The 57,671-nt window shown below is 43.1% G+C and carries 49 protein-coding genes, 2 pseudogenes, 1 riboswitch and 1 other annotated feature (2 of these 53 cut by a window edge); of the genes and pseudogenes, 21 read left to right on the top strand and 30 right to left on the bottom strand.

The genetic code is table 11. From position 1 onward, the window contains the following. A protein-coding gene (locus MUN89_RS00570) for a heavy metal translocating P-type ATPase (protein ID WP_244710552.1) crosses the window boundary here: on the top strand, window positions 1-1,113 show its 3' portion. It extends 993 nt beyond the left edge of the window; the window shows 1,113 of its 2,106 coding nt (coding positions 994-2,106); its start codon lies off the left edge, out of view; its stop codon occupies window positions 1,111-1,113. A gap of 394 nt (window positions 1,114-1,507) precedes the next feature. Next, a complete protein-coding gene (locus tag MUN89_RS00565; RefSeq protein ID WP_244710550.1) occupies window positions 1,508-3,013 on the top strand; it encodes a UDP-N-acetylmuramoyl-L-alanyl-D-glutamate--2,6-diaminopimelate ligase in 1,506 nt (501 codons plus the stop codon). A gap of 150 nt (window positions 3,014-3,163) precedes the next feature. Here the strand turns inward: MUN89_RS00565 and MUN89_RS00560 are convergent, their stop codons facing one another. After that, on the bottom strand, window positions 3,164-3,703 hold the full coding sequence (locus MUN89_RS00560; RefSeq protein WP_244710548.1) for an HD domain-containing protein: 540 nt from the start codon (window positions 3,701-3,703) through the stop codon (window positions 3,164-3,166). 150 nt (window positions 3,704-3,853) lie between these two features. Between MUN89_RS00560 and MUN89_RS00555 the strand changes: the two genes are divergently transcribed. From MUN89_RS00555 to MUN89_RS00545, 3 genes are read left to right on the top strand one after another with little or no spacing between them, the layout of a single operon-like run. Next, on the top strand, window positions 3,854-4,744 hold the full coding sequence (locus tag MUN89_RS00555; RefSeq protein WP_244710546.1) for a riboflavin kinase: 891 nt from the start codon (window positions 3,854-3,856) through the stop codon (window positions 4,742-4,744). Between the two features lie 21 nt (window positions 4,745-4,765). Further along, on the top strand, window positions 4,766-5,020 hold the full coding sequence (locus MUN89_RS00550; protein WP_244713511.1) for a YuzB family protein: 255 nt from the start codon (window positions 4,766-4,768) through the stop codon (window positions 5,018-5,020). A 14-nt stretch (window positions 5,021-5,034) separates the two neighbouring features. Further along, on the top strand, window positions 5,035-5,526 hold the full coding sequence (locus MUN89_RS00545) for a DUF1189 family protein (protein WP_244710544.1): 492 nt from the start codon (window positions 5,035-5,037) through the stop codon (window positions 5,524-5,526). A 26-nt stretch (window positions 5,527-5,552) separates the two neighbouring features. Here the strand turns inward: MUN89_RS00545 and MUN89_RS00540 are convergent. Then, window positions 5,553-7,084: pseudogene (locus tag MUN89_RS00540) on the bottom strand (MDR family MFS transporter). 74 nt (window positions 7,085-7,158) lie between these two features. Beyond that, window positions 7,159-7,578: a MarR family winged helix-turn-helix transcriptional regulator gene (locus MUN89_RS00535; protein WP_244710542.1), complete on the bottom strand. Its 420-nt coding sequence runs from the start codon at window positions 7,576-7,578 to the stop codon at window positions 7,159-7,161. Window positions 7,579-7,778: 200 nt separating this feature from the next. Between MUN89_RS00535 and MUN89_RS00530 the strand changes: the two genes are divergently transcribed. The 3 genes from MUN89_RS00530 (at window position 7,779) to uvsE (ending at window position 10,654) form a co-directional block, all read left to right on the top strand. After that, window positions 7,779-8,624 carry an SAM hydrolase/SAM-dependent halogenase family protein gene (locus MUN89_RS00530; protein ID WP_244710540.1) on the top strand — a complete coding sequence of 282 codons (846 nt, stop codon included), beginning with the start codon at window positions 7,779-7,781 and terminating at the stop codon, window positions 8,622-8,624. An 84-nt stretch (window positions 8,625-8,708) separates the two neighbouring features. Beyond that, window positions 8,709-9,533, top strand: a complete 825-nt coding sequence (locus MUN89_RS00525; RefSeq protein WP_244710539.1) for an aldo/keto reductase — start codon at window positions 8,709-8,711, stop codon at window positions 9,531-9,533. Between the two features lie 164 nt (window positions 9,534-9,697). Beyond that, window positions 9,698-10,654, top strand: a complete 957-nt coding sequence (uvsE, locus tag MUN89_RS00520; protein ID WP_244710537.1) for a UV DNA damage repair endonuclease UvsE — start codon at window positions 9,698-9,700, stop codon at window positions 10,652-10,654. Here uvsE and MUN89_RS00515 read toward each other — a convergent pair. Next, window positions 10,631-10,921 carry a GNAT family N-acetyltransferase gene (locus MUN89_RS00515; RefSeq protein ID WP_244710535.1) on the bottom strand — a complete coding sequence of 97 codons (291 nt, stop codon included), beginning with the start codon at window positions 10,919-10,921 and terminating at the stop codon, window positions 10,631-10,633. The two genes, uvsE and MUN89_RS00515, sit on opposite strands and share 24 nt — an antisense overlap. A 180-nt stretch (window positions 10,922-11,101) precedes the next feature. Between MUN89_RS00515 and MUN89_RS00510 the strand changes: the two genes are divergently transcribed. Continuing rightward, entirely contained in the window at window positions 11,102-11,680 is a 579-nt protein-coding gene (locus tag MUN89_RS00510; protein WP_244710533.1) for a cell wall hydrolase, read from the top strand. Window positions 11,681-11,715: 35 nt separating this feature from the next. Here MUN89_RS00510 and MUN89_RS00505 read toward each other — a convergent pair whose 3' ends face one another. Both MUN89_RS00505 and MUN89_RS00500 read right to left on the bottom strand, forming a co-directional pair. Next, window positions 11,716-12,804 carry an NAD(P)/FAD-dependent oxidoreductase gene (locus MUN89_RS00505; RefSeq protein WP_244710531.1) on the bottom strand — a complete coding sequence of 363 codons (1,089 nt, stop codon included), beginning with the start codon at window positions 12,802-12,804 and terminating at the stop codon, window positions 11,716-11,718. 139 nt (window positions 12,805-12,943) lie between these two features. Further along, window positions 12,944-14,353 carry an alanine/glycine:cation symporter family protein gene (locus tag MUN89_RS00500; protein ID WP_244710530.1) on the bottom strand — a complete coding sequence of 470 codons (1,410 nt, stop codon included), beginning with the start codon at window positions 14,351-14,353 and terminating at the stop codon, window positions 12,944-12,946. A 141-nt stretch (window positions 14,354-14,494) separates the two neighbouring features. On the opposite strand from MUN89_RS00500, the gene MUN89_RS00495 reads away from it, so the two are divergent. After that, a complete protein-coding gene (locus tag MUN89_RS00495; protein ID WP_244710528.1) occupies window positions 14,495-15,091 on the top strand; it encodes a flavin reductase family protein in 597 nt (198 codons plus the stop codon). Between the two features lie 40 nt (window positions 15,092-15,131). Here the strand turns inward: MUN89_RS00495 and MUN89_RS00490 are convergent, their stop codons facing one another. Then, entirely contained in the window at window positions 15,132-15,935 is an 804-nt protein-coding gene (locus tag MUN89_RS00490) for a DUF2935 domain-containing protein (protein WP_244710526.1), read from the bottom strand. 217 nt (window positions 15,936-16,152) lie between these two features. Between MUN89_RS00490 and MUN89_RS00485 the strand changes: the two genes are divergently transcribed. The 4 genes from MUN89_RS00485 to MUN89_RS00470 are packed head-to-tail and all read left to right on the top strand — an operon-like array spanning window position 16,153 to window position 19,912. After that, window positions 16,153-16,530, top strand: a complete 378-nt coding sequence (locus MUN89_RS00485) for a GntR family transcriptional regulator (RefSeq protein ID WP_244710524.1) — start codon at window positions 16,153-16,155, stop codon at window positions 16,528-16,530. Beyond that, window positions 16,523-17,419: an ABC transporter ATP-binding protein gene (locus MUN89_RS00480; protein ID WP_244710523.1), complete on the top strand. Its 897-nt coding sequence runs from the start codon at window positions 16,523-16,525 to the stop codon at window positions 17,417-17,419. The genes MUN89_RS00485 and MUN89_RS00480 overlap by 8 nt, the downstream gene beginning before the upstream one ends. Next, the gene (locus MUN89_RS00475; RefSeq protein WP_244710521.1) at window positions 17,394-19,376 is read left to right on the top strand and encodes a DUF6449 domain-containing protein; all 1,983 of its coding nucleotides are present in this window, start codon (window positions 17,394-17,396) and stop codon (window positions 19,374-19,376) included. Before MUN89_RS00480 ends, MUN89_RS00475 begins: the two co-directional genes overlap by 26 nt. 14 nt (window positions 19,377-19,390) lie before the next feature. Continuing rightward, entirely contained in the window at window positions 19,391-19,912 is a 522-nt protein-coding gene (locus MUN89_RS00470; protein ID WP_244710519.1) for an RNA polymerase sigma factor, read from the top strand. A gap of 36 nt (window positions 19,913-19,948) precedes the next feature. On the opposite strand, the pseudogene MUN89_RS00465 reads toward MUN89_RS00470, so the two are convergent. The 3 genes and pseudogenes from MUN89_RS00465 to MUN89_RS00455 all read right to left on the bottom strand — a co-directional run bounded on the left by MUN89_RS00465 (window position 19,949) and on the right by MUN89_RS00455 (window position 25,125). Continuing rightward, a pseudogene (locus MUN89_RS00465) lies at window positions 19,949-21,582 on the bottom strand (thiamine pyrophosphate-binding protein). A gap of 15 nt (window positions 21,583-21,597) precedes the next feature. Next, window positions 21,598-24,414: an EAL domain-containing protein gene (locus tag MUN89_RS00460; protein ID WP_244710517.1), complete on the bottom strand. Its 2,817-nt coding sequence runs from the start codon at window positions 24,412-24,414 to the stop codon at window positions 21,598-21,600. Between the two features lie 174 nt (window positions 24,415-24,588). Then, window positions 24,589-25,125, bottom strand: coding sequence for a DUF6241 domain-containing protein (locus MUN89_RS00455; protein WP_244710515.1), 537 nt, complete (start codon window positions 25,123-25,125; stop codon window positions 24,589-24,591). 250 nt (window positions 25,126-25,375) lie between these two features. On the opposite strand from MUN89_RS00455, the gene MUN89_RS00450 reads away from it, so the two are divergent. Continuing rightward, window positions 25,376-26,359 carry an NAD(P)/FAD-dependent oxidoreductase gene (locus tag MUN89_RS00450; RefSeq protein WP_244710513.1) on the top strand — a complete coding sequence of 328 codons (984 nt, stop codon included), beginning with the start codon at window positions 25,376-25,378 and terminating at the stop codon, window positions 26,357-26,359. A gap of 79 nt (window positions 26,360-26,438) precedes the next feature. Here MUN89_RS00450 and bioB read toward each other — a convergent pair whose 3' ends face one another. Together bioB and MUN89_RS00440 are read right to left on the bottom strand one after the other, a co-directional pair. Beyond that, a complete protein-coding gene (bioB, locus tag MUN89_RS00445) occupies window positions 26,439-27,419 on the bottom strand; it encodes a biotin synthase BioB (RefSeq protein WP_244710512.1) in 981 nt (326 codons plus the stop codon). A 17-nt stretch (window positions 27,420-27,436) separates the two neighbouring features. Beyond that, a complete protein-coding gene (locus MUN89_RS00440) occupies window positions 27,437-28,030 on the bottom strand; it encodes a biotin transporter BioY (protein WP_396266068.1) in 594 nt (197 codons plus the stop codon). 145 nt (window positions 28,031-28,175) lie between these two features. Between MUN89_RS00440 and MUN89_RS00435 the strand changes: the two genes are divergently transcribed. Beyond that, window positions 28,176-28,400 carry a DUF3892 domain-containing protein gene (locus tag MUN89_RS00435; protein WP_244710510.1) on the top strand — a complete coding sequence of 75 codons (225 nt, stop codon included), beginning with the start codon at window positions 28,176-28,178 and terminating at the stop codon, window positions 28,398-28,400. Window positions 28,401-28,711: 311 nt separating this feature from the next. Then, entirely contained in the window at window positions 28,712-29,239 is a 528-nt protein-coding gene (locus MUN89_RS00430; protein WP_244710508.1) for a GNAT family N-acetyltransferase, read from the top strand. A gap of 354 nt (window positions 29,240-29,593) precedes the next feature. Here MUN89_RS00430 and metH read toward each other — a convergent pair whose 3' ends face one another. The 8 genes from metH to MUN89_RS00390 form a co-directional block, all read right to left on the bottom strand. Next, complete coding sequence (gene metH, locus MUN89_RS00425) at window positions 29,594-33,046, bottom strand: methionine synthase (protein WP_244710507.1); 3,453 nt, start codon at window positions 33,044-33,046, stop codon at window positions 29,594-29,596. Further along, a complete protein-coding gene (locus tag MUN89_RS00420; RefSeq protein WP_244710505.1) occupies window positions 33,027-34,889 on the bottom strand; it encodes a bifunctional homocysteine S-methyltransferase/methylenetetrahydrofolate reductase in 1,863 nt (620 codons plus the stop codon). Before MUN89_RS00420 ends, metH begins: the two co-directional genes overlap by 20 nt. Before the next feature lie 4 nt (window positions 34,890-34,893). Next, window positions 34,894-36,081, bottom strand: coding sequence for a cystathionine beta-lyase (gene metC, locus MUN89_RS00415; RefSeq protein ID WP_244710503.1), 1,188 nt, complete (start codon window positions 36,079-36,081; stop codon window positions 34,894-34,896). Next, entirely contained in the window at window positions 36,078-37,199 is a 1,122-nt protein-coding gene (locus tag MUN89_RS00410; protein WP_244710501.1) for a methionine biosynthesis PLP-dependent protein, read from the bottom strand. Before MUN89_RS00410 ends, metC begins: the two co-directional genes overlap by 4 nt. A gap of 79 nt (window positions 37,200-37,278) precedes the next feature. After that, a riboswitch (SAM riboswitch) is annotated at window positions 37,279-37,389 on the bottom strand. A gap of 143 nt (window positions 37,390-37,532) precedes the next feature. After that, window positions 37,533-38,504 (bottom strand): glutaminase A, encoded by a 972-nt coding sequence (glsA, locus tag MUN89_RS00405; RefSeq protein ID WP_244710499.1) that lies wholly within the window; start codon window positions 38,502-38,504, stop codon window positions 37,533-37,535. A 117-nt stretch (window positions 38,505-38,621) separates the two neighbouring features. Next, entirely contained in the window at window positions 38,622-39,647 is a 1,026-nt protein-coding gene (locus MUN89_RS00400) for a cytochrome d ubiquinol oxidase subunit II (protein WP_244710497.1), read from the bottom strand. Between the two features lie 18 nt (window positions 39,648-39,665). Continuing rightward, entirely contained in the window at window positions 39,666-40,997 is a 1,332-nt protein-coding gene (locus MUN89_RS00395) for a cytochrome ubiquinol oxidase subunit I (protein ID WP_244710495.1), read from the bottom strand. A gap of 74 nt (window positions 40,998-41,071) precedes the next feature. Further along, the gene (locus tag MUN89_RS00390) at window positions 41,072-41,842 is read right to left on the bottom strand and encodes a class I SAM-dependent methyltransferase (RefSeq protein ID WP_244710493.1); all 771 of its coding nucleotides are present in this window, start codon (window positions 41,840-41,842) and stop codon (window positions 41,072-41,074) included. A gap of 160 nt (window positions 41,843-42,002) precedes the next feature. Further along, window positions 42,003-42,228 (top strand) — a binding site (T-box leader). A 58-nt stretch (window positions 42,229-42,286) separates the two neighbouring features. On the opposite strand from MUN89_RS00390, the gene ileS reads away from it, so the two are divergent. Further along, window positions 42,287-45,376, top strand: a complete 3,090-nt coding sequence (gene ileS / locus MUN89_RS00385; protein ID WP_244710491.1) for an isoleucine--tRNA ligase — start codon at window positions 42,287-42,289, stop codon at window positions 45,374-45,376. A gap of 323 nt (window positions 45,377-45,699) precedes the next feature. On the opposite strand, the gene MUN89_RS00380 is transcribed toward ileS, so the two are convergent. Beyond that, window positions 45,700-46,320 carry a TetR/AcrR family transcriptional regulator gene (locus MUN89_RS00380; protein ID WP_244713506.1) on the bottom strand — a complete coding sequence of 207 codons (621 nt, stop codon included), beginning with the start codon at window positions 46,318-46,320 and terminating at the stop codon, window positions 45,700-45,702. Between the two features lie 64 nt (window positions 46,321-46,384). Continuing rightward, window positions 46,385-47,704 carry a TrkH family potassium uptake protein gene (locus MUN89_RS00375; protein ID WP_305852437.1) on the bottom strand — a complete coding sequence of 440 codons (1,320 nt, stop codon included), beginning with the start codon at window positions 47,702-47,704 and terminating at the stop codon, window positions 46,385-46,387. 166 nt (window positions 47,705-47,870) lie between these two features. Between MUN89_RS00375 and MUN89_RS00370 the strand changes: the two genes are divergently transcribed. Beyond that, entirely contained in the window at window positions 47,871-48,686 is an 816-nt protein-coding gene (locus MUN89_RS00370) for an ABC transporter ATP-binding protein (RefSeq protein WP_244710488.1), read from the top strand. Window positions 48,687-48,774: 88 nt separating this feature from the next. Continuing rightward, window positions 48,775-49,257, top strand: coding sequence for a large conductance mechanosensitive channel protein MscL (mscL, locus tag MUN89_RS00365; RefSeq protein WP_244710487.1), 483 nt, complete (start codon window positions 48,775-48,777; stop codon window positions 49,255-49,257). Between the two features lie 46 nt (window positions 49,258-49,303). Here mscL and MUN89_RS00360 read toward each other — a convergent pair whose 3' ends face one another. The 8 genes from MUN89_RS00360 to MUN89_RS00325 form a co-directional block, all read right to left on the bottom strand. Then, window positions 49,304-49,480, bottom strand: a complete 177-nt coding sequence (locus MUN89_RS00360; RefSeq protein ID WP_244710486.1) for a hypothetical protein — start codon at window positions 49,478-49,480, stop codon at window positions 49,304-49,306. Between the two features lie 101 nt (window positions 49,481-49,581). Continuing rightward, window positions 49,582-50,061, bottom strand: coding sequence for a molybdopterin-dependent oxidoreductase (locus MUN89_RS00355; RefSeq protein WP_244710485.1), 480 nt, complete (start codon window positions 50,059-50,061; stop codon window positions 49,582-49,584). Between the two features lie 5 nt (window positions 50,062-50,066). Continuing rightward, window positions 50,067-50,819, bottom strand: coding sequence for a cytochrome b/b6 domain-containing protein (locus MUN89_RS00350; RefSeq protein WP_244710484.1), 753 nt, complete (start codon window positions 50,817-50,819; stop codon window positions 50,067-50,069). Beyond that, the gene (locus MUN89_RS00345) at window positions 50,812-51,864 is read right to left on the bottom strand and encodes a sensor histidine kinase (protein WP_244710483.1); all 1,053 of its coding nucleotides are present in this window, start codon (window positions 51,862-51,864) and stop codon (window positions 50,812-50,814) included. The genes MUN89_RS00350 and MUN89_RS00345 overlap by 8 nt, the downstream gene beginning before the upstream one ends. Continuing rightward, complete coding sequence (locus MUN89_RS00340) at window positions 51,861-52,571, bottom strand: response regulator transcription factor (RefSeq protein WP_244710482.1); 711 nt, start codon at window positions 52,569-52,571, stop codon at window positions 51,861-51,863. Before MUN89_RS00340 ends, MUN89_RS00345 begins: the two co-directional genes overlap by 4 nt. A gap of 105 nt (window positions 52,572-52,676) precedes the next feature. Beyond that, entirely contained in the window at window positions 52,677-53,075 is a 399-nt protein-coding gene (locus MUN89_RS00335; RefSeq protein WP_244710480.1) for a hypothetical protein, read from the bottom strand. A 190-nt stretch (window positions 53,076-53,265) separates the two neighbouring features. Then, window positions 53,266-53,694: a BrxA/BrxB family bacilliredoxin gene (locus MUN89_RS00330; protein ID WP_244710478.1), complete on the bottom strand. Its 429-nt coding sequence runs from the start codon at window positions 53,692-53,694 to the stop codon at window positions 53,266-53,268. A gap of 13 nt (window positions 53,695-53,707) precedes the next feature. Then, the gene (locus MUN89_RS00325; protein ID WP_244710476.1) at window positions 53,708-54,838 is read right to left on the bottom strand and encodes a conserved virulence factor C family protein; all 1,131 of its coding nucleotides are present in this window, start codon (window positions 54,836-54,838) and stop codon (window positions 53,708-53,710) included. A gap of 157 nt (window positions 54,839-54,995) precedes the next feature. On the opposite strand from MUN89_RS00325, the gene MUN89_RS00320 reads away from it, so the two are divergent. Next, window positions 54,996-57,671, top strand: partial view of an SCO7613 C-terminal domain-containing membrane protein gene (locus tag MUN89_RS00320; protein WP_244710474.1) — the 5' portion only. Its footprint extends 738 nt past the window's final position; only the first 2,676 of its 3,414 coding nucleotides appear in the window; its start codon is at window positions 54,996-54,998; its stop codon lies off the right edge, out of view.

Below are 57,671 nucleotides of genomic sequence, written 5' to 3'. Positions count from 1 at the left end.
CAAGGCCTCGCAGTTTTAATAGTTGGATGTCCTTGCGCGTTGATTTTATCTTCTCCGATTGCGATTGTATCAGGAATTACAAAAAATGCCCGAAACGGAATACTCGTTAAAGGCGGCTCATTCCTTGAACTCTTAGGAAAAATCGACACCATTGCTTTCGATAAGACTGGGACACTTACCAAGGGAAAGCCGTCTGTACAAATGGCCAAAAGCTTTGATGACGATTTTTACCGAATCGCAGGTTCGATTGAAAAAAATTCCTCTCATCCTATTGCGAGAGCAGTTATGGAGCATGAATCAGTGGCTGCTGAACAGTTATTTGAAGCATCTGAGCTCAAAGCCATACCAGGAGAAGGGATAGAGGCTGTCATTGATGGAAAGTCCTACTGGATGGGGAATGAACGTCTGATTTCTCGTCTAGAGCTTGATGATAACCGCAAGGAGGATATTGATTCGTTAAAAAACGGGGGTTACACACTAGTCATAACCGCCTGTGAGGATAGGATAATGGGAATCTTTGGGGTGGCTGATGAAATCAGGGAAGAAAGCAGAGAGATGATTCATGAGCTTCAAAGAGCTGGGATTACTCAGACAGTCATGCTTACAGGCGATCATAAGAAGACGGCTGAAAAGATAGCTTCCAAAGTAGGCGTGTCCCGCGTTTATGCCGGCTTGTTACCAGAAGAAAAAGTGGAAAAAATAAACAAATTATCGAACCGTTCCAAAGTAGCCATGATCGGGGATGGAATTAATGATGCTCCTGCTCTGGCCGCTGCCCATTTAGGAATCGCGATGGGAAAAGGGACCGACAGCGCAATTGAAACAGCCGATATCGTTTTAATGCAGGATCATTTAGGCAAACTGCCAGCATCGGTTCGAATTGCAAAGAAAGTTAACCGGGTGATTAAACTGAATCTTACACTTGCTCTTGGGCTGAAGCTGGTCGCTTTATTCCTTACAATCCCTGGTCTCTTGACACTGTGGATCGCTATTTTAGCAGATATGGGGGCAACAGTACTCGTCACGTTATTGAGCCTTTCCGTATTGGTCGAGCGCAGAAAATCATCAGAACGTCCAGCAGCAAATAAACAGGCAGCTAGACAACTTGGATAAAAAGCTTGTAAGGGAACCTCCCTGCAGGCTTTTTCTATTTTATGGAATGGACATTTGATTAAAGGAATCATTTACCATGGCATCAAAAGTCTTATTTTAAAGATTTTTTAATTAAATACAAGGAAGTGAGGGAATTAACCGAGAATACAGTAATAAGGCAAATAGGGGGATAGGTATTTCCATTAAATTGGAAAACGGAACGTGGAATATTAATATCCCGATGGAAAAAGCTATAGCTGTACAAGTAAAACCATTTATAGAGTAGTCACTTCATGATGTCTAACTCCTATAAATGGATTTTTTAAAATATCCTACTACGACAACCACTTGCTCCTTGTTTTGTACATAGAAAAATAATGCAATCAAGAAAAAATAACAGAGTGAGGGATCTGCCATGATTATTCAATTTGATCAAGTGAAGAATTTAGTCGTTCAGCAAATATATGGACCTGTATCTCAACGTGTCTCTAAGCTATGTTTCCATTCTAAGCGATCTTGTGCTGGTGCTGTTTTTTTTAGTATGAAAGGTGAGCATGCGGATGGCCACCACTATATTGATGAGGCACTTGACCTGGGTGCTTCCGTAATTGTTGGATGTGAGGAACGGTTAATGGCAGACCTGCATAGAAGATTTCCACAACGTACGTTTATTTGCGTGGCAGATGTTCGTTCAGCGATGGCTTGCGTGGCCAAGCACTTTTTTGAAGATGCGGATGAAAGCTTGAAGACGGTAGGGGTAACCGGAACGAATGGAAAGACTACGGTAGCCGCTTATATCCGGTCTCTCTTAACGTTACTTGGTATGCGGACAGGTTCGATTGGGACGACTGGCATATGGTCTTCAAAAGAAAAGCTCGTTTATAAAAAATCGACGCCAACTACCCCTGAATCTTTGGATATTTATCAAATCCTTTGGGAATTTCGCTCTTTTGGGGATCAGGCTGCAGCGATGGAGGTTACGTCTATAGGAATGGATCAGCAGCGAGTGGAAGGGATTCAATTCGATGTGGCTGTCCATACAAATTTCTCAGAAGAACATTTGGAGTACCATCACACGATGGAACATTACAAAATGTCAAAAATGCGGCTGTTTGAACAAGCGGATACCGCTGTGGTCAATGTAGATGATCAAGGGATGGGGAAAGACCTGCTGCAGGCATTTTCGGGACCTGTGTGGACCTACAGCATTGAAGGACACCCAGAAGCAGACATTTGCGCTGAACAGATTCAGCAGAACGAAAATGGATCGGTATTTTATTTAACCGTTCTGGGGAAATCATTTTTTGTCAACGTTCCTGTGTACGGGACGTACAATGTGGCTAATGTGTTGTCTGCAATCGGGGCAGCGTTGCATTTGAATTTTTCTATTGAAGACATCGTTGACGTTCTGCCTAAGCTGGAAAGCCCCGTTGGCCGTTTTCAAATGATTCAAGGATCCGATAATCAAAAGATCATTCTAGATTATGCTCACACCCCTGTAGCTTTAAATCGCTTATTAGAGGAAGTGAAAAAGTTAAATTACGGAAGACTAATCGTCATGATTGCAGGTATTGGGATTCGTGATTTTAATAAAATGCCAAAAATGGCAGCCGCCATTGAAGGGAAAGCGGACACCGTTATTGTTACTGTTGACCATCCCGGGTTCCATGATCCTCAAACCATCGTAGACAAAGTATTGAGCGGATTCAAGGAGCCGGGAGCTCAAAATATATTTACCTCTCTGACACGAAAAGAAGGAGTGCTCCGCGCTCTTTCCCTTGCACGTCATAATGATCTGATCCTGCTTACGAGTGGATGTATCAATGAAGCCCAGCTCGTGAGAGGGAAAGAAATCCCTCATTCTGATGAGGAAATCATTAAGCAATTCTATAAGTCACGTCCTCAGTTAAAATCAGATTAACTGAACAACTACTCCCTATGTTTTTGATTATCCTTTTTGAAGGAAAGAGAAGCATTTTCAGGAGCTCATGGCTTATTAAGTTCAAGAATATATGTGCGAATAAGGAACGCCCTCCCTGTAACGGAAAGTCTTTAAAAGCACGTCAGGAATTTACGTAAATACCCGATAAAGCGTGCGTGTATATTCTTTAAAAAACAGAGGGATTTCTGCTTCGGATAAGTTATTGTCCATTTCCTTTGCAATCGACTCGTAATACCATCTTTGATGGTCTTTTCCAGCGTTAAAGTTTTCCCAGACATCATTTCCGATTCGCTTCAAATCTTCTTCAAGTGATAAGAGATTATCCAGTTTATCCGCAACAATTAAACATTTAACTTCTTTCGGTGCCGTACGCAGTGTATCAATAGTATGCTGTTTTCTTTCCTGCCATGACTTAGACTTATCTTCAGTGTGTGCTGACACTATACGGGCAACTTCTTGGCCGAATTCTCTGACAAGATCTTCAAGATTTACAGATGTATCTTCGACTACATCATGCAAATAGCCTGCACTAATCACCGCTTCACTGCAGCCTGCTTCAGACAGACGTTCTGCAACACGGATTGGGTGCACAATATAATCGGTATTTGAATTTTTTCTTGTTTGTCCGCGGTGGGCTTTCTCAGCGAAAGCTTTTGCCTTGTTAAGCATGATGAAACCTCCTGTATATTGATTTAAACAAACGTTTGATTTAACATGCAAAATAGTTGAAATTGCGCATGAGGCTTGCTTAAATATAATTTGATATTATATAATTAATAAGTTTAATAATAGCTTAACGCAAAAGGGGATACAATGTTTATGGAAACGATCCAATTGCCGTCGTCTGCTTCAAAGGGCATCGAGCCTGTCATTATGGTTATTGATTTTTTTGATGGCTTTCATATCGGCCACCAGCATTTGCTTGAAGAAGTAAAATCGGTTACCCATGAAAGAGAACGATTAGCTGTTTTAAGCATCGAACGACAATCCAAGTATGGAGAAGCTCTGACATCCCTGAAAGATAAAGAAAAATTGTTTATTGAAAGAGGCGTGGACCGCTATTATTATATCGAAGTTGATGAAAAGGAAGACATGCCTCTCCAGGATTTGATCACAAAACATTTGCAGTTGTTTAAAATCAAACAGATCTATATTTCTGAATCCTTTAACCCTTCTGAAGGCGGAGAATTTAGCATGGAGAAGTGGGGGAAGAGACTGCACGCTCCTATCAAGGCACTGCCAACGGTAACTTTACAAGGAAAAGAAGTAGATTCAGAGTCAATAAAACCACTGGTGAAACAAGGAAGGATGGAAGCGGTCCAAGCTATGCTTGGCCGTCCTTACGAGGTTTCAGGAGTTGTGGAAAAAGGAGAGCAGTTAGGCAGGAAACTAGGGTTCCCAACTCTGAATTTGGGAGGTATTGACGAGTATATTCAGGTGAAGCCTGGCGTTTACCTGGGTACTGTAGAGATCTCGTCAGGGTCCTGGTACTATACACTAATAAGTGCAGGATACCGCCCTACCGTTCAGGGGGACTCTTATAAAGTGGAAGCGTATCTTCTCGACTTTTCCGGGGATGTATATAATCAGGAGGTCACTGTCAAATTTCTCCGTCATTTAAGGGATGAAGTGAATTTTGACGGAATGGAAGACCTTGTCGATCAGATGAAACAGGATGAACATCAGGCTCGTACTTTACTTGGACTTTAGGAACAACTTAGAAAAGGAGAAATCAACGATGGGGTAGTTGTAGTAGAAGTTTGTGACAGCAACTTGATAAACGAATTGGATATCGAGACAATTATTGAATCTGAATACCCTGATGTTGCTGTCCTTCAAAACGAATGCCTGTCTTTTTGCGGACTCTGCGCTTTAAAACCGTATGCAATCGTAAATAATCAACGGATATTCGGTAAAACACCGGAAGAAGCGTTAGATAAAATTCGTGCAAAAATTGAAGAGGAATTGGCAATCTATGCAGATTAAAATGGGGGAGCAGGATGGGGTTTTTTGATTCGCTGTGGCATAGTCTGCAGCTTCCAAAAAAGAAAGCAATGTTTCATTTAAACCGAAAGGGAATGACGAGTACCATCGGGTATATCTTTATTTTGCTGTGTCTTCTTTTTTTACCCGACCTCATTTTGACTATACAGCATTTGAATGAGCAGCTTGAGACGAATGAGAGGGGCTTATATATGGCTCAGGTTTTCTTTTTTTACCCCATGTACCTCATCAGCATGATTTTGGTCGGAATATCGATTTTAGCTGGAGGCGCTCTGTTATTAAAAAAATTCCTGCATCGAAAGCTGATCTATCAGCAGCTGTGGAAAATGGTGGTATATGCAGCGACTATTCCTTTAATTATAAGCTCGATCTTAAAACACACACCTGTTCCGAACTGGATAAGCTTTCTCTTGTTCATCTCCATTTTGTTTTTCTATATGTACAAAATGATAAAAGCATACCCGCGTGCAAAGAAAGCTGCACCATAATAAAAGCTGCCCATATGGGCAGCTTTTCAGCTTATTTTTGACTGTTCTTTTGGTTTTTCATCGGTTCGGTTGGTCATCCTCAATGGGATTTCTCTTAAGAAAAGAAGGAGTACAAAAGCGCAGGCAAGGACGCATGTTCCAAATAAAAATGATCCGTCTAAAGCTGTACTTAACACGTTTCGCATCGTGCCAACGATCTCATTCAATACGGGCAGCATTTGGTCGGGCAGAGTCTCTTTAAACTGGGCAATTTTATCAGAATCCATAAGTACCTGCGGATCTTCAATCGCTGCAATATCCTTTATGCCAGCGGTCTGTTGAGCATGGTCAGCAGCGAGCGCAGTCATTTTATCCCGCATAATGATATTCATGATCGACCCCATAATGGAAACCCCGATTGTTCCTCCCGCCTGGCGGAAGAATTGAGAAGCTGACGTTGCTACACCTAAATACTTATGATCGACAGCATTCTGCACAGTTAAGGTAAGAACAGGGAATGTTAAACCAAGACCCAGCCCGACACAGATTAAGTTTCGGATGGCGCCAAGAAGTGTGGTATCAACATCCATTCGGGACATTAAAAACATTCCAAAGCCCATAATAATTAATCCTGCTAAAGCAAACACTTTATACTTTCCTGTTTTCGTAATTAACTGCCCGCCGATTGTACTCGTGATGACCATACTCAGCATCATCGACATCATCACAAAGCCGGTACGGGTAGCGGAAATTCCGAGTACCCCCTGCACGAAAAACGGCATATACATAATCGCCCCGAACATGCCCATGCCCATCAACAGTCCGCCAAGGTTGGAAATAGAAAAAATACTATTTTTAAATAAATGCAGAGGAATGATAGGGTTTTTGGCTTTTGTTTCAATAAAGATGAAGACAGCTAATGCCACAGCGGACCAGCTGAATAAACCAATGATCATTGCGGAATCCCAAGCGTACGTTTTTCCCGCCCATGAAAAAGCTAAGAGCAGCGGTACGATCGTTAAAGCAAGGACAACCGCACCTATAAAATCGACAGACGTTTTTTCAGCCGATTTTACGTTGGGAAACATCTTCCAAATCATCACAAAGGCTACGACACCAAATGGAAGGAATACCCAGAAAACCCAATTCCATTCCCACGTATCTACAATATAGCCCCGAGAGTCGGTCCAAAGACGCTTGCCAGACCGAAAACAGAACTCATTAATCCCTGCCAACGGCCGCGTTCACGAGGAGCAAATAAATCCCCGATGGCTGTAAAAGCTGTGGACATGATCATTCCACCGCCAAAACCTTGTAAACCTCGGTAAATAATTAATTGATAGATATTCACAGAGGTTCCTGATAAGAAAGACCCTAGAATGAAAATGCCGATTCCTGTAAGGATAAACGGTTTACGTCCGTAAGTATCGGATAGTTTACCTACGAGTATGGCAGTAATGCTTGTTGTAAGCATGTAGATTGTGAATACCCAGCTGAAGTAATCCATGCCTCCGATATCCGCAACAATAATCGGCAGGGCTGTTCCTACAATCGTCTGATTAAGCGCGGCAAACAGCATGGCAGCCATAATGGCGATCATTATTGTTACTTTTTGTTTGTGCTCTAGATGCTCCATCACACTTCTCCTTTGTATTAAAGACTTTTAAAAATACGAATTAGTTCCTTGATTTCTTCGTGAGACAGCTTGTTAAATCGTTCTTCCATATAAGCTTCCCGTCTTTTATCGAGGGAGTTGAAGATTTTTTCGCCTTCCTCGGTAAGCATAAAAACGACCACACGACGATCTTTTTCAGAACGGGTCCTGGTGAGAAGTCCTTTAGCTTCAAGGCGGTCCATGACAGAAGTAGCATGGCTGTTTGATACGTTTAAGAGGGTGGCAAGCCTCGTGACGTTTTGACAGTTATTTTCGTGAATGGCACGAAGAAAGCTGAATTCACTGCTCGTAAAACCATCCCCCAGCACTTCGTTCAATTCTTTTCGATAATCCCTGATAAAGGAACGCATACTCAGTTCCAGTTCAGCGATTAAGCTTTTTGTATCGTTTTCTAACACGATCATCTCTCCTTGAAAGTTCAATCACTATATGAATATTAAACCAGGTTAAATATTTAATCAATAAATATTTCAAAAGTTAACAATACAAAAATATTCGAAATCTTAAGGGAAAACGCATTAGAATAGGAGAATAAAGGGAAAGCCCCTTTGAAAAGCGAATATAATCAGGTAAAACAATAAAAAGGTGGTTTATGTTTATGGCGAAGGCTTTAGTAATGCAATCAGACTTTGGCATCAGTGACGGAGCTGTAAGCGCGATGCATGGAGTAGCTCATTCTGTTGAAGCAGGGCTTTCCATTTTTGACCTGACTCACGATATTCCTCCTTTTAAAATCTGGGACGCCTCTTACCGGTTATGGCAGACCATGAAGTACTGGAAAGAAGGAACCGTTTTTGTTTCTGTCATTGACCCTGGAGTAGGGTCGACCAGAAGGAGTCTAGGAGTGAAAACCGCATCGGGGCACTACATCATTACTCCTGATAATGGGAGTCTCACCCATATCAGCCGGACAACAGGAATTGTGGAGGCTAGAGAAATTGATGAGTCGACGAACCGCCTGCCAAAATCAGGGGAATCTTATACCTTTCACGGGCGGGATATTTATGCCTATACCGGGGCAAGACTTGCCGCTGGGGCCATTTCCTTTGAACAAGTCGGGCCGAAAGTCGATGTCTCTTCGTTAGTAGAATTGAACGTAAAAGAATCGCGGATAGACGGGAGTCAAGCGGAGGGAATCATTGATATATTGGATATTCGTTTCGGTAATTTATGGACGAACATCCAAAGGGAGATGTTTAAAGAGCTGGATATAAGTTTTGGAGATGCACTTGAAGTCACGATTAGACATGACGGAAGAACGGTTTACCAAAATGATATGACTTTTGGACGTTCCTTTGCGGATACCCATATGGGGGAGCCGCTTGTGTATATTAATTCCCTGGATAACCTGGCTGTTGCGATCAATCAGGGTTCGTTTGCGAATGCTTATGGAATCGGTACCGGCTCGAATTGGGAGATAACCTTTCGCAAGGTTAAGGACTGACCCTGCGAAAGCAAAATAGAAGAATTCCAAATTTTCCTATGCTAAACTTACCATGTAAACCTTTAATAGAAAGGAAGAGTTCACATGGAATTCATGACGCTACATAATGGCGTGCAAATGCCTCAGCTAGGCTTTGGTGTTTGGCAGGTAAAGGAAAATGAAGCAGTCCCTGCTGTAACAAAAGCGATTGAAGTTGGCTATCGTTCTATTGACACAGCAGCTATTTATGGAAATGAACGTCAAGTAGGGGAAGCGATTCAAAAGAGCGGTCTCCCACGGGAAGAGCTTTTCATAACTACGAAAGTCTGGAACGCAGACCAGGGGTATGAAAACACGTTAAAAGCCATGGACGAAAGCTTGGAAAAACTTGGACTTGATTATGTGGACTTGTACTTGATTCACTGGCCGACCCCGGAATTCGATCAATATGTAGAAACGTATAAAGCATTAGAGCAGCTGCAGAAGGATGGCAAGACGAAAGCAATCGGCGTCTGTAACTTCGATCAGGAGCATCTGCAGCGTCTTTTAAACGAATGTGATGTGAAACCAGCGGTAAACCAAGTGGAGTGTCATCCATACCTTGCCCAGCACGAACTGAAAGAATTCTGCCGGGAGCAAGGCATTCTCATTGAAGCATGGAGCCCGCTGATGCAGGGTGGCGAAGTCCTGAAGGATGACGTCATACAATCTATTGCTGAGAAATACGGCAAAACGGGAGCACAAGTTGTCATCCGCTGGCACCTGCAAAGCGGATCAGTCGTCATTCCTAAATCTGTGACTCCACACAGAATTGAAGAAAATTTCGATGTGTTTGATTTTGAACTGAATACAGAAGAGATGAATCAGATTAACAGTCTTGACCGCGGTGAAAGAAAAGGTCCGAAGCCTGCTGAAATGAATCATCGATAATCTAAAAAGACGCCTCCATAGGCGTCTTTTAAACTGCCTGAATGTTCAACAGGCAGTCTTTTTTTATGGGGACAAGAAAATTTACATATGGCACATCGAGGCAAATACTTAAGAAACAACTGGGGAAAATAATGAAACAGCTGAGCTGTAAAGGAGCGGTATCGATGAAAATTAGAATAGGATATGTGGCTCACGCTTTGTCTCTTTTTGAAGCAACACCGGCAAAGACAATCACCTTTACCCGGTATCAAAAGCTTGATGTCTCTTCACGCGAAAATGAACTTCAAAGGATCACGAAAGCTAATCTTGAGCATACCAAGCGTGCGCTGCATTACAATATTGCCCATGAAATAGAGGTGTACCGTTTTTCTTCATCGCTGATTCCGCTTGCGACACATAAGGAAGTGGAATGGGATTATCTTACTCCTTTTAAAAAAGAGTACGAAGAGATAGGGGAACTTGTAAGGGGGCATAATATGAGAACAAGCTTCCACCCGAACCAGTTTACATTATTTACGAGTGATAAACCGCATGTAACGGCAAATGCCATAGAGGATATGGACTATCATTACGCTTTGCTTAAGGCCATGGGCCTGGAAAAGGAGACTCATCTTAATCTTCACGTCGGCGGTGCCTATGGCAATAAACAGGCAGCTATCGAACGGTTTCACACCAATATAAAAAAGCTGCCGCTTCCCATTAAGAAACAACTGACTTTAGAAAATGATGATAAAACTTATACGACTGAGGAAACGTTAGGCGTTTGTGAGAAAGAGTCTGTGCCTATGATGTTTGATTATCACCATTTTGTTGCCAACCATAGCGAAGAAGAGACATTGAGAGAACTACTCCCACGCTTTTTTGAAACGTGGAAAGGGAACCCGTTTCCGCCGAAGATTCATATTTCATCTCCTAGAACACTACAGCATTTCAGACGACATGCCGATTATATCGATCTTTCCTTCATAAAGCCTCTCATTTCAGAATTGAAGGCATTAAATCAAGATGTTGATTTTATGATTGAAGCCAAGGAAAAAGATAAAGCGTTGTTAAAATTCGCAGCTGATTTTGCTGGATTGAGAGAGGTTAATCGTATTTCAGGGGCAGCGGTTGAACTTTAAATGTTCACTTGTTGCTGATACTCCTGTTCCAGAAGTCTGAATATCAAAGAATCCCGCCATCCCGATTAAACCTTGAGTCATGATAGCGTAAGCATACCTGGTCCTAGGAACCTCAAGAGCAGCTTTTACAGCTTCTTGAATAAACGCTTCGGTTTCCTCTTCGGAGTTAGGACCCCATGGCTGATATCGACTTACTTTTTCTAAAGAAGCATAGTTGTGAACGCTCCTCCAATCTTGTTCTTTTACCTCTCTTAAATAGATTTCCATAGTTCCTTATACCTCCTAAGTCCATATCTTCATATAGAAGTATAATAGCATATTTCCAGTGTGCACACCTGAGGCTTTATGTGATTAATTGAGCAATTGGTAATGTTGGAAATAATTAATAGTGAAATAGTCGTAAGCCTGTGATAGGTTGTAGGGGATGAATTTTAAAGGAGGTAGATTATGCTTAAACGATTTTTGATTGCATCCTTAGCTATTATATGCTCATTTACTTTCTCATCGCAGGTCAACGCAGCCAGCAATCAAACGCACACCGTGCAAAAAGGAGAATCGCTGTATAAGGTTGGGAAACAATACGGCATTTCTGCTCAGCAATTAAAAGCAATGAATCATTTAAATAAATCAATGATTTATCCTGGGCAGACCCTTAAGCTCCCGGTTATGTTAAATGCTTCTGAAAAGAATCTATTAGCAAGATTGGTAGAGGCAGAAGCTAAAGGAGAAAGTTATGCGGGTAAGGTAGCTGTTGCAACTGTTGTATTAAACCGCGTGGAAAGTGATGAGTTTCCTGATTCTCTTCGAGGTGTTGTTTATGACGGAACTCAGTTTTCCCCTGTATTAAATGGAACAATTCATCAAGCAGCGAGCCGGGAATCTAAGCGGGCTGTAAATGAAGCGCTTGGTTATCAAGGCTATGACCGCGAATCCTTATTTTTCTATAATCCAGGGAAAGCGTCCAGTGATTATTTGAGCAGTCGAGAAGTAACAACTGTTATTGGCAACCACGTATTTATGAGATAGAAAAAAAGCAAGCACCGTACGAAGGTGCTTGCTTTTTACGTTTCACGGTGAAAAGGGTGAAGCAGACGGCTGAGCACCTTTAATACTTGAAAATGAGGGTTTGTTATTATCTTTCCTACTCTTTCAGATTGCAGGCTTTTCACGACACGGTCAAGCTGGTCATTCGACAGCTTCTCAATGGCCCTTCGAAGCGTTAACGAATCGTGGTATTTTTGGTAAAGCTTCTTCGTTTGTTTCTGATAATCAGAGATCCCGCATAAGTCTTCGGCAGCATAGATTCCTGTGAGCAAAGCAGAGAATTCACCGAATCCGATAAATGGGGAGATACAGCCAAAGCAATTGCCAGTAAACAAGGTGTTGCCAATCCTGGGGTAGGCTGTTTTTCCAATCATAAAGTCTTCGACTGAATGTTTATTTACAATGGTAATTGATTGGTTTAAAGTTTTTTCAACTACCGGGATTAATAAGTTCCAAAGCTTGTCTTTATCAAGAGTCAGGTTTTTTGGCGTCTGCGGATAAACTAAAAATAAACTTGCTTCGTTTTCAGAATGGGGGAGAATATAAGCCATTCCTTTAGGTGCAATAGCATTATTAAACCAAGCATGCATTTCATTGCGTTTGAACGCACCTTCGATTTTTGCCCCGAGCAGAGTGGCATGATAAGCGGTATCAAAAGGCTGCATTTTCTTTGTATCCAAAGGATCCCCGGTCGCCATAATGATATGCGTGTATTCTTTTGCCATGTCTTCTAAGCTGGCTTTGTGATGAAAAGTAATGGGAGACTTTAATTGTTCTGCCAACTGTTGATCGTAAGACTGTGGATGTTTGCCTCGCATGTTAATAAACCCAAGGTTTCCTTCTAAGGTGGCGGATTCATTGGGGGAGTGAATATGTATTTTATACAGGTTACTGGTCGGACGTAATTCCAGTCCGTAGGTTTCTGATAAAAATCGTATATAGTCAACGATAGGAGGATGAAAAATCGAACAAATTCCTTCTGCAAAGACCGTCCGATCCCCGACCATGCCCCTTCTTTCAAATATATCGGCCTGATAACCATGTTTCTCAAGCGTCACGGCGCAGGCAAGGCCGGATAATCCGGCACCCATAATAGCAATTTTCACATCCATCCCTCCAATAGTTCTAGGGTCTGCCGAACAGCAGGGAATATACAGCCATAGGAAGAAAAAATGATGGAGTAACTAAAAAGCTTGTAGAGAAACCATCGGTTTCTCCACAAGCTATCTTGAGGGTGCGTCTTATTTAACTGGCGTCTTCCTCTTGGAAGAGCCTGACTTTTTTATCTTTCGTCGTTTTCTTATAGACCCGGTTCACATAATCGTCCGTCAAGTCTGCAATTTCATTATGAAGAAACAGCAGAGGAATAATGTTGGCGAGCAGAACAAATGCAAGCAATAAATCGAGGAACTGCCACACGAATTGCAGGCCGCCGATCGCGCCGATGAAAACTGAGACGATATAAACTAACCTCATCGCTCTGGCCGCATTTAAGTTGAACAAATATTCCGCTTGCTTTTCTCCGTAAAACACAAGCACACCAATGGTAGTAATGACAAAAAAGATTAAGAAGATACTCACGAAGCCTCCGCCGAATGTATCACCAAACTCGCTGGCAAAAGCGACATTGATCATATTGGAAGCATTCTCAACCCCGACCTGTTTCCACGCTCCGGTTACAAGTACTGCTAATCCGGAGATCGTACAGATCACGATCGTATCTACAAAGACGCTGAAGATTCCCCAAAGTGCCTGTTTGGAAGGATGATCGGTTTTGGCTGCTGAGTGAGCAATGGGAGCGGTACCTAAGCCAGCTTCATTGGAATAAAGCCCGCGTGCGACCCCCCAGCGGATAGCTTGGGCAATCCCTGCACCTGCAAATCCGCCGGCTGCTGAAATCGGTGTGAAAGCATGGCTGAAAACGAGTCCTAATACGCGAGGAAGCTCTCCCGCATTTGCAAGAATAACGTACAGCGCAACAGCAACGTAGGCTAATACCATAAATGGCACCATTTTATCAGTGACTTTACCAATCCGCTCGATGCCTCCGAATACAACAACAGCTATCGCTAGACACATGACGATTCCTGTGATGGAAACCGACCAGCCGAATGCTCCTTCCGTCTGAGTGGCGATCGAGTTCGACTGAACCATCGTACTTGGAATTAACTCGATCATAAGAAAAAAAGCAAATGCAGAAGATACCCATTTCCAGCCTAACGCTTTTTTGATGTAATATTGTGGACCGCCCACCCAAATGTTCTTTTCATTTGTTTCCCGGTATTTCATACCGAGCAGGATTTCTGCATACTTCGTGGCCATACCAATAACAGCTACGACCCACATCCAAAATAAGGCGCCAGGACCTCCAAGAGCGATGGCGACGGGTACGCCGACAATATTTGTGGCACCTGCGGTAGAGGCGAGTGCAGAGGTGAAAGCTTGAAAGGGGGTGATAGTTCCCGTCTGTTTGTTTTTCTTAAAGATTTGTCCGATCGTCTGGTGAAGCACATGGCCGAAGAAACGAAATTGAAAAAATTTGATACGGAACGTTAAAAAAATTCCGCCGGCAATAAGTAAGATTGATAATAAGTACTTCCATAAGAAATTAGATATACCGGTGATCCCCGATTCTATCATGCTCCATAATTCCATTGAAGAACTCCTCTCGATGTATTTTTATCCTTATATTCCCTAATTTGTTTTGATTAAACAAAAAATTCAGGCAATTTATGTGTGCCTGCGACCGGTTTTAGCTATCATGGAAGTATAGTTTTATGATGGAGGAGGATGTCGATGTTTATCAGCCAAAGTCAATTTCACGAGCATGATATGAGTAAACTCATAAAAGGGGCTGTTGTCCCCCGCCCTATTGCATGGGTGTCTTCGGTAAATGACAGTGGGGTTCGGAACCTGGCACCATTCAGTTTTTTTACCGTGGCTTCCATGGATCCCATCACTCTTTGTTTTTCTATCGGCAGCATAAAAAAAGACAAAGATACCCTTATAAATATAAGGGAGACGAAGCAATTTGCTGTTAACATTGTTTCTGAACACTTGGCGAATCAAATGTATGTAAGCAGTAAAGCTTATGAACCTCATGAGGATGAATTTACCATTGCCGACACATTAGAGGAGCAGTGCCGGCTGGTGAACGCACCGCTTGTAGCTGAAGCACCGGTGACGATGGAATGTCAGCTTGACAAAATCATAGAGATTGGCTCGAATAACCTTGTATTAGGAAAAGTAGTAGGGTACCACATTAAAGAAGAGGTCTATGAGGAAAAGGACAAGGTTAACCCTCATAAGCTTGCCCCAGTCGGAAGAATGGCAGGGGATTACAGTTATATTAAAGAGTTTTATACACTGCCAAACCCGGATCTTCCAGAATAATAGAAAGCATCCAAGCCTCGTTATCAGCTTGGATGCTTTTTTACCGTTCGATTCTTGGACTGGTGGGGTCACAGGCGGGATATTCACCTTGAGTGGTTTCGGCCAGCTTGTATAAATAATAGCATTCTTCCCGGGCCATATGGTCAGCCATTAACACTGAGAATGTGCCGAGTATCTCTGCGGTAAGCTCCATTTCCTCCAGCTCCCTCAAAAAGGTTTTGAAAATCTTCATTTCTACCTTGACCTCTTTATTAAATCGTCTTAATGCTGGAAAAGACTGCTGATTCGTTCGTAAGTAGCCATTAAGCTCGACGGCCTTTAAGTAAAACTGGGTGAACTGTTCTTCAAACATGCGGCTTTTCTTTAACAGCCGCTTTTCGACTCCATCGAGCTCATCGTTAATGGCCCCGGCATGTCCTACCGCATCCATCAGCCACAGCATATGGTGGTGAAGTTCATGAAACAAAGGCGGAATGTCGCCTTTTTTCAAATAACTGAGCACGAGTAAGTATTCTTCCAATTCATTCACCATGTGGTTTAAAAAAGTAGGGCTCAAATGAATACTAATTTCCCCGAATAAACTTTTTTCAAGTAACACAAGTGTGTACTTATGGAATGTTCTTGCGACAGGGTCCACTTCAGATGTGAAAGCCTGGAAGTCAGTCACATCTTTATTCCTCGCCACCTGTAAATAAGAATCCCACGTTTCAATATAGTCCTTACTAATCCTGAGCGCTTCTGTTTCTTCAGGGTATAAGGCATCATGGATAAAACGCGCATGGTCACCTAATATTTGCAGCCAGAATAAATGTTCAAATGCCGCTGTAGCTTCATAATTCTTCAATCGGGACGCCTCCTATAGTTGACTCTACTCCCCTTCAAAGAGTATTCATACCCAATTCCTTTCATGAATGAATTTCTCCTCTCTAAATTACGTAAGGACAAATTTTCCATAAAAAAGTACTTTTCAAACGAGGAAAGATTCATTATACTATTACTGTACTATTTATATTAATACAGTTAATACAGCTGTCCAGTACATATTTTAGGGAGGTGGTTGCATGTTTGAGCTCGACATCAGAAGCCGTAAACCCATTTACGAGCAGCTGGTTGAAAAATTTAAACAGCTCATCATTGAAGGAATCATGCAAGCAGATGAAAAACTTCCCTCGGTCAGGGAGCTTGCTCAGCAGCTGACCGTCAATCCGAATACCATTCAAAAGGCTTATCGTGAATTAGAATCTCAAGGATTTATTTATTCGCTTAAAGGCAAAGGCAGCTTTGTCCATAAGCTTGAGACACTGGAAAATTCACAAAAACTGGCTGAGGTACGCGAGGAATTGAGAAAGCTGCTTGCAGAAGCCAGCTACTTAGGAATGACGGTGGAAGAAATGGAGCAACTAATTGCAGAGGTAAAAGGGGGTACTGAGAATGATTGAAATCAATCACGTGCATAAATCCTTTGAAAAGACAGAAGCGCTCAATGACGTAACATTCCAAATACAAGAAGGTTCCATCTATGGTTTGCTTGGATCGAATGGTGCTGGTAAAACGACACTTCTCAGGATGATGGCAGGAATTATCAAACAAAACACTGGAGACATTCATATCGAAGGTCAGCCTATTTTTGAGAATTTGAATGTAAAAAGCCGGCTCGTCTTCCTTCCGGATGCACCCTTCTTTTTCTCGCAATATACGACGAAACAAATGGCTAAGTATTTCGAAAATGTCTATCCTAATTGGAGTCAAGAGCGATACAGCCATTTACAAGAGTTGTTTCAACTCGATGAAAATAAGAAAATCAGCCAGTTCTCCAAGGGGATGCAGCGGCAGGTTTCGTTTTGGCTTGCGATGTCGATTATGCCGGATGTGCTGATATTGGACGAACCGTTTGATGGGCTTGATGCGGTTGTGCGGAGGAAAGTAAAGAACTTAATCGTCCAGGATGTGGCAGACCGTTCAATGACCGTTGTGATCTCCTCCCATAATTTAAGAGAGGTCGAGGACATCTGTGATCATATTGGAATTCTTCACCAAGGAAAACTCCTTCTTGAGCGTGAACTGGATGATTTAAAGTCGGATATTCATAAAGTCCAGGTGGCCTTTAAAGGCGATCAGGAAGAAGAGTTTGAGAAACTGAATGTTCTGTATAAAGAAAAACGCGGGAGTGTTTACCTTGTGATCCTTCGTGGAGAGGAAGAAAAAATCGAGCGAGAGATAACGGCCATGCATCCAGTGCTTTACGACCGTCTCCCGCTTACACTCGAAGAGATTTTCATCTACGAAATGGGAGGTGCAGGCTATGCAATCGAAAACATCATGGTTTAAAAAAGAGCTGTTAAAGCAGGACCTCCGCAGTGTGGGCTGGATCAGCATCGTCTATTTACTAGGGCTGCTGTTTGTCTTTCCTCTGTCCATTTTAATGGAAACAGAGCATCAAGTATTTGTGGTTAATTATCGGGAGGATCAAGGTTTATTCAACTATCCATTTCAAGACCAGACCCTTTTGGTGTGTACGATGCCGATTTTAATGGCCGTGTTTCTTTTCCGTTATATGCAGGTGCGTTCTTACTCTGACTTTATTCACAGCCTCCCTGTAAAGCGTACGCATTTATTCATTCAGCACGTCGTAACCGGTTTTATTCTGCTGATTATTCCAGTAATACTCACAGGATGTTCTTTACAGCTTGTCCAATCCAGCATTGATGTCGAAGCAGTTTTTACGACCTCTGACATTTGGGAGTGGGTTGGATATATCAGTTTAGTAACCTCTTTATTATATATGGCGGGAATTTTTGCCGGGGTTATGACGGCGATGTCGGTCGTACAAGCGGGTCTTACCTATATTATGCTCTTACTGCCGTTAGGCTTATTTGAACTCATTTTTGCCAATTTGGAAATCTATTTAAAAGGGTTTACTACTCAGTTTATTTTCAATTTTCAAGTGGAAGACCTGTCTCCATTAACTAAGCTGACGTTTGCTAATGGGAATCTGTCTATTTCGATTCGTGAAGTGATTCTATACGTTGTAATTACAGTTGTGTTGTTGGGACTTGCTTTGTTTTTTTATCAAAAACGTCCGCTTGAATCTACTTCCCAGGCGCTGGCGTATCCAAAATTAAAGCCCTTTTTCAAATACTCAGTCGCGGCTTGTTTTACGTTATTGTCAGGCATGTATTTCTGGGAGTCGCAATACAGCTACTCGTGGCTCGTGTTTGGCTATTTGGCTGGATCACTGCTCGGATATGTCATTGCCGAGATGCTGCTTAAAAAAACATGGCGGATCTTTTCTCTTCGTGCTTTAAAAGGATATTGCGCCTTTGTTGTTGTCTTTGCGGTATTCGTGCTTCTGCTTAAGCTAGATCCTTTCGGTTATGAAACGCGCATTCCTAAAACAGAAAACATAGACAAAGTATATGTAGCAAGTTCCTCCTATTCTTATATGCGTCCGGATTCTAGCTCTGAGGAGTATTTAACAAAAAAAACAACGATAGAAGCCGCCCGTAAGCTTCACGAGCAGCTCCTTAATAACTCGGTTCCGGAGGAGGGCACTACAAGAAGCCTGTTCCTTGCCTATAAGCTCAAAGATGGCAGTAAAGTATTGAGGGAATACCATTTTAACGAATTTACTGGGATCAATGAATTTCTTAAACCAATATACGAATCTTTGGAATATAAACAGTACACAGAACGTCTCTTATCCACAAGCAATGAAGAAATACACCAGCTGAGTTTTCACACGAACCAGCCATCAAGGGTTGGATTAGTCGTCACAGAACAAAGCCAGATCAATGAATTGCTTGATCGCATACGAGAAGATCTTAAGCAGGAATCTTATGAGAATATGCAGGCGGCTCCTGCTAATTCAACGAGTATCAGTGCTTATTTACGCGATAATAAACAAATGAATATCCAAATCTCTCCACAGTTTACTCATACAGTAGACTGGCTGAAAAAGAATGGATTATATGATCAGGCGTTTATCACGGTAAACGATCTTGAGTCTGTGAAAATTATGAAAGCACCAGAAAATGTAATTCAATGGCGTTACGATCAGTACTTTTTTGACACGGTGCAGTCAGAAACAGCTGATGTCTTTGAGCTCACTGATAAGCAGGACATGAAGCAGTTGCTGAATGTTTCCCGGAGTGTCTACCATTTCGATACGAACTACCTTGTCCAGTTTAATTATAAAGGTGCTGGTTCTGATAGAACGGAGGTTTATGGAATCAAAGACAGCAAAGTTCCTGAAATTGTAACAGAACATTTTGAAAAAACGGAGTGAAGGAGAAGTGCAAAGTGAACTTGAGCTTTGAAGACATATATGAAACGTATTACGCTCGTGTGTTTCAAGCGGCAATAAGTGTCACAAAAGATCATGGGATTGCGGAGGATGTGCTACAGGAGGCTTTTTTAAAAGCCTATCAAAAACTTCATAGAATTGAAGATAACAAGAAGGTACAAGCCTGGCTTGTGACAATTACTAAAAGAACCGCGATTGATTTTTTAAGAAAAGAAAAAAAGGTGACACTGCTGCCGATCGAGGAAGAGATTTTGCCGTTCGAAAAAAGGGCAGAAAGTTCCACGGTAGAAAAACAGCTGGAAGTGAATGATCTGAACGAAGGAATAAAAACGAAGGTCAATACACTTTCGCCGAAGCTCAAAAAAGTTTTTCAATTGAAATATTACAATGAGCTACAAGAGAAAGAAATTGCTTCTAAGCTCCAATTATCTGATTCCTGTGTAAAATCTCGGTTATATCGAGCGAGACACGTCATGAAAGAAAAAGTATTGGAGGTCGTAGGAGACCAGACAGCATAAAAGACCGCTCCACATGTGGAGCGGTCTTTTTGCTGACTATTTTCCAAAGGAAGAAAGAAATTTAACGCGATCTCCCATAGGAGGAACGTTGTCATCGACAAGTGCAATCTCAAGGACAGCAGGACCATCGGCTGCTAATAATTTTTCCAGCGTTTCAGGCGTTAAATCTGTCAGATCGTCAACCCTTGCACTAGGGATGCCCATGGAGGATGCCATGACTGAAATGTCTACCGGCTCCTGTGAAAACCGGTTGTGGACCCGCTTATATTGAAGGGCGTGTCCGTGATGAACCATGCCAAGTCTTGCGTTATTCATGACGATAACTAATACTGGAATTTCATATTCCTTAGCTGTTAACAGTTCCATCCCGTGCATAAAGAAACATCCGTCACCAGTAATGCTGACTGTCGGACGGTAAGGATCAGCCAGTTTCGCTCCAATCGCACTGCCAATACCGCTTCCCATGGCTCCAAAATGGACGTTAATGTCAAAGCTGTCCGTCGTTTTTACTTTCATGTGATGCACAACATAGGACATGAACTCCCCAATATCCACCGCGTATCTGGTCGATGGAGGCAGACATTCCTGAAGGGCTGCCAGAACGTTCTGTGTATTGAACTCTTCCGGTGGCTGAAGGGGGGTTGTTTCTTAATAGTAAATTCCTGATCCACAAAACCTAACCGTTTCAACCCTGCTAAAAGTGCGGTTACACTGACACTTGCATCTCCGTGAATGGCGATATCCACCGGGTATTTTCGATTGAAAACACTTTTATCGAAATCAATGTGGATCGTAAATTTATCTTTATTTATATTAGCATTGTAGTTATTGGTCGCAGTCTCTCCTAAACTGGAACCGATGATTAATACAGCTTGACGATCGCCTTCATTTACTAATTGAGAGGCTGATTCGTGACCTGCAAATCCGAAAATACCTTTAAACAGCGGATGATCCTCTTTAAACAAGCCTTTAGCTTGTGGAGAGCAGACAATCGGCCAGTCAAGCAATTCGGCCAGCTGAATGACATCCTCCACCGCTCCTCGTACACCTTGACCAGCAAAAATGTACCCTTTGGTAATCGTAGAAATTTTTTGTACGGCTCGCTGTATTTCTTTATCTTCTGCAATAAGCGGCGTTCGGACAGGAAATTGAGGAAGAACAGGTTCAGGTATATCTGATAGCTGTATATCGATCGGCATCGCAATATGAACAGGGCCCGGGACTCCACTTAACGCTATTTGAACAGCTTTATGAATCTCCGGCAATAAATCTTCTGCCTTTTCTACACGTTTGCTGTATTTCGTCACAGGCTCATAGACGGGGGAGGCATCAAGCTCCTGCGAAGCGTTTAATCCAACTGTTTCCATAGGCACGGCACCAGTTAGAAACAGGATAGGTAAGTGTTCTCTCATAGCATTGGCAGCTCCTGTAATCAGGTTGGTCCCCCCAGGTCCGCTGCTTGCAATACAGATACTAAGAGAGTTTGAATACTTCGCATAAGCGGCTGCCATGTACGAAGCACCCCCTTCATGTTTTGCAATAACAGGGGTGATCGATGGAGTATCATAAAGCTCATCAAAAAAAGCATTCACGGAACCAGCCGGAATGCCGAAAATATATTCGACGCCGCCAGTCTTAAAATAATCCAATACCGCACGTACTGATTTCATACATTCATTTCTCCTTTATTGGTAGTTTTTTGTTAAGAGTAAGTACTGGTTGAGAAACTGAGAGGCTTTGACAGGCTTACTGAAAAAATATCCTTGAATCAACAGGCAGCCATGTTTGGAAAGAAAGTCCACCTGGTCTTTCGTTTCCACACCTTCGGCGATGACGTGAAGGTTTAAACTTTTGGCCAGGGTGATGATCGTATTGGTGATGGCCGCGTTATTTGAGTTGGTCGTAATATCATCGATGAAGGATTTATCGATCTTTAATGTATCCACTGGAAAGTCTTTTAGGTAGCCAAGTGAAGAATAGCCTGTGCCGAAATCATCGATAGATATTTTAATCCCCAGCCTTTTCAATTGCTGGATTGTAGCAAGCGTCTTATCTGTATTGTGAATGATAAGATTTTCCGTCAATTCGAGCTCAAGAAACTGAGGAGGAAGTTCAGTTTCCGCAATGATCTTCTCTATTTTGTAAGGGAGGTTCTCTTCATTAAATTGTTGCGGCGACAGGTTTACGGAAACCTCCAGCCACGTATAACCCTGATCATGCCACTTTCTCATTTGCAGGCAGGCTTGCTTAATGACCCATTCTCCAATAGCCAGAATCAATCCGGTCTCTTCCGCGAGCGGGATAAATTCAGAAGGAGCGAGCAGTCCACGTTTAGGGTGATTCCAGCGGATTAATGCTTCGACACCGGTAATATCATTCGTTTGAGTGTTCACTTTAGGCTGATAATAAAGCACAAATTCTTCCTGGTCGAGGGCTTTAAACAGGTCATTCTCCAACTGAAGGCTTTCCAGGGAACGGTCTTCAATATCAGGACTGTACAGTTGATATTTGTTGCCTGTCTGTTCTTTAGCTTTGTACATAGCTACATCGGCGTTTTTAATCAACAAATCGGCAGTGACCCCGTTTTCTGGAAATACACTGATGCCGATACTTGTTTTGATCGCGATTTCCTGCCCTTGGATGGAAAAGGGAGTAGAGAAGGAATTCAGGACATCTTCAGCGCATAAAATGGCTTCATCTTTATCTTTCACGCGTGGAAGTAGAATGATAAATTCATCGCCTCCTTGCCGGGAAACAGTAGCTTCTTTAGGAATAGCAGATTCAAGGCGGTCTGCGACTTTTTTGAGTACGATGTCTCCAAATCCATGACCAAACGTATCGTTAATTTTTTTGAAACGGTCCAAGTCCAGGAAGAGGACGCTCAAGGAGCTTCCATGAAGCTCAGCGTACGTCAGTGCCTGGCTGAGACGGTCGTGGAACAGCACGCGGTTCGGGATGTTGGTTACACTATCATAGTAGGCATGGTATTTAATTTTTTCTTCCATTTGTTTACGCGAGCTTACATCCTTAAATGTGACAACGTAGCCCACGATATCTTCGTTCAGCTTTTGGGGCGTAATGACGTACTCCACTGGAAAACTGCTTCGGTCTTTTTTAAAGAAAAACTCGTCCGAATGATCGTGGTTTCGTTGAATTTTAAAGTTCTTAGGTAAGGATTTTGAATAATCCTGCTTCTCAGAAAAACGCCAGTCAAAGATGTTTTGGTAGGATTCTCCAATCAGTTCTTCCTGATTCTTATAGCCGAGAATCGAAATGGCGGAAGGGTTGCAAAAGGTGATGTTACCGTCCAGGTCAAGACCGAAGATTCCTTCACCTGCGGAGTTCAAGATCAGCTCCTTTTCACGGCTCAGCTTTTTAATTTCTTTTACTACCTGCTCAAGCTCCGCGTTTTTTTTGGTCAGCTGGGAAGTCCGGTCACTAATAATCAGTTCTTGTTTTTCCATATAAATTAAATTTGACAGCACCGGAGCAGTGGCATCTACGATTGATTCCGCCAACTGCATCGAGGAATTCGGATACGTCTGGTTTTTTTCAATCAAGTTCACTATTGCGATGGTTCCGAGCACTTCACCCATGGCAATGAGAGGGATCATATATAGTCCTTTAATACCAAACTGCCGGCATGCTTCATGGTTAGGACGAGGGTCAGCAAAAGTGTCTGGAATAAATATTGACTTCCGCGTACTAATTACTTCTTTAAAAACAAGATCCTTCGTATGGTCTACTTTTAAGCGGCTGTGCGTTTTTTTCCAATCTTCTTCTGTCCAATCACTGTCTTTACTTAAACTGGCAGGCTGAATTTGCCTTTCTGCAAGCGGGTCAACGAAGTGGGCACCGATATTGGAGTTTTTCAACACTTTTCCTAAATAGGAAAAACAGCATTCGAGGGCTTCCTTTAAATTCGAGCACAGCGAAAGCTCCCGGGTCACATTAAGCAGCAATTGTTTCTCCGAAATTAAATCTTCTTTCCTCGTCAAGTTCTTGGCGTTTCTTATGGCCACCGCAGCCATGTTCACATAAGCCTTAACCGATTCGATCTCTGATGCAGTTAAGTTCATAGGAATACCATAATCAAATAAAAACACTAACCCATAGTGGTCTTCATCGTGGGAGATAGGAAGCACCAGTAAAGAATTAATCTTAAAAGCATCGATGGCTCTCCTGTCAGGCCGATCATCTTTGGAAGTGTCTGGTATGTAAATCGCTTCTCCGGTTTCAATTACTTCTTTGGCGAGCAGATCATGATCAGGATCGACGATGTGCATGTCCAGTGTCATTCCGTTAATTAATGCAGGTTTGCCTACATAGCCTTTATACGTTCCATCTTCCTGAGGTAAATAGATCCCTACAGAATCACATTGCACAATCTCTTCAGAAATGGCAGTAACGACATGCTCCAATACTTCATGCAAATCGAGTTTCGTGTTGATGAGCTCCGTGATTTGGGCGAGACGTGAATACCTGGATTGTTGATCAGCCATCGCATAACCTCCATAATGTTTACTAATGGATAATGTTCGACTTTTTTCTTATAGTTCCTTCTTTTATATTAGTAATTAATCGAAAAAATGGGTTATTAGTCACATTGTATACATATATAGGAAATAATGGATTTTTATAGAAAAAAACAAAAAGCGAGTCTGCCTTCAGGAGGCTTACTCGCTTATCTTATTCATATATTCTTTTTCTTCTTTTAGTGTAAACACATCGGTGGCTTTTCCGATCGTTCCTCCCTGAAGCTTCCAAATGGCATTGTGGTCTTTATCTGCTGTAGAGAAATCCCCGTGCTTCCATTTTGTTAAAATTCTTCGGTAAACGTCCTCATGGGATAAATCCACTTCATCGAGGCCGGCAAGAAGCCATTCAATTCGTTTCGGGTGAATTTGATAAAAACCCCACTTTTCCTTTGCCTGCACTTTTTGGTGGGCCATACCATGGATATATTCCTGATATTTAGCATCGGTCATCTTTTGCTTAGCTGTTGATTCGCCAAAAGGATTCAGTCCTTGGCTTTCATAGACAGCAAGCTGCTGGTCTGAAATTAGGCCGCCGGTGCTCTTTTCGTTTTGATTCAGCTGTTTTCCGCTTACAGTCCTGCCGGCGTTCTCAGCCAGCCAATATTCATAGCCTGCCCATATACCTCCAAGAAGGAGGAGAAGAGATGCTAGAAATATAGGCCAATTCTTTTTCATCTGATCTTCCTTTCCTAATCAGAATTCTTTATAAGCTATACAAATTATACCATAGTAACTAGGAATCATTTGCTTAATTGGTAGAATTTTCAGAACAAAAATTTCGCCAAAGTAAGCGGGAAACTTATCAAGAAAACACGAGTTGAATATATTCAGCTGGGAGGATATACTTGGTGGTGATAATGATTCTCAATATGGCAGATGATTAAATAGATAGATAGAGTAATAAATAGAAAAGGGAGTAAGGTGTATGACTGATCTTTACGATGTGACGATTATCGGTGCAGGAACAACAGGTCTGTATGCAGCTTTTTATTGTGGAATGCGGGATTTAAAGACAAAAGTGATTGAATATCAGCCTCAAACGGGAGGAAAAGTGTCCTTCTTCTACCCGGAAAAGGCGATATATGATGTAGGAGGATTTTTCGGTGTAACCGGTGAAGATCTGGTAGCCGGAGTAGAAGAACAAGCCGTAAGCGTCCAGCCGGAATTCGTCACTGGGGAGAAAATAGAATCGATCGTTACAAACACGGATGGAACATTTTTATTAAAGAGCAGTGGAGGTCAGAAGCATTATAGTAAGTCGGTCCTGATAGCTTCGGGGCTTGGGACCTTTGAAATGCAGCCTTTGGCGGTAGAAGGAAGTAAAGCGTATGAAGAGCGCATTCATTATACAATCCAGAATCTGTCCCAGTACGAGGGAAAGAGAGCTGTTGTGATTTCAGACAGCCGAGTAGGAATTGACTGGGCCCTTGCACTTGAGAAGGTAGCCAAAGACGTTCATCTTATAAATCATGGTTCAGAATTTAAAGCCGTGTATGAACAGGATATCGAAATCCTCGAGCAGTCCTCCGTAACCGTTCATAAAGAGACAAAAGTGGAACGGGTAGAAGGCAGAGGTGGTCAGTTGGAAAATGTGGTGATCAGTAACGGGAAAAAACTAAATGTTGATGACATCCTCGTTTATGAAGGACTGAAAATCGACAAGAGTCTGTATGGGGAGTGGGGATTAACTACAGATAAAGGAAGGCTTCCTGTTCAGAATGACATGGGGACGGACCGGCCGGGTATCTTTGCAGCTGGTGATGCTGTCGTCTATCCTCATAAAACAATGCTTATTGCTTCAGGATTTAGTGAAGCAATGACTGCGGTGAATGGGATTAAGAAATACCTTGATCCAAAAGCAAAGTCTCAAGTTTACAGCACTGTGATCTATAAGCATGCTGAGAAGTAGCAAACAGATAAGAATTTAAGAAACTTGCAGATAAACATGGAATGATATCTGCAAGTTTTTTATCTTTTGTCTTCTATGATTAATGTGAGGTTACATAATCAACATTAAACCCGAGATCTTTCAGCATTAGATGGTCTGCGGTACTCTCCTGGCCTTCGGTAGTTAAATAGTCTCCGACAAAAATCGAATTAGCCGGGTATAACCCAAACGGCTGCAGACTTCGCAGGTTGACTTCCCGTCCACCTGCGATACGTATTTCTTTTGTTGGGTTAATCAATCTAAAGAGACACAACACCTTCAGGCAGTAGAGTGGAGTTAGTTCGTCTGTACCTTCTAAAGCTGTACCATCTATGGCATGAAGAAAATTAACAGGAATCGAATCGGCATCGATAGCTTTTAATGCTCTTGCCATTGCGATCACGTCCTGTTTTGTTTCCTTCATTCCCACAATCACACCAGAGCAAGGTGACATCCCTGCTGATTTGGCTGATTCCACTGTTTCTACGCGGTCATCGTACGTGTGAGAGGTTGTAATGTGATCATGATGAGCTTCAGAAGTATTAATATTATGATTGTACCGATCGACGCCCGCATCCTTCAGGCGGGCGGCTTGCTCCGGCTTTAATAAGCCCAGGCAGGCGCAGATTTTCAAGTCATAGCTGGCTTTAATTTCTCGGACCGCATCCACCACTTGGTTTAACTCTCTGTTGGTCGGTCCACGACCGCTGGCTACGATACAATACGTTCCCGATTTCATTCGATACGCTGTTTCAGCCCCTTTTACAATCGTTTTCTTATCCATCATCCGGTACTTCGGAATAGGGGCTTTTGAATCAATGGACTGGGCACAATACCCGCAATTTTCAGGACAAAATCCAGATTTAGTATTAATAATCATATTTAATTTGACGTCATTACCATAATATTTCTTTCTGACTTGATAAGCGCTATGTAAAAGTTCAAGCAAATCTTCATCCGGGCAGTTGAGTACGGACAACGCTTCGCCATCGGCGAGTTCATGCCCTGCAAGCACTCTCTCTGCAACTATCTTCCAATTCATGAAACCATCCTCTCTTATTAAGCTGCCTGCTTTCTAAAACGGCTCCTTGAAAGAACGCTTTTTTCCAGACGATAACCGAGCAGTCCTGCAAGAACTGATAAGATTAAGTCCTTAGGAAGGGGAAAGATCATCCAATACCAGGCCATTTGGTAGGTAAACCCTTCTGGTGCATTAAACCAGAAACGGTAAGCAGCATACATCCAGTTTGTGCCGAAAAAATAATTAACAGCCATCCCGATTATGGCAGCTGTTACATAGATAGCAGTGTTCCGCTTTGTTTCGGCTAGTTTTCCAACGATGAAAGCGACAATAATAAAAGAGACAATAAAACCAAATGTCGGCGCCAGTGCCATGGAAAGTCCGCCTTTGAACTGGGCAAAAACAGGGGCTCCTGCAAGACCCAGAACCATGTAGACTACCATTGAAAAAGCACCAAGCCTGCTCCCGAGCACTAACCCAGCGAGCACAGCAAAGAAGGTCTGCAGTGTAATGGGCACGCCTCCGATGACTAAAAACGGGACGATTGAGGTAATGTTTGCCCCGATTGCCATGAGGGCAACAAATAAACTTCCGATTGTTAAGTCTAAAGCTGTCCAATTGTTGGATCTCAAATAAATTCCTCCTTTGTACAAGATTTACTATTTAAGAATAGAAGAGAATGCTGTTAAATGTCAACTTAAAATAATTTAGGTTTACAAAAACAAGGGGCATAGAGGTTGGTTTTTTTTCCATACTAAGAAAAAGGAGGCGATTGCTTTGGCGGAAAGAATTATTGCCGTTAGAAAAAATGGACAGGGCAGCATTGTAGAAATGAAGCTGTCTTCAGGAGAAGTGGTAGATTACAAACAAGCACAGCAAATGGCTAGAGAAGGAGCACTTGACCACGTCAATTTGTTTCGCGGTAAAGACGGAGAAGAGCATCTCAGGAGTGATCCGGATGGTGACGTCTCGAACAACCTGGATAATCTGCCAAGCTTTTAGAAATTAGAAAACCCCTTGTACTCATTTAACAATGACAAGGGGTTTTTACATGATTTTATTAGTTCAAGGAGTGCAGAACTTTCAAGGTTAGTGGGATAAATCTTTCGGGGTGCTGGTGGCACAGTCGGGAGTTTAGAGATTTTTTCAACTATTGTCGGTATTCCTATGTCATAATCTAACTATTATCTTTCATTAATAGAGGCTTGAGAGGGATGCATCAACATAGTTTTTGTAAGCGACGAATTATTACATGTGATTTAGTTCTATTTCGAGCACATTTTTGGAGAAGGTGAAGAGGGGAGAATAATAGAATGGAACTGTATTTCAAAGCATTAATTGAACCTGCCGCTGACGTAATCGAAGCGTTTAACAGGTGGGAAAATGATGAAGCATTACTTCCGCTGATCCACCCATATAAAGACGAGGCCGGGTTAAAACAGCGCAGCAACATTAGTCGAGATGAACTGATTGGACGGCTTGAACATCAGCGCGTTTATTTAATGTATTTAGATGAGCAATTGATAGGTGAAATGAATTATATGGTGGACCCAGATATGCTCTATAAAAAAGAGACAGGTACCGCCTGGATTGGAATAACAATTGGAGAGCCGGATGGAAGAGGGAAAGGATTTGGTTTTAAAGCCATCGAATTTTTGGAAGAACAGATTAAGAGGCAAGGGCTGAAACGCATTGGGTTAGGCGTATTTGAATTTAACAAGCAAGCGATCAGCCTTTATAAAAAACTGGGTTACAAGGAAATCGGTTATATAGAAGACTTTACCTTTTGGAAAGGGAAAAAGTGGGGAGATATCCGCATGGAGAAATATTTGGATTCCTAGCTTGAGGATGGCTTCGCTTAGAATAAAGAAGGGGCTGGGACAAAAGAGCTTCAGCCCATATAAATCCGAATGAAGGTGAACTTATTACGATAAGACTTCACCCTCGTTCGGATTTTTAGGTTAGTGGAACTTCAACTTCTTATAAGATGGTTGGAGCATGGCCGCTCAGACAGAAGATTTCTCTTTCCGCAAGGAAGTTCGATGTGGTACGTTCTTTGCCACATCGACTGAGCTACGTCCTGTAGGCCCGCGAAAAGCAGAGTGTATTTCCGAAGCGATTATTTAGTCCTATCGATGGCTTTGGAATTTCTCTCCCTTCATTCCCGGTTTTTAATTACGTCCCAGCCCTTTCTTTTACTGCACATTAAAATAACGTGCTTCCGGGTGGGAGAATACAATTGCGGTTACAGACGCTTCCGGTTCCATCATAAACCCATCGGTCAGCTCAATATCAATCTGTTCAGGTTCAATGAGGGAAAACAGTTTCTTTTGATCCTCAAGTTCAGGACAGGCAGGATAACCGAAGGAATACCGCTGTCCTTGGTATTTGGCTGAAAACCGCTCCTGCATTGTGAAATCTGTCGAATCTGGGAACCCCCATTTATCTCTCATCAGCTGATGAACGTGTTCTGCGAGTCCTTCGGCGGTTTCAAGCGCCAGTGCCTGCAGAGCATGACTTTTCAAATAATCACCGTTTTCTTTTAACTCGACCGAACGTTGACGGATTCCTTTGCCCGCAGTGACAGCAAAAAAACCAACATAGTCCATTTCCTTACTGTCGACCGGTTTCAAATAATCCGCCAAGCACAGATAAGGGGATCTATTCTGACGAGGAAACGTAAATCGTTCGATTACGGTCTGATGGTCAGATGGATCATAAATCAGGACGTCGTCTCCATTGGACTGGGCTGGGAAGAAACGGTAAAGTGCAGAGGGCTGAATCCAGCTTTCCTGCTTTGCTTTTGTGAGTAATTCTTCAACAACGGCTTTTAATTGCAGTGCTTTTTCATTTCTTTCTTCAAACAGGCGGGTTACTTTTCCTTTTAGTCCGAGATGGTGTCCTAGCAACATTTGCTGATTAATATAAGGTTCAATATGCGCAATCGAATAGTTTCGAATCAGATGCTGTTCAAAATCGTTGGGGACATGGATAGGTACATCTTGAGATACCGATGATTTTGGTTTCTCGGCAACAGCTGTTGCTGTTTTTTCTGCCTGCTGCTTCGTGTGGCCGGACAGGGCCTTCGCCTGCTTCTCGGTTTGTTCTTTTAACAGGATTTCTCGTTCTTCTTTGCTGCTAAGGCGGTTGGAAATGGATAATCCGTCCATAGCGTCCTTCGCATAAAAAACCGGTCCTTCATACTGGGTAGCGATCTTCGTATGGGTGAATTTTCTCGAAAGCGCCGCACCCCCGACAAGGATAGGAAGGGAAATTTTCTGCTGGGTCAAGTCTTGAGCCGTTAAGACCATTTGCTGAGCAGATTTAACGAGTAATCCAGATAAGCCTATAAAATTTGGTTTTTCTTCCTTGATTTGTTTGATTAAGTCTGACGGGGTGACTTTAATGCCGAGATCTACTACTTCAAAGCCATTGTTACTTAAAATTATTTCCACCAGGTTTTTGCCTATGTCGTGGACATCGCCTTTAACGGTGGCCAACAGGACTTTTCCTTTTTTACTGGAATTGTCCTGTTTTTCCATATGAGGCTCAAGAAATGCTACGGATGCTTTCATGACTTCTGCACTTTGCAGAACTTCTGCGACAATCAGCTGATTATCGTTAAACAGTCGGCCGACTTCCGCCATGCCGTCCATTAGAGGTCCATTGATGACAGCAAGCGGTGTATCGTACTGTTTGAGGGCTTCCTCTAAATCAGGGAGCAGTCCTTCCTTTGTCCCTTCTACCACGTAGTGGGCAAGCCGCTCAGCTAAAGTCATGGTTGAAGCAGGGACCTTTACTTCCTTTTTCTTTCCGCGATAGTGGGCGGTAAAATCAGCAAGCGTCGTTTCGGTCGTTCGAAATAGTAAATCGTCGGCCAGTTGGATTTCGTCTTTAGGAATAGAGGCGTAGCGCTCGAGCTTTTCTGTATTAACAATCGCGTAGTCCAAGCCTGCTTTTGTGCAATGGTAAAGGTAAACAGCATTTAACACTTCTCTTCCAACAGGAGGTAAACCGAAGGAAACATTGCTGATTCCGAGGATCGTCTGGCACTCAGGCATGGCTTCTTTAATCAAGCGGATGCCTTCGACGGTAGCTTCGGCAGAACCTATATATTGTTCATCTCCCGTTCCTATTGGAAAAACGAGTGGGTCAAAGATAATATCAGAAGGATTCAAGCCGTATTCGTTCACGAGCAGGTCCCGGGAGCGTTCAGCGATCTCAAGCTTTCGCTCTGCGGTTACGGCCATGCCCGTTTCGTCAATGGTACCGACGACGACAGCTGCTCCGAATTGCTGCACAAGGGGAAGAACTTCTTTAAATCGTTCCTCCCCATCTTCAAGATTGATGGAGTTAATGATGACTTTTCCTTGGGAATAAATAAGGGCCGTTCTCAGTACTTCTACATCGGTAGAATCGATAACTAGTGGAACCTTTACTTTATTGATCACTTGCTTCATAAAAGCTTCCATATCCTGCTGTTCCTCGCGGTCCGGGTCAGCGAGACAAATATCGATTACTTGGGCACCCTTTTTCACCTGGGCCCTGGCTACTTCGGAGGCTTCTTCGAATTTCTCTTCTGCAATCAGGCGCTTAAACTTTCTTGATCCAATCACGTTAGTTCTTTCGCCAACGAGAATCGGACGGTTGCTTTTATCCTCATCAATAAATGGTTCAATCCCTGAAATGGCATGTGGATGAGAAGCAGGCGCTTGTCTTGGAGCACCTCCGCGCACCGCTGCCGCAATGGCTTCAATATGTGCCGGGGTAGTGCCACAGCAGCCCCCGACTACATTCAACCATCCTTTCTCAGCGAACCCGGCGATCTTTTCCGCAAGCGAGGCCGGGGTTTCGTGATAATTGCCTTCCTCATCCGGCAGCCCTGCGTTCGGATAACAGCTGACCGAGGTCGTAGCAAGATTGGAGAGGGAGCGCAAATGGTCACGCATAAATTCCGGGCCAGTCGCGCAGTTTAACCCCACTACGGTGGGATTCATGTGTTCAAGGGACAAATAAAACGCTTCGATGCTTTGCCCGGCAAGCGTCGTACCCATCGGCTCAATTGTTCCTGAAACCATAAGCGGAAGCTTCGTTCCTGTTGTATTAAACGCCCGGGTTATGCCGACGTAAGCGGCTTTTACATTTAACATATCCTGTGACGTTTCCAGTAACAGCAGGTCGACACCGCCGGCAATTAAGCCTCGTGCCTGTTCCTCGTAGGCTTCACTTAACGCTTCAAAGGTCGTGCCGCCAGTTACGGAGAGTGTTTTCGTTGTTGGGCCCATGGCACCAGCAACGAAGCGGGGCTTTTCGGGAGTGGAATAACGGTTAGCGGCGAGCTTTGCAATTTCAGCTGCTTTTTTATTAATTTTTTCAGCTAAATGCCCGAGGTTATATTCATCAAGAACCAAATTCGTAGCCCCGAATGTATTCGTTTCAATAATATCTGATCCGGCTTCAAGGTAAGCCGCGTGAATCGAGTCAAGCAGACTCGGATAGGTGAGATTTAAATATTCATTACACCCATCATATTCTTCTCCTCCAAAGTCTTCAGGGGAAAGATCTGCCTGCTGAAGCATCGTACCCATTGCTCCATCAAGCACCATAATTTTATTTTCCAGCTGTTGGTTAAACAATGTGGATGCCATTCGCTGTCTTCCTTTCTTGCTGTTCCTTTGTTTTTTGTTGAATGTAGTTTGTCAGTTCCACCGTCATCTCGTAGCGGAGAAAAGGAGTGATTAAGTAGATCCCGTTAAATAAATCAAGGGCTGCATCAATGAGGGATTTGGCGATCGCAATCCCTTCTTTCTGCGATAACTCAGAGTCATGGCTGTACAGTTCCATTCGCTCGCGAATTTCAGGGGACAGACTGATACCAGGGACTTCATTATGAAGAAATTCTGCATTCCGGGCACTCGTCAATGGCATAACTCCAAGGTAAATGGGGGCTTTTATATGTTTGGTAGCATCATAGACTTCGAGTATTTGTTTTTCACTGTAAACGGGCTGACTGATAAAATAATCGGCTCCGTATTTGATTTTCTTTTCAATTCGTCCGACTGCTCTGTTTAAATTGCGAACGTTTGGGTTGAACGCACCCGCAACAGAAAACGACGTGTTTTCTCCTAAAGGTTTACCGGAAAAGGAAATCCCTTTGTTAAGCTGCTTAATGTAATAGATTAAATCGAAGGAAGATAGGTCATAGACAGAAGTTGCCCCTGGAAAATCGCCAATCTTCGTAGGGTCCCCGGTTACTGCCAGCACTTCATTGATTCCGAGTGTATGCAGACCCATCAAGTGGGATTGAAGTCCGATTAAATTTCTGTCCCGGCAGGAAATGTGAACGAGCGGATTGATGTTAAATTTATTATGGATGAGTGTAGCGGCTGCCGTGTTGCTGATTCTTGGGGAGGCAAGCGAATTATCGGCAAGCGTAACCGAGTCCACACCGGCTTCTTTTAACGCTTTTGCTCCTTCAAAGAAACGCTCGGTGCGAAGCCGCTTCGGCGGATCTAATTCCACTATAATCGCACGTCGTTCGGCTGCGATTTCATGAAGTTGGGGGCTGCGCTCCTTTACCTGGACTTCGGTTTTAGGCTGAACTTTCTTTTCCGGCACGGTTTTAGATTGAATGGGTGCTTTCCCTTTAACGGAAGCAGCAATGGCTTCAATATGTTCTGGAGTTGTGCCGCAGCACCCTCCGATCAGCCGGGCTCCCTGCTCGTATAAAGCCAAGGCGCTTTTTTTGAAATATTCGGGATCAGTCGGGTAGATTAATCTTCCGTCATCATAATCCGGAAGACTGGCATTTGGATAAGCAGAAAGTACGGCTTTATCAGGGAGGGGCACGTCCTCCAGTGCCTGGATCATATGATAGGGACCAAGGCGGCAATTTACCCCGATGACATCTGCACCGTTATTTTCAATTAATTCCAAAGCTTCGTTTAACGGAGTTCCGTCTTGGAGTACACCAGGTTCATGCATGGATACTTGAGCAATAACAGGCAAATCGGTTTCTTTTTTGGCGATGTGCAGAACTGCAAGCAGTTCTTCCAAGTCAAAATAGGTTTCAAAAAGGATGGCATCGACTTGTTCGAACAGCATGCAATAGAGCTGTTCACGAAAGCTTCGCTTTATTTCTTCAAGGGAGGTGGTTTGTTTTTGGATTCCGCGGATACCGCCGACAGTTCCCGCAACATAGCATTGATCTCCCGCCGCCTGTTTAGCAAGCTTGATGGCAGCCGTATTGATTTCCTTTACTTGCTCTTCCAATCCATAACGGGCAAGCTTCACGTAGTTAGCTCCATACGTATTCGTCTGAATAATTTCGGCACCTGCGTGAACATAGGCTTTGTGAACATTCAGTACTTCCTTGGCATGGGAAAGGTTCAGCTCTTCAAAACATTGGTCAATGCCGTAAGAATACAATAGCGTTCCCATCGCTCCATCACCGATCAACGTCCGCTCGTTTAGTGCATCTATTAGTTTCATAGATTTAACCACCTACCTTTGCGGCTGCAAGTGGAAGATCTTCCACCTGATTGAGAGCCGTTTCGAAATCACGAATTAAATCCTCCGGCTGCTCCAGTCCGACAGAAAGACGGAGGAGGCCGTCTGTGATACCACGTTTCAAGCGTTCTTCGCGAGGCATAGAGGCATGGGACATGCGGGCAGGGTAGGAAAGAATCGATTCCACTGCCCCGAGACTTACAGCAAAAACCGGGATTTCCAAGTGCTTGGAAAAATCTTTGACGGCTGCTTCATCTTTCAGTCTGAAGGATAACACAGCGCCAGGGCCTCCGGACTGGTAAGAATGTGTGGAAGCGCCTGGGTGCGATGTGAAGCCGGGATAATACACTTCTTCTACTTTTGGATGCTGGGTCAAATACGATGCGATTTTAAAAGCTGACTCAGAAGACTGCTTCAAGCGGCAATGAAGGGTTTTAAGTCCTCGAAGGACGAGCCAGCAGTCATGGGCTCCAAGAATCGATCCGAAGGCATTTTGTAAAAACCCCAGCTGGTCGGCAAGCCTCTCATTATTTACGACGGCGAGCCCGGCCACAACATCGCTATGGCCGGCGATAAATTTCGTCGCACTGTGAAGCACGACATCTGCACCGAGTTCTATTGGCTTCTGCAGAGCAGGAGTCATAAATGTATTATCGACAAAGGTTAAGCAGCCGTGAGCTTTGGCAAGCTTGGATACCGCACGGATATCGGTAATGTTTAATAACGGGTTCGATGGTGTCTCAATGTACACAACCTTTGTGTTCGGCTTGATAGCAGTAGCCACGGCATGCAAATCAGTCATGTTTACAAAGCTGTGATCGATTCCAAACTTAGTCAGTACATCTCGAATCATCCGGAACGTACCGCCATATACATCCTCAGAGATCACGACATGATCGTCTTGCGACAGCAGCATGAATGATGTGGAAATAGCTGCCATCCCCGAAGCGAAAGCAAAACCGTAAGAGCCTCCCTCGAGACTTGCAATCGTTTCTTCTAGCGCCTCGCGCGTCGGATTTCCGGACCGGCTGTAGTCATATTTGCCAGGTTGGTCAAAGTCCTGCTGGTGGAACGTAGACGCCTGCTGAATCGGGACGCTGACCGCCCCCGTTTCTGGATCGAATTTGTGCTTACTGTGCAAAAGACGTGTTTGAAATGAATGTTGTTCCGTCATTGGATAAGTTCCTCCTTTACCAATTGAGTTAATGCCTGATTGAGATCTCCAAGTAAGTCGTCAATATGCTCGACTCCTACGGAAAAACGAAGCAGTCGGTTGCAGACTCCGTAGCTCGTGCGCTTTTCTTCTGGTATATCCGCGTGGGTCTGTGTAGCAGGATAGGTAATAAAGCTTTCGACTCCTCCTAAGCTCTCCGCAAACGTAATCACTTTAAGACTTCTGAGAAAAGGATCCACACAGTGTTCAGATTCGAGTCTGAATGAAACCATTCCACCACGGCCCGGGTAGAGGACGTGGGTAACTGCACGGTGGTTCTGCAAAAATTCAACGACTGCTTTAGCATTCTCTTCATGTTGGCGCATCCTTAAGGCCAGTGTTTTCATCCCTCTCATCAAAAGCCACGAATCAAACGGGGATAATACGGCACCGGCAGTATTTTGATAGCTGCCCAGCTGTTCGCATAGCTCTTTGCCTTTGCCGATAACCAGCCCGGCTAAGACGTCATTATGACCGCCAAGGTATTTGGTCGCACTGTGGATGACGATGTCTGCCCCTTCCTGTAAAGGTTTTTGGATATAAGGGGTAAAAAGGGTGTTATCAACGATAAGCAGCAGGTTATGCTTTTTAGAGATTTTTGAAATGCTGGGAATGTCAGCGACGTGCATTAAAGGGTTAGTTGGGGTTTCCACGTAAATGGCTTTTGTTTTATCCGTGATCTGTTCTTCCAATGCCCCTAAGTTGTCGCTCCCACAGTAACGAAAATTGACCCCCGACTGCTTGCGGACGTGTTCAAACAATCGATAGGTTCCTCCATACAAATCCTCCGAAACGAGAATTTCATCTTGATAAGTAAATAGGGAAACAACCGTTTGGATAGCTGCCATACCTGAACTGAACGCATAGCCTGCATCGCCGCCTTCAATTTCTGCCATCGTTCGCTCCAGAATCGCACGCGTCGGGTTGCCGGTTCTTGCATAGTCAAAGCCGGTCGATTCTCCGATGCCCTTATGCTGATAGGGAGTAGAAAAATGTACGGGTGCATTGATGGAACCCGATGGATCCCCATTATTTTTTCCTGTATGCACAAATTGCGTTTCTGTATGAGGGGTAGTCATGATCATTCTCCTTTAGTGATTTTATAAAAATAAAAAAAGCCTTCTATAAGAAGAAGACTTTGGAATGTAAGGGTCCTTCTTCTTATCTTCCAAGTTGATGAATCAACTTGCTGGAGTTAGCACCATTCTGGTCAAACCAGTGGTTGCTGAGGCTTCGCCGGGCCAGTCCCTCTGCCTCTCTTGATAAGAGAAATACTATGAACTTGTTTAATTAAAAAGCTTTCTCACTAATCTACACTACTTTTTATCATTTTACAACAGAACAGAGCGAATTATTTGAATTTTTAATAAAGAATTCATTCTTTTCTTTTTTCTTAAAGACAAGACAGAAGGTTAAACGCCGCCCGATATTCCTCTTCCATAAATATGGCCATCCCCGAATAAGTTCAGCTCCAAATCCTGCGACAGTTTCCGGAGCAGCGCACCACCTGCCGTACTGTTGCCTTTTTCATCTATGGCTGGCCCGACAATCCCGATGCCCATCAACCCGGGAACCACCCCGATAATACTGCCTGAAACGCCGCTTTTACAAGGGAATCCCACTTCTACTGCGTGCCGTCCGGAAGAATTGTACATGCCGGAAGTCATCATTATGGCGTTAACGGTACGCAGATGGTTAGCGGGTATCAATTTTTCATCGTTATCCGGAGCTCTTCCCCCTCTCGCCAAAAACAACCCGACCTTTGCAAAGTCATCACAATTCATCATCACCGAATTAATTCGAAAATAAAGATCCAGAGCTTCTTCCACATCGGTTATTAAAGTACCAACGCTTTCCATGAAATAAGCAAGTGCCCTGTTTCTTGCCCCGTTAGCTTTTTCTGCTTCATAAACTTGTTCGTTCAAATGGAGTTCCTGGTTGTCGGTCACACGTTGAAGAAAGTGGAGGTAGCGTTCAAAGCGGTTATTATTATTGTGTCCTTTAATCAAGGCGGAGACGGCTATCGCTCCGGCATTAATCATTGGGTTAAAGGGTTTACTTGTATCATAGGATTCAAGCTGGCTGATCGAGTTGAAAAAATCGCCCATCGGCTCCATGCCTACAGCTTGAAACACACGGTCCTTACCAAAGTCGTGCAGAGCAAGCATGAGTGAAATAATTTTTGAAGTACTCTGCATAGGGACAGTTTGCTCCCAGTTTCCTCCTGTAAACTTTTGTTGGTCTGTGGTTAGGATCGTGACTCCAAGCAGGTCTTTTTTTGTGCCATCTAAATCAGGAAGGGAAGTGTTCACTTCTCCTTGGGCAGCAAACGGCATGCTGTCTTCTACAGCGTCCTCTAAGTAGTCGTTATTAAGCTTATGCATTATCCATACTCCTTACTTAGAAAAAATAGTCATTTCTGTTAAATTACCCAGCCATCAGCTTCTATAATCGAAGGACAAAGGGAAAAAGCCATCGATCATCCCGATAGCTTCAAATCTTTATTCCTGTTTTAAATAGCGGCGATCCTTTAAGAAAAGTTTCCAGAACAGGATGAAACCTGGGATGAGAATGGCGAAGCCAATACCGTAAACAACCAGCAGCTGATAAAAAATAGTAGGGTTCGTAAATCCTTCTTCCACGGTTAAATGAGGGTACACTAAGTAGGGAAGATGGGCAGATCCGTACGCATAAATCGCTGCTCCGTATTGCAGCATGATTAAGATAACGGCCGGCCGTGGATGTCCCCGGTATTCTTTATACCGTTTCACGAATAAAAATCCATATCCTACAAGAAAAAAGATCAGTGAAACGATAAACCAGTCAGGATTGGCTTGTATTTTATTTACAATCCAGCCGGCTTCCTGAGGCATCGCAGCAATAGTGAGCACAGCAACAATAATGGATACAGGGCCGAGCCAAAGCGCGTGGCTCCGGTATGTTTGGAAAGCTGACCAGTCGTCTGCTTCTTTAGCATAATCCATTAGAAATACCGAAGAAATAAACAGCTCGGTAGATAAACCGAAGGCGACATGCATATAAAGGGTTGGATCTTTAAACAGATTTCCATAGTGGAGCTGAGGGTAGCCATTCTCAAATTCGATAAATCCGCCTAAAGTAATAGGGAGGATACTTACGAGCAGCGCTGGGATCATCAGGCCGGTAATTCCTGATGTAATCCTTAGAATGTTTTTAAACTTTTGAGCATGGTGGGCAAATACCATAAAAGTTGTCCGAATGGTCAGCAGGATAAGGCCAAGGCCGACAGGAACAAGCAAAAGACTCCCAAGCATCGTCGTTGCAAAAGGAAAAAAAGTAACGAGAGCAACGACTAAAATGACAAAAAACACATTGGTGATTTCCCACGTAGGAGAAAGAAACCGGTTCGCGATTACTGAAGCATTGGTATGTTTGTTTTTTCCATAAACCATTCCCCAAAAACCAGCGCCGAAATCCAGCGATCCTAAAATGGAGTAAACAAAAAGAAAGCTCCATAGGATGGTAATCGCAAGGGTTGATGCTTCCATAATTGTTCAGCTCCTTTTTTAAGATTCAGCTTGCGGAAGTTCTTTGCTGACTGGATTCCGTTTGAAATAAAATCGTAAAACGAATGCTGTCACAAACAAAAGCGTTAAGTAGAGGGAAATAAATAATAGGAACAGTATGCCGACACTATTGGACTTTGTTGCTGCTGTGTCCGTCCGGAGCACGTCATTAATGGTCCACGGCTGTCTTCCAATACAGCTGAAGCACCAGCCGGTTTCGATGGCGATAATCCCAAGCGGGCCGCCTACGACAAGCAAGGCAAGAAGCCAATTAGGAAACTCCCGTTTTAAAAGTAATTTCCAGGCAAGGGCGAAGAAAGAGAGTACGAGCAGGATAGAACCGATGCCCACCATCACGTTAAATAGAATATGGATGTAGAGCGGCGGCCACAGATCCTGAGGATATTCATTCAGTCCTTTAACCTCTGTATCAAAACGGTTCCCAGCGAGAAAGCTTAGCGCCGATGGGATTTCAACTGCATATTTTACTTCCTGATCCTCAAGCGATGTATAGCCGCCGATCGATAATGGGGCATACCTTGTCGTTTCAAACAGCCCTTCAGCCCCCGCTAGTTTTCTTGGTAAGTATTCGTGGAGCATTTGGGCCGTTTCATGACCATTTAAGGCAGTAGCAAGCGACATAGCAGCTCCAAAGTAAAGTGAAATCATCAGCGCTTTTTTATGATAGTTTCGTTCCTGTTTCGAAAGGTTTCGTTTTAACAGCCGGAGAGCGGCGATCGAACCTATTAAAAAAGCAACTGTCATATAAGCTGAGAGTGTGACATGCATAGCTGTGATGCCGAAGCTCGGGTTGAAGAAAGCCGCCCAGGGGTCGACATTCGTGACTTCCCCACTTTCTGTAAGATCAAATCCAGCTGGAGTGTTCATCCATGCATGTACATCTGTAATCATAATCGCTGAAGCAGTCGCTCCAAGTGCAACGAAAAAGATGCTCAATATTCTCAGAGAAGGAGGAAGCCGGTCTGCTGCATATAAATAGATGGACATGAAGACAGCTTCGATTAAAAAGGCGAAGATTTCCATTTGAAAGGGCAGGGAAATGACCTGACCGACAATTTCCATAAAGTTAGGAAATAAGAGGGAAATGAGCACGCCAACAATGGTACCCGAAGCAATCGCAACGGCGAGCAGCACAGCAAATCCTTTCGTCCACCTTCTTGCCATTAACGCATAATCAGGATCTTTTTTAATTAAATGAAGAATTTCGGCTATGATAATCATCACCGGTACACCGACGCCGATCGTTGCATATATAATATGAAAGCCGAGAGATGTACCAAATAAGGAACGAGCCATCACAACGGTATCCAAAGAAAAGTCACCTCATTTTGAAAAATCAGCAATACTTAGCTTATTTTTCCAAGGTGATAGGGGTTTATACATGATTATTGCTTTTTAGTCAGGATTTTCCATTCATCGATTTCAAAGGTTTCAATATGATGATTCTGCTCAATGATGGAAAAATAGGTTTTAGCTTTCTCCGGGGCATTGATAAACCAACGTTCAATCTGGTCCTGCATAGGTTTCTCTTTCACCGTACGTGAAACCCAATCAGAAAATTTCATCTGTTTCCGTCTTGCCAGTTCTCTATGCACAGGTAAATAATAGTTGGCGAGCAGGCGTTTCCATTCGGAAACCTTCAGGGCACGACAGTGACTGGGGTCGCGAATGTATTCAAATTGATTATAGAATGAATCGAGTTCATCGTCTTCAGGAGCGACATTATCAATCATTAGAAAACTTCCACCTGGCTTTAATACTCGTGCCGTTTCTTTGATGAAATTTTCAGGCGAAGGAAAATGGTGTGGAGCGATTCTGCATGTAACGGCGTCAAACATATCATCTATGAACGGGAGTTCTTCTGCATCAGCAACCACATAATGAATATTTGGAAATCCTTGAAGGTGGCGGGCTGTGTTCTGGAGCATATCCTTAGTGATGTCGGTGGCAAAAACTGTGGATACTGAAGAGCTGAGCTGCCTTGCAACGTGCCCACCTCCAGTCGCAATATCGAGTACCGTCCAGTCTTTTTCCGGAGTAAGCCACTCAGAAATCAATTCCAAATCTGTCCGATTGTTGTGTGTTTTGCTTTGAACGTAAGCTTCCTTGTTCCTGGAGAACGTTTCCTGTACTCTTTTTTTTACGTCGTCGTTCATTGTACGCGCCGCCTTTCAATCAATAGGTTAATATTATTGTAATGGGTCTATAATGAGAATGATAATACCCGATTTCTATCGGAGCTGATAAGCAAATTAAATCGGGGAGGAATGCTTTGACAATCTGTTTTTTTCGGTGTAAGATTATGGCACAATTATTCGTTTTTCGATGAAGAGAAGAGTAGGCTGTTTGCATGATCCAAAGAGAGTCACTCCTGTGCTGAAAAGTGACGTTCATCTTATAGCTGAAGATCATCTCGGAGAAGTTCTGCTGAAGGATTCAGTAAGCAGAACCGGGTCGCGTCCGATATCCGTTTGTTTAAAGTGCCGCACAGTCATCTGTGTGGAACATGGGTGGTACCGCGGAAATACAATCCGTCCCTGAGTTGATCAGGGGCGGTTTTTTTATATCGTTTAATAATATTAATAGTAAGAGGTGGAAGTATGCGTAAAGTAAATACGAAAGAAGCCGCATTAGAACGTGAAAATAGAGTGAAGGATTATTGGAATCAAAACCAAATTTTTCAAAAGTCCATGGATGAAAGGGAAGGGGCTGAAACCTTTGTATTTTATGAAGGCCCGCCCACAGCTAACGGCCTTCCTCACGCCGGGCATGTGCTCGGACGTGTGATCAAGGATTTTGTTGCCAGATATAAAACGATGAACGGATACCAGGTGCTGAGAAAAGGCGGCTGGGACACCCATGGTCTTCCGGTAGAACTTGAAGTCGAGAAACAGCTTGGAATATCCGGTAAACAGGAAATTGAAAAGTTTGGCGTCGAGAAATTTATTGAAGAATGTAAAAAGAGTGTTTTTGAATATGAAAAACAATGGAGGGAATTCACCGAGTCAATAGGCTATTGGCTCGATATGGATAACCCTTATGTTACGCTTCATAACAACTATATTGAAAGCGTCTGGTACATTCTCAGTGATTTGCATAAACGAGGGTTATTAAATAAGGGGCACCGGGTAACTCCTTATTGCCCGAGCTGCCAGACAACGCTCAGCTCCCATGAAGTCGCTCAAGGATATGAGGATGTAAAAGATTTATCAGCAACGGCCAAATTTAAAGTGGAAGGTAAAGATAACGAATTTTTCCTAGGCTGGACGACAACTCCTTGGACATTGCCTGCCAATGTAACACTTGCCGTTCACTCCGATCTCACTTACGTAAAAGCGAAGCAGGGGGATGAAATTTACATTGTTGCCGAAGCTTTAGCTGAAAAGGTGTTAGGGGAAGAGTATGAAGTTGTAACTCGTCATAAAGGAAGCGAGCTTGCAGGAACACGCTACCAGGCTCCTTTCCCGTTTGTGAAGCCGGAACGCGGCCACTTTGTTGTAGAGGCCGATTTTGTAAACGCAGAAAGCGGAACCGGTGTCGTGCACATTGCTCCTGCTTATGGTGAAGATGACTACGAATTAGTTAAAAAATATGATCTCTCCTTTTTTAATGTCGTAGATGGCCAGGGACGCTATACAGAAGATATTCCACCATTTGCCGGCAAATTCGTCAAAGATTGTGATGTCGACATCGTCAAGTACTTGGCAAATGAAGGGCTGTTGTTCCATAAAGAAAAATATGAGCACAGTTATCCGCACTGCTGGCGCTGTGATTCCCCGCTGCTTTATTACGCGATCGAAAGCTGGTTTATCAAAACAACCGAGCTAAAAGACCAATTTTTGAAAAACAACCAAAAGGTTGAATGGTATCCGGACCATATTAAAGAAGGAAGATTCGGGAATTTCCTTGAAAATATGGTCGATTGGAACATCGGAAGAAACCGTTTCTGGGGGACACCGCTAAACATTTGGATGTGTGACTCCTGTGACCACCAGTACGCGCCGAACAGCCAGGCTGATTTACAAGAAAAAGCAACGAGCGATATCGGGGAAGTCGAACTGCATAAACCTTACGTAGACCGGGTAGAGTTGAAATGTGAAAAATGCGGAGGGACGATGCGCAGAGTTCCCGAAGTTATAGACGTTTGGTTTGACAGTGGATCGATGCCGTTTGCCCAGCAGCACTATCCTTTTGAGAATAAGGAATTGTTTGAAAAGCAGTTTCCTGCAGACGTCATTTGTGAAGGAATTGATCAGACGCGAGGCTGGTTCTACAGTCTGCTTGCTGTGTCAACGCTGTTTACTGGAAAAGTGCCATATAAACGTGTCCTGTCTACCGGCCATATTCTTGATGAACAAGGAAGAAAGATGTCCAAGAGTAAAGGAAACGCCCTGCATCCAATGGATCTCGTTAACAAATTTGGAGCGGATGCTTTTCGCTGGGCTTTACTTGCTGACAGTGCTCCTTGGAACAATAAGCGTTTCTCTGAAAGAGTTGTGGTAGAAGCGAAATCCAAAGTGATCGATACGCTTGTTAATACTCATGGCTTTTACACATTGTATGCGTCTATTGACAATTACCAGTTTGATGAGCAGGAGACGGGTGAGAAAACACTGCTTGACCGCTGGATCCTTTCCCGCTTAAATACTGTAAGCGGCGTCGTGCAAACTTCGCTTGATCAATATGACTTTACTAAGGCAGCTAAAGCACTTGAGAAGTATTTGGATGAAGTGAGTAACTGGTATATCCGAAGGTCCCGTGACCGTTTCTGGGAAGAGGGAATGACGGAGTCTAAAAAAGCTGCTTATCACACTCTTCATCAGGTACTGACCCAGCTCAGCCAGCTGCTTGCACCGTTTATTCCGTTCGCTGCTGAGGACATTTATCACAATTTAACAGGCGAAAGCGTTCATTTATCTTTCTTCCCTCAAGTAGATAACAAGGTAGTCAATACTAAGCTGGAACAAGAAATGGACGCGGTGCTTCAGGTCGTCGAGCTGGCACGCGGAGTACGCAATAATGAAGCCATTAAAACGAAGCAGCCACTTGGAGAGTTAGTTGTCATTCCGGTAAATGAGAAAAAAGGGGAAGCGCTGCAGCAATACAGCTCAATTATTGCTGATGAAATCAACGTAAAGCAAGTGACTGTGAAACAATCCTCTGAAGATCTCGTTCGTTATGAAATAAAACTGAACTTCCGTGAAGCGGGTCCCAAGCTCGGCAAAAACGTTGGCGTAGTGAAAAGTTATTTAGAAAATTTATCTGAAGAACAAGCTGCAAAAATCGTTGAACAAGGTTATGCGCTTGTATCAGCAGGAGGAGAAGAGCTGAACGTGCCACTCGATCTTCTCGTCGTAGAACGTGTGGCTGACTCTGGTTTATCTATGGGATCAAATCAGGACTTCCACGTTATCCTGGATACAACGATTACTGAAGAACTTCGACTGGAAGGGCTTGCCCGTGAAGTGATTCGAGTGATCCAAGATGGCAGAAAGCAGAAAAATCTTCCAATCGATCTGCGTGTTGATATTTCCCTGGATGGAGATGAAGAAATTAAAAAAGCCATCCAGCACAATGAACAGTTAATCCGTGATAACGTCCTTGTTAAGGAATTAAAACTTGGAGAAGCTGATCAAATGGATGAATTCGAAGTCGGGGATCATAAACTAAAAGTAGCTTTGCACCAATAAATCAAAAAACCTGAGTCTTTTGGACTCAAGTTTTAAGCTTGTAGAGAAACCTAGTGGTTTTTTCTACAAGCTTTTGTTTGTGTCTTGTATAGGTAAATATAACTAGGTAGAGCGAGCTCCCGGAGTCCGAATGGGTGGGAAAGCTCGCTAGAAAAGGAGGTTCGATTAAAAACGGCATGTCCTATGCCAACGAGCTGCGTCCTGTAGGTTCATGTAAAGTGAAGGTTTACCTCCCCCTTCACTCTTATACATAAGGTGTTTGTTTTTCGACAGTTGGAAATTGGAGTACCTCTGAGGGGGCATTTTTTTAATGTATAGTGTGCTTATGAAAAAATAAACTGCAGTTTCTGCTTTGTTCCATTTAGGAAATCGTCAAATGTTAAATCCTCCTGGTACATACACATCAAAAATTCAAACGCCAGGCAGCTGTAGATCACTTCTGCTGCTTGATTGGAATCAAAATCTGAAGACAGCACCCCTTTTTCTTTCAGCTGGTTCATAAACACGATGAGATTATCTACGAGCATGAAATCCAACCCAATAAACTTTTTTAAGAGTTCCGGCTTCTTTTTTAATGCAGAGATGGATGTAATTAGTAAATCTTTGAACATTTTCTGGCTGATAAAACGGTAGCGTTTGACCCTTTGGTAAATGTATTGATATATAAGGTCCGAGGCCGCTTTATTTAAATCTTCATCGGAAAGACCAGGTTCTGGATCGTCTAAGTCTTCGTCCAGACCTTCTGAAAACACTTCAACTAGCAAGTCTGCTTTTGTATCAAAATAATTAAATAATGTTCCAGAAGCAATATCGGCTTTGCTGGCGATTTCTTCTGTTGTAGTTTCGTCATAACCTTTTTCAAAGAAGAGCTGCTTGGCTATTTGCACGATCGCTTCGCGGGTCTCTTGTTTCTTTTCATTTCGACGGCTGAACAAATCAATCATCTCCTGCAAAAAAATGAGTACGCTCAACACTGAGTGTACTCATTTATTCTGAAAAAAGTCAACACTATCCCGTGAGAATGTCCTCGCTCGGATATTTAATAATATCCGGCGTCTGCTTCGCAAAAGCAAAGGCGAAGGTAAGAGGGCCGAGCTTTCCGGCCAGCATCGTAAAAATGATGACGATTTTACCAATGATTGTAAGGCTGCCGGTAAGTCCCATGGAAAGGCCGACGGTTCCAAAGGCTGAAATAGTTTCAAACAAAACAGTAAGAAAAGGCGCATTCTGCGACAAATCAAGAATAAATACGGCGATCGATACGACAAATACGCTTCCCACAGTGAGTGCCAACGCACGAATAATCAATTGATAGTCCAGTCTGCGGCGATAAACGACTGCGTGATTACGATCCTTAAAAAAAGCAATGGTGGCAAGCACGATCGCTAAAGCCGTCGTTAATTTGATTCCGCCAGCTGTCGAAGCACTTCCGCCGCCAATGAACATAAGAATGAGCATAAAAAATAATGAAGCATCTTCCATTTGACCAATATCAACTGTATTAAATCCTGCTGTACGAGGCGTAACAGCCTGGAAATAGGCGGCTTGGAGCTTTCCTGCAGTTGAAAAGTCACCAATTGTACCTGGGTTATTGTATTCCAGAATGAAAATGATAAGAAAGCTGAATATATTCACAGCAATTGTTCCAACAATCATTATTTTTGAATGGAGAGAAAGCTGGTGAAATTCTTTATTTTTCCATAAGTCGAAAACTACAGTAAATCCTACACCTCCAATAATGAATAGCAGGGTAATCACGATATTAATGACGGGATCGATCACATAACCGGACAAGCTGTCAGACCAAATTGAAAACCCTGCATTATTAAAAGCAGATACAGAATGAAAAATACTAGCGTATAGTCCGTCGGTAAATCCCATCTCCGGGCACCACTTGGTACATAGAAATACCACAGCAATGAACTCCACAGTTAGTGAGAAAACGAGCAGCTTTTTCACAAGCCTAATAATACCGCCAAGGGAGGTTTGGTTAAGAGCTTGTTTAATTAATAAACGTTCCTTTATCCCAATTTTTCTTCCTAATGCCATGTAAATTAACACGGCAAACGTCATAATTCCCAGACCGCCCAGCTGAATAAGACACATAATTACGATTTGGCCGAACAGGCTGTAGGCAGTCCCTGTATCCACAACGATTAAGCCCGTAACGGTCATCGCTGATGTTGCGGTAAATAAGGCATCTATAAACGATATGGATTCGGTTGTGGAAATAGGCAGCATAAGCAAAAGGGAACCAAGGATAATTAAAGTAAGAAACACAAGAATTAAAAATCTGGGTGGACTAAGATTGATAAATTTATTTTTCATGTTCGTCATCACCAGCTATCATCATAATGCTTTTATTATAATGCAAAGGGGTTAAAGATAAAAAGAGTTTGACAGCTCTTGAAATTTTGATAAGAAAGTTCTATAGTTTAATTGAGAATAATTTTCAATATCATTAACGAAGGTGTATTAGGAGGATTAAAGAAAGATGGCGAAGTTATTAACAGATCAAGTAGGAATTGCCTATGGAGACCATCATGTAATCCGTGATTTGAGTTTAGATATACCTGAAAATAAAATTACTACAATTATTGGGCCGAACGGCTGTGGAAAATCGACGTTATTAAAGGCGCTTGCCCGCATTCATAATGTGCAGACAGGCGGTGTTTACTTAGATGGAAAAGCAATCAAGCGCGAATCAACGAAGACGATTGCTAAAAAAATGGGAGTGCTTCCCCAAACACCTGAAGCTCCTCAAGGACTTACTGTTTCCGAACTCGTCTCCTACGGGCGTTTTCCTCATCAGAAGGGGTTCGGAAAATTGACGAAGAAGGATAAAGAAGTGATTCAATGGGCGCTCAAAATGACTGGAGTAGAGGAATATAAATACCGTTCGATTGACTCTTTATCTGGCGGCCAGAGACAACGTGTATGGATTGCCATGGCTCTTGCCCAGGAAACTGAAATTCTTATTCTTGATGAACCTACCACTTACTTGGATTTAGCCCATCAGCTTGAGATTCTGGAATTGCTGGAAGAGTTAAACCGCAGTGAAAAACGGACTATAGTAATGGTACTGCACGATTTAAATCATGCTGCCCGGTTTGCTGATTATATCGTCGCTCTCCATCAAGGAGACATCGTGCAGGAAGGGACTCCTGAAGAAGTAATTAAGTCAGAGGTGCTGTCCAAAGTTTTTCAAATTGATGCCACCATCGTTCAGGATCCACGTACCGACCGTCCCGTCTGCTTAACATATGACTTGTTACATTCCACACCCAGTAAAATGAAAATGGAAGCATAATAATAACCAGCACCTTAATCAGGTGCTGGTTATTTTCATCCATACATAGCTTTTCTCTATCCCTCATACAATGAGAAGGAAAAGGGAGGTGGACGAGGTCGGATTACTGAAAGAGTTTCGTCAATTTACTGTAAAGGGCAGTGCTCTTGATATTGGGGTGGGAATGGTACTGGGTGCCGCATTCAGTGGGTTTATAGATTCGTTGGTTAAGGATATTCTGCTGCCGCCTGTCGGGCTGTTTTTTTCAACGATGAATATTGAGAACCTATTTATTAGTTTGACCGGAAAGAACTTCCCGTCTCTAATGGCAGCGCAGGAGGCAGGAGCTGCTACCATTAACTATGGTTTATTTTTAACGACAGTGGTCAGGTTTATCATCGTGCTGTTTTCCGTTTTTCTTATTGTCCGCCAATTAAATCGATGGAAAAAACCCCATCAGCATCCCCTGGATGCGATGACTAAAAAAGAATGCGAGTATTGTTGCATGCCTATCCCATCAAGGGCAGCCATTTGCCCCAATTGTTCATCGACTCTAACAGAATCTTTATCACCGAAATGGAAAGTGAAATAATAAGAAAAAGCCATCCGATTAAAGGATGGCTTCTATTATTAAGTTTTTAGCTTCCTGACTCGTCATCCGTGCTTCCACTATCATCACTAGAGCCAGAATCTGAATTACCGCTGTCATCCTGCTGCTGCTGTTCGTCATCCATGTTACTGTCGTCACTGTTATTGCATGCTGTCAAAATTAGAACAAAGCTCATTCCCAGGGCAAGCATCCACTTTTTCACCATACAGAAAATCCCCTTTCTAATTTGAGTACAATTTGAAGATACCCAATTTTTGTTGAGAGATAATAAAGAGATAGTAAATGTATGGTAAAAATTATAGGTTTTTACACATCGACATAGGCATCTTTTTTGTAACCGCGCTGTTCCCAGTAGCCTATATGTTCTTCTTCTATTAATTCCATTCTGTTCAGCCATTTGACGGATTTATAGGCATACATTTCTGGGACAATCAGCCTTACAGGTCCACCGTTTCTATTTTCTATTAATTCTCCATCGATCAGCACGGCAACCATAACATCGTCCTCCATAGCCTGCTTGATGGTCAGAGTATCTGTATAAACACCATCCTGGGAATAAAATTTCACGTATTTGGCTTTGTCTTGCACGCCTGCTGAAGCAAGCAGTTTTTTCAGCTTAATTCCTTCCCACGTAACGTGATAAAGACTCCAGCCAGTCACACAATGAAAGTCAGAAACTTGAACTTCCCGGTTCATTTGGACAAATTGTTCCCAATTCCAGCTCTTCGGGTTATTTACTAATCCGTCGATTTTAAAAGAGAAGTTCTTATCACTGATCTCCGGCATTTGCGTTACAGTATAGTAACGGAAACTGCCTTTTCTACCTCCCCGATTGGTGGTTTCGATTTCGGAAGCGGGGTAGGGAGAGGAGAAAATGTTTCCGTTAAAGGCAGTGTCGACGAAGTAGAGGAGGAACTGATTGAGGATCCGAAATACGGCTTAAGCCACTGATAAATAAATGGAGTAAACACAAGGGCGATTGTGGCTCCAGTTCCTCTCCGAAGCAAAGTTCTTCGGTTCATGATAGGGTTTCCTTCTTCAATGAGCATAGGTTTTTCCTGAAGCTTTTGTTTTCTTGTTTTCTCCAGGTTTTTAAACCACTGGGAACGCGTAATACTATGATAGATGAGATAAGGAACCCCGGCATACGTGAGTATATCGTGGACAATTAAGGCAAATGAACTTAAACCGGGACCAAGCTCCCGGTGAAAGGAAAGCATCAGTCCTGAAACCACTAGTCCTACGAGCAGGAAAAGGACAAAAGATAAATTTCTTCGGTTGTTCTTACGCTTTCGCAGTGTTTTTAAATGCTTGGTCATTTTTGGTCCATATACGAGCAATGGAAGAATACTGAGGAAACCGATCCAGATGTGGCTGTCTCTAATCCATATACGTACTTGTGGAAACCATTGCCTAAAGTCCGTGGAGAATAGGATAAAACCGGTAATGGCAAGCAGAGTGAATAAAATCGCATTCCAATGGTGGATTTGCTTTAGCTTCTGTCCAAATTTTTTCTGGAATGTATAAAAGACTCTTTTATCCACTTTCATCGCTCCTTCCCTTGAGAGGAAGTCTCACGATGAAGGTCGATCCAGCTCCTGGCTTGCTTTGGACGCTGATTTCTCCATCATGGGCTTCCACAATATGTTTAGCTATGGCAAGTCCGAGACCTGTACCTGCATATTTCTGGTTACGGGAAGCTTCCACCCGGTAAGTACGGTTAAAAATAAAGGGAAGATGCTTCTCGTCTATTCCTTCTCCGTGATCCTCTACTTCGATGAGTACTTGGTCATTGGGCTGCTTGATGCGAATTGTAATATCCGTGTGTGTTTCAGAATGACGGAGAGCATTATCAAGCAGGTTCATCAAAACGCGTTTAATTTTGTCACGATCCATATATACTTCTTTTACCCGATCTGGCAGTTCAATGTGCACGTCCCTATGCTGTTCTTCTAAAATAAACCGTTTGTGCTCCATCACTTCAATCAGCCACTGATCCAGTGCTACCCATTCTTTGTGAAGTTTCATTTGTCCTGAGTCATAGACAGATAGTTCAAATAACTGCTGAATCATATGATCCAGGCGCTCAACTTCTAGGGAGATGGTTCGCATATATTGTTCTTTTGCTTTTGGATCTTCGACTACTCCGTCTTGGATTGCTTGAAGGAATGCCCGGATGGATGCCATCGGAGTTCGTAAATCATGGGAAATGTTGGCAACGAGCTCCCTTCGTGATTGCTCTGCTTGTTTAATAGCACGAAAAGACAAACTTAAGCGTTCACTCATTTGATTAAACTGCTTCGTTAGTGTTCGAATTTCTACAGGTCCTTCCTCAGGGATTCGGCTGCCAAAGTTGTTCTCCGTCATCTCATGGGCCTCATCAGATAATCGCTTAATCGATCTTTCCACAGGGGAGGTGAGTAAATAATACACGAAGAAAGAGACAAGAGCAGAAAGAAGAGTGAGCAGGGAAAGCCACCCAATCATCTCTACTGACAAAATCATATAAAAATAGCTGATCATTAAGAAAGTCGTCATGAGCAAAATACTGCTTCCATTGGCAATAAGAAAAATCGTTTTTATTTTCATTCTGATTCCCCCGGGTCAAACCTGTAGCCAATCCCCCAAACGGTCTCCAGCAATTGAGGGTGAGAGGGGTCCGCTTCTATTTTCTCTCTCAATCTCCGTAAATGCACCGTTACAGTTGTTGTATCTCCGTCATAATCCGTCTCCCAAACTTGGCGGAGCAGCTGGCTTCTGGAAAAAACCTGCCTGGGATGAGTGATCAATAAGAGAAGGAGATCAAATTCTTTGACGGTAAGGGACACGGGCTTTCCGTTAGCAAGGACTTCCCGTGTACTCGTATTTACTACAATTCCGCCAAGTTCAATGGTGGATGGTTTTTCCTGACTGCTTCCAGACGAGTTTGATCCCATTAACCGAAAAATAGAGCGTACCCGCAGTACCAGCTCCTGGGGGTTAAATGGTTTACTCATGTAATCATTGGCCCCGATCGTCAGTCCGAATAGGCGGTCATAGTCTTCTGACTTAGCGGTCAGCATAAGAATAGGGGTCTCATCTTTCGTGCGGATCGTCTCACATACACGCCAGCCGTCAATAACAGGCATCATTAAATCAAGTATGATCAGATCAGGTTGGTGCTTCTGCCATATTTGCAAGGCATCCTGGCCATTACCTGCTGTATAGATCTCATAGCCTTCTCTTTCTAAATACCTCCTGCAAACATCGACAATCGAGGCTTCATCATCTGCAATTAACACAGATTTCTTGTCCATGTGTATTCCCCTTAGGTCACACCTTTTCTTTATCATAGCATGAACAATTTTGAAGCCTCGTATTTCTGCCATAAGTGATTTGCTGCTGAATCAATACAAATGGTCTTACATTTCATCCTCAGAATCGTTCATGTCTTCGTCCTTGTTCATTTCATCACTGTCTGACTCCTTCATATCGGAGTCCTCACTGTTCATATCATCTTTGTTCTTCATATCGGAGTCTTTCATGTCCGAGTTTTCACTATCCATGTCATCTTTGTTCTCCATATCAGAGTCTTTCATATCTGAATCCTCGCCGCTCATATCATCTTTATTCATATCGTCGTCACTTTCCATGTCCGAATTTTCCCCTTCCATATCGCTGTTGTTCTCATCACTGTCGTTCATTTCCTCCTGCTGCTGGTCATCCATCTGCTCATCACCATTATTTCCGTCATCACTCGTCCCGCAAGCTGCCAAAACCAGCATGGTCATAAGTCCGAACATCATCATCCATTTTTTCATACCATTCACTCCTTTCGGGTTTGGTTTTAGTCTAACTTGCAGGACTTACAGATCACTTAAGAAAACCTTACAAAACTATTAATATATATAAATAGGGAGGTTTTTTCACGGAAATAATTGGACAAGATACTTTCTGAAATAAAAAACTCTCCTCCCAGAGGGAGGAGAGGTAGAATGAACATTTGCAGTTCTAACAATATTGGTTATACGCATGAGTCAAGTTTCCTACGATTTCTTCAACTTCAAAATCCTCAATTTCTTCACGAGGAATAAAGTGAAGCACCTGGCCGTCCTTTAGCAAGGCCATTGACGGAGAGGATGGCTCGTAGCCTTCTAAATAATCTCTCATTCTTGCCGTAGCTTCACGATCCTGCCCAGCGAACACAGTTACGAAATTCTCCGGTTTCTTTTCACTTGAAAGGGATTCTCTTGCTGCAGGACGTGCGAGTCCGGCAGCACATCCACAAACGGAATTAATAACTACAAGGGAAGTGCCTTTCGTAGAACTTATAAATTCATCCACTTCCTCAGGGGTAGTCAGCTCCTGAAATCCTGCGCTCGTCAACTCCTCACGCATGGGCTGGGAAATTTCTTTCATATATTCTTCATATGGATTCATGGTACATTCTCCTTTACTCTTTTTTAGTCGCTTGGGTCATTTGGTGCCAGACAGAGCCTTTAGCTTCTTCACCGCCCGCAATTCGTTCAATCGCCATATTGACTTGCATACGGACTTCAAATTCAGGATCTTCTGCAGCTTCTCTAAGTGCCGGAAGAGCTGATTCGTCTCCAACCTCAAATAAAAACATAGCTGCTCTCCAGCGTACCAGTTTATTTTTGTCCTGCAGCGCCTCAATCATGTGAGGCATTGCTTCTTTATAACCTAAATCGGATAAACAATCGCCGGCGGTTCTTCTGACGGTTACAGTTTTATCCTTGATCGCTTTATATAAATATGGAAGGGTTTCCGGCTGTTCAATCATTCCAAGATAGGCAGTGGCCAGGCGTCGAATAGAGGCTTTTTCGTCATGAAGCGCTTTATCCAATACGGGAAGGTCTTCTTCTGCAGGGTCCATTTGGTCTAAAGCTGCATAACGAACCTTCCAATCCGGATCATCGAGCGTATCCAGCGTAACTTTTGAAGGAGCTGGATTTTGCTCTGTTTCTTCATTGAAAGCTTGCTTAATAAGAGATTCAAGCCGTTCTTTGTCATAGCTGGCGGTGATTTCTTCCTTAACCTGTTCGCCAATATCAACTGGATCTCCATATCTAGAGCTTTGTTCCACCCATTGTCTTTCCATGATCATGTTATCTGAAGCTTCTCCTGCCTTCATCGCAGCGTTCATAAATTCTTCAGGAAGCCCGACGCGTTTCTCTTCATCTCCGTCTTCCAATTTAATTTGCATCGGTATGCCGCGGAACATTTGAAGGAATACTTTCACTTCACCAAATGCCTCTGCAGGGGCTTTTGGTTGATCAGAAGGCGGATTGTCAGCTTCTTCTTCCGATCCAAGAGCTGCACGAACCTCGGGAAGAATCATTTCCCAGGACACTTTAGGATGCCGCTCCAACGCAAGGAAATCAGCGACGTGGTAAATTCCCTTTACCCCTTCAATGTTGAATAAGGTCTGGATGAACAGAGGGGCGTTACTTAAATCATCCTCTTTTTTATAATTATGAGTTTCCATGCCGGGCAACTCTTCGTTAACGTTTATTTTCATTGAGTTAGGGCTGGGTGTTGGTTCAATAGATACAATTTTCAATGGTACATCCCCCTAGAGAATAGTTAGGTTCGAAATTAATTTTAACAAAGATTGCTGATGCCTTCCATTCTCGACGCTGTAGCTGGAAATTTAAGGTTGAAACGAATTCTCTTTTGGTGTAATATTACACTTAATCAATCTTTTTAGGAGGGAGAGAATGGAAAAGCTTTCCGAAAAGCAGCGAGAAGAAGCCTTTCGTAAGGAATTGCATGTACTAAAAGATCGTGGATATCTTTCTCAAGAGAAGTACAAAGAAGTTAAAGAAGCTCATCAACACTATTTAAAGAGCAAAATATTTTCTGTCCCGGAATCACAGAGTGCGGAGTCTGTTTCAGTGGAACCTGAGGAAAAGCAAGCACAGAAACCTAAGCCGCCCAAGCCTAAAAAAGTAAAAACGAAGGCTCAAATTCGGGAACGGAATATTACTTGGTCGCTCATATTAGGAGTAGTTCTGCTGCTGATTAGTGGATTAGTCGTTGCTACCAGCAATTGGGAGCAGATGGGACCAGGGTTGAAGGTGTTTTCCATTGCTTTTGTTTCCTTATTCTTTTTCGGATTAAGTTACATTTCAAGAAAGCTGTTAAAAATTAAACAAACAGCATTTGCGTTTCTTACATTAGGAAGCTTATTGATTCCGATTGGCATTTTGGCCATTGGATATTTTCAGCTGCTTGGATCTTATCTGTCTCTTGAAGGGGAGGGGAGATATCTTCTTGGATTCATTGGTACAGTTCTCCCTATGCCGGTTTTTGTTAGGAATGCAGTTGTTCACCGTTCGCGGTTATTTGTTTGGGTCTCGTTTGTTTTTCTTTCTTTAGCAGTTGGCTTTGGTCTCGAGACAGCTCGCGTTCCTGTGGATGTGTTTTATTTAGGGATTATGGTATTTAATGGTGTCCTGTTGTGGAGCTGCTTCCGCTTCCGTTCCTTAAATAAAATCGAGTTGTTTATCAAGGAAATCCCTGTTTATGCCCAGGCGAACTTAGTGCTCTCCACTCTGCTTATGCTTGTTTTCTATAACAATGAAATTATTTACAGCGTGAATGTCATTCTTACGGCTTGTTTATACATGGCTATGGTCTATGTGTATAAGAGGAAGGAATATCAGTTTGTCTTCTGTCTGCTTTTCGTTTATGGAATCTATCAATTCACAGAGCATTCTCCGTTACGGGAGTTTGATGTATTCATTTATGCACTGACTGGATTGTTGTACATAGGGTTTGCGGCAGCTGTAAAGGAAGACGGGATTACGGAGAAAGTTTTTATATACGCTAGTGGGTTCATCTCGTTATGTGCGTTTATTTATATAAGCTTTGAAGGGTTTGTTCTTCACTATGGCGAAGCTTCCCTCCTGCTTTGCTTAGGCTATCTGGCAGTGGCAGTAAATTATTTTATTTTGACGAATATTACAAAGCAAAAGTTGTTTGAATATTTAACGGCTGTTTTTCTTTTTGTTGCACTAGGGGAGTTTGGAGAATGGATCGATATCGTTCCGATTGAATGGTTTTTATTTGCAGCGGCAGTCATAGTAAATGTGTCTTTAGGTTTGCTGGCAAAACAGAAGTGGCTGACCGCTGTGAAGGAGAGCAGCTTCTTTTTATCGCTCCTCGTGTTGGCTGGCTGCATGAGCTACACTATTCAGATGCAGCATCATGTGCAGCTTGCTTTTATGCTTATCATTGTTAGCGCCCTCTCGGTATTAGTGTATCAACTGGACAGAAATAAAGACGTAGCAGCAGCTGCTAAGTGGACGCACCCGGTCAGCTTTATTCTGGCATGTTTAGCTTGGCTGCCCTGGCTGGAGGAACATACACTTGTCTTTAAGGATCATATCGGTACCTCCGGCATGTTTGCGATTGCAGGGCTGCTTATCATTGGAATCTCCCTCGGCTGGGGACGAACAAAGAAAAAAGAATTAGCAATAGCAAGCTTCTATTGCGGCCAGGCCGTGTACGCTGCTGCGATTGCTCAATCAGTTTTTGACCCGGTTCTGGATCCTGTGTTAGTAAGGCCGCTGATTCTTGCCGTAGGAATGGTTCTCTTTGCCTGGCTGGTTGTTTATTCCAAAGTGCATTTCCTATGGGCGCTCGTTTCTATCACAGCTTTTTCATTTTACGTGTCGTTGATCAGTACGTTTGCCATTGAATACTTTCAAAGCGTCAGCCTTTATTTAATGGGGGCACCCATCTGGCTGATCGGCTTAGGCACCCTTGGGAGGAAGAGATGGAAGTCCATGGAGCCGTATTTTTTCTGGGTTGCGCATATTGCTCTGCCTGTTATCATTGCCCATTGTTTTATCGGTTTGCTCATTGATACGGACGTGCACCCATTTTTGCTGCTCGTACCTGTCGCAGTCTATGTTTATAGTGCGTTAAAGAAAGACAAAGAATGGCAGGTTAAGTTGTTATTATATGTGGGGATGAGTGTGGTTCACTTATTACTTTTCGGTGTGTGGCTTTATTACGAATTATGGCCGCTGATTTCTATCACCTATGTATGGCTTGCTTCAAGCCTCGTATTTACATGTGTTTGGGTGGCTGTTCCTGTGGATTGGAAGCGGAGGATCGAATGGTTTATTGTTCCTTTTTCCTTAGTAGGATTGGTTAACCTTATTTACCACGAAGGAGAGCTTTTTGATCTGGAACTCATTCCACTCATCGGTTATATAGTTTTGAATCTTTATTTCCTTCAGATTAGAAAATGGCCGTGGATCCAATTCCTTCCCTTACTGGCTTCAGTAATGATGTGGCTGAATTTCTCTGAGGCAGTCAGCCGAATGCTTTGGTTCGTTTTTGTATCGGCCGGTTTTTTTGTGCTGACAGTGGCAGGGAGACAT

The sequence above is a fragment of the Halobacillus salinarum genome, from assembly GCF_022919095.1.
GTDB lineage: Bacteria > Bacillota > Bacilli > Bacillales > Halobacillaceae > Halobacillus_B > Halobacillus_B salinarum.
The sequence above is the reverse complement of the archived record's forward strand: the minus strand, read 5'-3'. Positions and strand labels throughout refer to the sequence as shown.

What these genes read in the sequence shown, in the direction of transcription:
- MUN89_RS00565 (WP_244710550.1), top strand. Translation starts at nt 1,508, where the DNA reads ATGATTATTCAATTTGATCAAGTGAAGAATTTAGTCGTTCAGCAAATA.
- MUN89_RS00560 (WP_244710548.1), bottom strand. Translation starts at nt 3,703, where the DNA reads ATGCTTAACAAGGCAAAAGCTTTCGCTGAGAAAGCCCACCGCGGACAA.
- MUN89_RS00555 (WP_244710546.1), top strand. Translation starts at nt 3,854, where the DNA reads ATGGAAACGATCCAATTGCCGTCGTCTGCTTCAAAGGGCATCGAGCCT.
- MUN89_RS00545 (WP_244710544.1), top strand. Translation starts at nt 5,035, where the DNA reads ATGGGGTTTTTTGATTCGCTGTGGCATAGTCTGCAGCTTCCAAAAAAG.
- MUN89_RS00530 (WP_244710540.1), top strand. Translation starts at nt 7,779, where the DNA reads ATGGCGAAGGCTTTAGTAATGCAATCAGACTTTGGCATCAGTGACGGA.
- MUN89_RS00525 (WP_244710539.1), top strand. Translation starts at nt 8,709, where the DNA reads ATGGAATTCATGACGCTACATAATGGCGTGCAAATGCCTCAGCTAGGC.
- uvsE (WP_244710537.1), top strand. Translation starts at nt 9,698, where the DNA reads ATGAAAATTAGAATAGGATATGTGGCTCACGCTTTGTCTCTTTTTGAA.
- MUN89_RS00515 (WP_244710535.1), bottom strand. Translation starts at nt 10,921, where the DNA reads ATGGAAATCTATTTAAGAGAGGTAAAAGAACAAGATTGGAGGAGCGTT.
- MUN89_RS00510 (WP_244710533.1), top strand. Translation starts at nt 11,102, where the DNA reads ATGCTTAAACGATTTTTGATTGCATCCTTAGCTATTATATGCTCATTT.
- MUN89_RS00500 (WP_244710530.1), bottom strand. Translation starts at nt 14,353, where the DNA reads ATGGAATTATGGAGCATGATAGAATCGGGGATCACCGGTATATCTAAT.
- MUN89_RS00495 (WP_244710528.1), top strand. Translation starts at nt 14,495, where the DNA reads ATGTTTATCAGCCAAAGTCAATTTCACGAGCATGATATGAGTAAACTC.
- MUN89_RS00485 (WP_244710524.1), top strand. Translation starts at nt 16,153, where the DNA reads ATGTTTGAGCTCGACATCAGAAGCCGTAAACCCATTTACGAGCAGCTG.
- MUN89_RS00480 (WP_244710523.1), top strand. Translation starts at nt 16,523, where the DNA reads ATGATTGAAATCAATCACGTGCATAAATCCTTTGAAAAGACAGAAGCG.
- MUN89_RS00475 (WP_244710521.1), top strand. Translation starts at nt 17,394, where the DNA reads ATGCAATCGAAAACATCATGGTTTAAAAAAGAGCTGTTAAAGCAGGAC.
- MUN89_RS00460 (WP_244710517.1), bottom strand. Translation starts at nt 24,414, where the DNA reads ATGGCTGATCAACAATCCAGGTATTCACGTCTCGCCCAAATCACGGAG.
- MUN89_RS00455 (WP_244710515.1), bottom strand. Translation starts at nt 25,125, where the DNA reads ATGAAAAAGAATTGGCCTATATTTCTAGCATCTCTTCTCCTCCTTCTT.
- MUN89_RS00450 (WP_244710513.1), top strand. Translation starts at nt 25,376, where the DNA reads ATGACTGATCTTTACGATGTGACGATTATCGGTGCAGGAACAACAGGT.
- bioB (WP_244710512.1), bottom strand. Translation starts at nt 27,419, where the DNA reads ATGAATTGGAAGATAGTTGCAGAGAGAGTGCTTGCAGGGCATGAACTC.
- MUN89_RS00430 (WP_244710508.1), top strand. Translation starts at nt 28,712, where the DNA reads ATGGAACTGTATTTCAAAGCATTAATTGAACCTGCCGCTGACGTAATC.
- metH (WP_244710507.1), bottom strand. Translation starts at nt 33,046, where the DNA reads ATGGCATCCACATTGTTTAACCAACAGCTGGAAAATAAAATTATGGTG.
- MUN89_RS00420 (WP_244710505.1), bottom strand. Translation starts at nt 34,889, where the DNA reads ATGAAACTAATAGATGCACTAAACGAGCGGACGTTGATCGGTGATGGA.
- metC (WP_244710503.1), bottom strand. Translation starts at nt 36,081, where the DNA reads ATGACGGAACAACATTCATTTCAAACACGTCTTTTGCACAGTAAGCAC.
- MUN89_RS00410 (WP_244710501.1), bottom strand. Translation starts at nt 37,199, where the DNA reads ATGACTACCCCTCATACAGAAACGCAATTTGTGCATACAGGAAAAAAT.
- glsA (WP_244710499.1), bottom strand. Translation starts at nt 38,504, where the DNA reads ATGCATAAGCTTAATAACGACTACTTAGAGGACGCTGTAGAAGACAGC.
- MUN89_RS00400 (WP_244710497.1), bottom strand. Translation starts at nt 39,647, where the DNA reads ATGGAAGCATCAACCCTTGCGATTACCATCCTATGGAGCTTTCTTTTT.
- MUN89_RS00390 (WP_244710493.1), bottom strand. Translation starts at nt 41,842, where the DNA reads ATGAACGACGACGTAAAAAAAAGAGTACAGGAAACGTTCTCCAGGAAC.
- ileS (WP_244710491.1), top strand. Translation starts at nt 42,287, where the DNA reads ATGCGTAAAGTAAATACGAAAGAAGCCGCATTAGAACGTGAAAATAGA.
- MUN89_RS00380 (WP_244713506.1), bottom strand. Translation starts at nt 46,320, where the DNA reads ATGATTGATTTGTTCAGCCGTCGAAATGAAAAGAAACAAGAGACCCGC.
- MUN89_RS00375 (WP_305852437.1), bottom strand. Translation starts at nt 47,704, where the DNA reads ATGAAAAATAAATTTATCAATCTTAGTCCACCCAGATTTTTAATTCTT.
- MUN89_RS00370 (WP_244710488.1), top strand. Translation starts at nt 47,871, where the DNA reads ATGGCGAAGTTATTAACAGATCAAGTAGGAATTGCCTATGGAGACCAT.
- MUN89_RS00360 (WP_244710486.1), bottom strand. Translation starts at nt 49,480, where the DNA reads ATGGTGAAAAAGTGGATGCTTGCCCTGGGAATGAGCTTTGTTCTAATT.
- MUN89_RS00355 (WP_244710485.1), bottom strand. Translation starts at nt 50,061, where the DNA reads ATGCCGGAGATCAGTGATAAGAACTTCTCTTTTAAAATCGACGGATTA.
- MUN89_RS00345 (WP_244710483.1), bottom strand. Translation starts at nt 51,864, where the DNA reads ATGAAAATAAAAACGATTTTTCTTATTGCCAATGGAAGCAGTATTTTG.
- MUN89_RS00340 (WP_244710482.1), bottom strand. Translation starts at nt 52,571, where the DNA reads ATGGACAAGAAATCTGTGTTAATTGCAGATGATGAAGCCTCGATTGTC.
- MUN89_RS00335 (WP_244710480.1), bottom strand. Translation starts at nt 53,075, where the DNA reads ATGAAAAAATGGATGATGATGTTCGGACTTATGACCATGCTGGTTTTG.
- MUN89_RS00330 (WP_244710478.1), bottom strand. Translation starts at nt 53,694, where the DNA reads ATGAATCCATATGAAGAATATATGAAAGAAATTTCCCAGCCCATGCGT.